This window comes from Hafnia paralvei ATCC 29927 (assembly GCF_001655005.1).
GTDB lineage: Bacteria > Pseudomonadota > Gammaproteobacteria > Enterobacterales > Enterobacteriaceae > Hafnia > Hafnia paralvei.
Map to the genome: position 1 here is coordinate 172,788 of NZ_LXET01000013.1, position 57,671 is coordinate 230,458.

The window sequence follows — 57,671 nt, forward strand, 5'->3', positions numbered from 1 at the left end:
AAACGGCTTGAGTCAGTCCATAAATACCGATTGCGATTCCAATTAACGTTTCTGACGCGCCAGCCAGTGACATGCCATAGGTCGTCAGCACCGGCAAAACCATAAACATACCAAGCATGCGCAGTGAGAATACCGTTCCTAGACCCCAGGTGGCTTTCCGTTCCTCTGGTGTCATCTGAAAATCATTCATTACAACCTCAGTTTCTTTTTATGCGACAACAACTCAGCATTTGTGCTGTGTTGAAATAATTATTGGCTATTCGTGGCTTTCTGATGAGCACTGCTCTAGAGGCAGTTGATGGAAAGCCTTCCCGAGGCATAAACCTTTCCTGCATATTTGAAGCAGATTCTGTGACCCTATAAAAGGTATGGAGCGCGGCTTCAGTTATTTAGGACATACGTATTTGTAGCCGAGCTAGATTACTTGACCTTGTCCATTTTGAACAGACTAGGAGGCGGATAGGGGAGAGGGAAAAATAAAGCCGGATATAAAATCCGGCTTTTCAACGCTTTTGCACAATGCTTTTGCACAATCTGAGTGCTGAGTGATTGATGCAGCGATATTAGCGCAGCATTGTTAGCAGGCTCTCTGTTGCGGGTGACTGGAAGTCAACCGACATCATCACGCTTAGGCAGGTGATGGTAACGATAGAGAACACAAACAGTTTGCGTGCCCATACGCGATCGTCCACCGCTTTTTTGTAGCCAGAGAGTGCCATGCCTAACCACCACACGCTCACCGCCGCAGCAACCACCAGATATTTATAACCAGCATAGCCACCCAATGACAGCATCAGAGTGGCAACCATAAACGCAACGATATAGAGCGTTATATGGTTTTTAGCGACTGAGATGCCTTTTACCACGGGTAGCACTGGAATATTGGCGGCCTGATAATCCTTGAAGCGGAAGATGGCAATCGCGTAGGAGTGCGGCATCTGCCAAAGGCTGAAGATGGCCAACAGGATTAGCGCGCCAGCATCGAACTCATTGCTGACAGCACAATAGCCGATAACCGGAGGTGCCGCGCCAGACAGACTACCAATCAGCGTGCCATAAACGGAATGGCGCTTCATATACAGGCTGTAAACGCCAACGTAGACGATGAAGCCAATCACTGCTAACAGAGCGGCTAACGGATTAGCCGCGACATATAACAGTGCAACACCGGCAAGGCCCAACAGCGTAGCGTAGGTCAATGTCACTTTAGGCGCGATTAATCCCTTCACCAAAACACGGTTTTTGGTTCGCTCCATGACTTTATCAATGTCTCGGTCAATGTAGTTGTTGAATACACATCCCGAGGCGACAACCAGCGACACGCCTACCATGGTCGCGATAAATAGAGGAACATCTAAGCTCCCCTTCGAGGCCAGGAGAAATCCACCGATAACCGAAATCAGGTTACCGAAGATAATGCCCGGTTTTGTTACTTGCAGGTATTGCTTCATCATCACAGGCAGCTCTTTAGTGGACCATCATATTGATGTTGAGGTTGTACATAATCCAAAGTGAGCCAACGACAACAATCGCGATAATCAAGGCAGTAAATGCCAGGGCTATCAGGTTCCAGCGTTCTTCAGATGACGTGTTCATGTGCAGGAAATACACCAGATGAACAAAAATCTGAATCACGGCCATCGCAACCACAGTAATCAAAATCGTTTGGTGCGAAGCGGTACCTTCCATCACCATCCAGAACGGAATGACCGTTAGGATGACAGATAGAATAAAGCCAATCATGTAAGACTTTGCGCTGCCGTGGCTAGCACCGTTGTTGTCTGTTGAATGGTGACCCGTTGTAGGTGAGTGACTCATTACATTGCCCCCATCAGATAAACTACGGTGAATACGCAGATCCACACCACGTCTAAGAAGTGCCAGAACAGGCTCAGACACATCAGGCGAGTGCGGTTACGCGCGGTCAGACCTTTTTTGCCGACTTGAATCATCATCACAATAATCCAGATCAGGCCGCTAGTGACGTGAATACCGTGCGTGCCAACCAAGGTAAAGAAGGCAGACAGGAATGCACTTTTATCAGGACCAAAACCTTCGGCAATCAGGTGATGGAATTCGTAGATCTCCATCGCGATAAAGCCTGCGCCGAACAGGAAGGTCAGACCTAGCCAAGTGTTTACGCTAGCAACTTTACCTTTGTTCATCGCCAGCATGGCGAAACCGTAAGTGATGCTGCTGAACAACAGCAGGAAGGTTTCAACCAGTACAAACGGCAGTTCGAAGATATCTTTGCCGGATGGACCGTCAGCGGTACCGTTTACCAAGACTGCATAGGTTGCGAACAAGCTCGCAAACAAAATACAGTCGCTCATCAGGTAGACCCAGAAACCGAAGACCTTAGTGTCGCCGGCGTCGTGGTGCCCATGCTCTGCATGGGCCTCCTGACCGTGAGTATGATGTAAAGTATCAGTTGTCATATTTCACGCCTGCTTTGCTAATTTGTTCAAAGTGTTGATTTTCAATACGTTCAATTTCAGGAACTTGAACGTAGTAATCAACATCATCGTTGAAGCTGTGCACGATCCAAGTTGCAATCATGCCCAGGAAGCAGACGATCGCCAGCCACCAGATGTCCCAAATCATGGCGAAACCAAATACCAAGCTGAAGCCTGCAATGATGACGCCCGCGCCAGTGTTACGTGGCATATGAATTGGTGCATATTTCTCTGGTTTCTTGTAAGCGATACCTTCTTCTTTCAGCTCCCAGAATGCATCACGCGAGTGAACCTGTGGTTCGATAGCGAAGTTGTAGAACGGTGGTGGAGAAGACGTTGACCACTCCAGCGTACGGCCGCCCCATGGATCGCCTGTCAGGTCGCGGTTCTGATCGCGGTCGCGAATCGACACGAAGATCTGAATCAGCTGGCACGTGATACCACATGCAATCAGCGCAGCGCCGCCCGCAGCAACCATCAGCAGTGGATGGAAGGCTGGGTCAATTTGCTGGCTCAGACGACGGGTCATCCCCATGAAGCCCAAACCGTACAGCGGCATAAAGGCTACGAAGAAACCGATGATCCAGAACCAGAATGCGCGTTTACCCCAAGTTTCGTTCAGCGTGAAACCAAATGCTTTCGGGAACCAATAAGTCATACCCGCGAAGCAACCGAATACCACACCACCGATGATGACGTTATGGAAATGTGCAATCAGGAACAGGCTGTTATGCAGTACGAAGTTAGCACCTGGAACTGCTAACAGAACGCCCGTCATACCACCTACGGTGAAGGTGATGATGAAGCCGATAGTCCACAGCATCGCAGAGTTAAATACGATACGGCCTTGGTACATGGTGAACAGCCAGTTAAAGATTTTTACCCCAGTTGGAATCGAGATAATCATCGTGGCTATACCGAAGAACGCATTCACGTTTGCGCCGCTGCCCATGGTGAAGAAGTGGTGCAGCCAAACGATGAACGACAGAATGGTAATACACACGGTCGCCCATACAAGCGAAGTGTAACCAAACAGCCGCTTCTTACAGAAGGTAGCCACGACCTCGGAGAATACCCCGAAGACAGGCAGAACCAAGATGTACACTTCCGGATGGCCCCAGGCCCAAATCAGGTTGATGTACATCATCATGTTGCCGCCCATATCGTTGGTAAAGAAATGGGTGCCGAGATAACGGTCTGCCGTCAGCAACGCGACGGTAACGGTTAAAATCGGGAAGGCAGCAATAATCAGAACGTTGGTACACAGAGCGGTCCAAGTGAAGACCGGCATCTTCATCAATGACATGCCAGGAGCACGCATTTTGATGATGGTGGCGAAGAAGTTAACCCCCGTCAGCAAGGTACCCAAACCGGATATCTGTAGACTCCATATCCAGTAATCTACCCCCACGCCGGGACTGTACTCCTTGCCCGACAGCGGTGGATATGCCAACCAACCGGTCTGAGCAAACTCACCGACCCCAAGAGACAGGTTGATCAGTACCACACCGACAACGGTGAACCAGAAGCTCAGGTTGTTCAGGAATGGGAAGGCAACGTCGCGAGCACCGATTTGTAGTGGTACCACTACGTTCATCAAGCCAACGACAAACGGCATCGCGACGAAGAAGATCATGATGACGCCGTGGGCGGTAAAGATCTGGTCGTAGTGGTGCGGTGGTAGGAATCCGGCTTCTCCCGCTGAGGCGAGCGCCTGCTGGCTACGCATCATGATTGCATCGGCAAAGCCGCGCAGCAACATGACGAAAGCCACGATGATGTACATGATACCTAGACGTTTATGGTCAACCGAGGTCAGCCATTCCGTCCATAAATACTTCCATTTTCCAAAATAGGTAATCAGGGCGAGAAGCGCCAGACCACCTAAGATAATGCCGGCAACCGTAACCATAACAATGGGTTCATGGTACGGGACGGCGTCGAGTGTTAATTTTCCAAACATCTGTTATTCCTCGGCTCCTGCGTGAGCGTGCTCACCCATGTCCATATCCATATGCTCGTCTTTCTTCATGTCCATCTTCTTGCTGCCCATGAATTTGTTGATCACATCGACAAACAATTCAGGATTAGCGCTAGAGAAGTATTCAACCGGATGGTATTCGCTTGGCTTCGCTAATGCTTCGAACTCAGCCATCGTGGTCAGTTGGTTTGGCGCTTTTTTAACTTCAGCAACCCACTGATCAAAGGCGGCGTTATCCGGCGTCGCAATGGCGGTGAACTTCATACCAGAGAAACCTGGACCGCTGTAACTGCTGGAGATCCCGTTGTATTTACCCGGCTCGTTGGCAATCAGATGCAGTTGGGTCTGCATGCCTGCCATCGCGTAAATCTGTCCGCCTAAACGAGGAATGAAGAAGGAATTCATTACCGAGTTTGAGGTGATACGGAAATTAACAGGAGTATTCGCTGGGAAAGCCAGTTCGTTAACGGTCGCGATACCCAGATCCGGATAAACGAACAACCATTTCCAGTCGAGGGAAATAACATCGACACGGATAGGTTTGACGTCTGAAACCAGTGGTTTATACGGGTCTAGTTCGTGAGTCGTTTTCCACGTTAGCGTTGCGAGGATAGCGATAATGATAATTGGCACTGTCCAAACGACAGCTTCAATTTTATTAGAGTGAGACCAGTTGGGAGTGTATTTGGCATCCGTATTCGACGCGCGGAATTTACGCGTAAATACAATTGTCATTACGATTACTGGAATCACCACGATTAACATCAGCCCAAGGGCAGTCAGTATCAGGGATCTCTGCTCTAGACCTATTTGTCCTTTAGGATCCAGAAGCGCCATATCACAACCGCTCAGCAAGGCTGAGGCTGCGATTAAAGATAATATCCCAAAGCTTTTATTTAATTTACTGAGTCTCATCTAACGACCTCAATCGAAGGCTCTCTGTCGTCCCAAATGTAGGGGCATTTTACGGTAAGGTTGCAGATCTGTAAACATTCTTAAGGGACTGTCATCCTATTGTTTAAAAAGTCCAGATTATTTGTTTTAAATGTCGCATTTCATGGTGCATTTTAAGGTGAATGTAGCTATTAAATCAGTAGGTTATTTTCACTTTGTTGTAACAAAGTAAATGTAACAAAAAATGATTTCACATCCTTGAAAATCACTTTTTGTCACTTTTAGCGTAGTCCTTAATGGGGCGTTAGCTCATGAATTGCCAGCTTAAAATAGGAAAATGTGACACAGATCGTAGGGATATGTAACGCGTTACATTTGGAGTGATAGAAAGCGATATAAAGCACAAAACGTGAAAGAATTTCCGTATTGTTAAAAATATGTTTTTATTTTTTCGCTGCAAAAAAATAAATTTGAACGAGAGTTGAGCGGTTATTTTTGAAGGGAAGATGAAAAAAACAGCAATAAAAAACTATTCAAATTGTTATTAAAATGGCAATGACGCGAAATAAAAAAAGCATCGACTAAAAAACAGCCGATGCTTTCTTAATTATTTCTCAATAAATTTTGCGCATAAATTAATTTAACGGCGCAATCAAATAATCTGTTGATGATGACGTTGGCTTCTATAATCCAACGTTGCACCCAGTAAAATGCCAAACAGGCTGAGCAGTAAACCGATATCCAATAACCACAGCATCACTGACCCCGCATCTAGGCTTAGTACGCTTTCTACTAATAGTCCGATTAGCCATAGCGCGATCAGCACACAGCCAATCAGAAGCGACTGAGATGCGACTTTATAGGCACGTGCAAACCGAGTTCGTCGGGAGAACTCACCGGTAGTTTGCGTGTATTCCAACGTTTTGCGGCAGGCTGCGAGCAATAAAAGCCCCGGAACAGCAGCAATGATGGAGAATAGATAGAACAACGGCCAGCCATGCAGTTCAACAAACCAGCCCGCAACAGGTCCTACATAGACACGACCGACGGCGGATAGGGCTGAAAGCAACGCAAATTGAGTGGCTGAGAAGGATTTATTACACAGCGTCATTAACAGTGCGACAAACGCTGCGGTTCCCATCCCCCCACAGAGGTTCTCGAGGAAAATGGCGCTTCCCATGGTGAGCAGATTTTTATCGGTCACGGCGAGCAGCCAGTAACCGAAGTTGGATACGCCCTGCAAAATACCAAACAGCATCAATGCGCGAAACAATGATAAACGCTGCATCAGCACGCCACCAAACAATGCGCCAACGATGGTGGCAAATAGGCCAAGCGTTTTATTGACGAGACCAACTTCACCCGGATCAAAACCGACGCCACGGATCAGGAAGGTGGTGCTTAGGCTGCCTGCAAAGGCATCACCCATTTTATACATCACGATAAGCAGCAGGATCAGCCAGGCATTATTGCGGCCAAAGAAATCTTTGAGCGGTTCAATAACGGCCTGCTCAAGCGTGCGTGGTGCGGGGGCAGAAACTTGTGGCTCGGGAGCGCATAGGGTGGCGACGATCCCGATCAGCATCAAACCTGCCATCAGCCAATAGGTGCCTTGCCAGCCTAAATAGCGATCGGCCAGCCAGAGTGCGAGTCCACCAGAAACCAGCATCGCAAGGCGATAACCTAGAACAGAAACGGCGGCGCCGGTTCCGCGCTCTTCAGCGCTGAGCAGATCGGTTTTATAGGCATCAAAGACAATATCTTGCGAGGCTGAGCAAAACGCGACAATAACGGCTAATCCGGCCAGCCACCATAGATGCTGGATCGGGTTGAGTAGCCCCATGGCAAAAATAGTGATGAGTAAAAATACCTGGGTGACCAACAGCCAGCCGCGGCGGCGGCCGAGAAACGATGGCGTATAACGATCCATCATAGGTGACCAAAGGAACTTAAAGACGTATGCCTGACCTACCAAAGAGAAGAACCCGATAGTTTTAAGATCGACGTTGGCAACGGTCATCCAAGCCTGAAGCGTACCTGAGGTAAGAGCTAAAGGAAGGCCAGAGGCAAAACCCAGTAAAAGTAATATGACGGTATTGCGATGAGCAAAAATAGCTAAATTTGAATTAGGCATTCAATTGATTCCCATGCTCTGCCCAGAAGGGCAGAGCGGGGTGAAAACGATGGGGGTAATTAACGGGCGTTCGCTTTAATGAAGTCGCTGATGCTGGTGTCTTGAGCCATGTTTGCCACAATATCCGTCATCGCGTTGTTAACCGCATTGGTGATTTTACTGTTAGATGCAGTAAATGCACCCTGTTCGTTGTAAACGGAGCGGTAGTTCTTCACCTGCTTATTGCCGTTTTTCGCTTGAGCGATAATAGAGATATCGGCATTCGTAGTGATGTTGTAACGCAGATTGCCTTCTTTAACGTCTGCATACAGCTGGTTTACAACAATCTGTAAATCAACAGCGCCGCTTGGCCCAACCATATAACCACGTTTAGTCATCTGGTTTTCCAACACTTCTTGTAACAGGAAACGTAGGTCGCGGGACGGGGTCAGCGTAACTAACTCACCGTCGCGATTGACTTTCGCCAGTGCTTTGTCCTGACGAACATCGGCGCCGTTAATGCTGATGGTAATACCTTGCAGGGTTGGGTCCTGCTGCGGCAGTGCCATCTTCGGATTAACGTCTAGTGTATTGGTGCTGGTTGCGCATCCGGCCAAGGCGAAAACGGCAAGGAGCGGGAAAAACAGTTTTGTGATCATTTTCATCGAGTTAATAACCATTTTTTCGTGAGAAGACGCCGTGTTCGACTTTGGTACTGGCGAAGCTACGGACTTGATGGACAGAATTTTCACCATCATAACATTGGCGTTGAGATGTTGAAGCCCTGAAAAACGATTTTATTGCATACAGGAAAGCTCGCAATCTCCGAAGTAAGGAGGATGTCAGAATCCTCGTTCATTCATTTAAGCGTCATTGGAGGATTGCTGATAAAGATCTTTGCGTTTCCAATTCACATCAGCAACGGAGTTTCCGATGTAAAACTGGCTTTGCAACAGTAGGTTAAATGCAGTCCGAACAGGACGAGTTAGCCGACTTTGCAAAACATACACAGACTCTCGACCCAATTCTCTACAGGGTAAATAAACGGAAGTAATATCGAGAGAGTTAGTTTTTTTTATTCCAATATTAAAATCTAGACTCATGACCGATACGTCATCTGGGACCTGAATACCGTGCTGTTCGAAAACATCAATCACAGCCTGAGCAATGGTGTTGCTTCCGCACAGGATGGCAGAGGGCAACGCCTCGCGAGCGCGATTTTGCAGGTATTTTTCAAACGAGAGTTTAGCTTCTTCAGCCTCGTACCCCTTATTCACCAGCAGATGCTCTGACTCTTCAAAAAACACATGATGATCTAAACAGGCTCTTTTAAAGCCGTCGAGGCGTAGCAGCATGGTATCGCGGCGTAGGTCTGTAAACAGTAAAACTGGACGATGGCCTTTTTGAAATAAATAAGTCGCAGCGCTGTAACTCGAAGAATAGTGGTCTGGCGAAATACTGTCTAAACGCATTTCTTTATCTTTAGCATTTATCGTAATAGCCAGTTTATTGGATTCCGAGGCGAGCTTGTATAACATTGCGTCATCAATTCCAATTATTATTATTGCATCAATATCATCATTGTTGATTAGTTTTATAAATGATGAAATATCAGCCCCATTGACCTCCAAGCTGCATTTACTGAGTCGGATGTCGTAATGTTCGATTTCAGAGAGGATGCTTTGAATGATCTCATAATAATAACGATCGCCATGAGGCGTGAATGCTTTGGCTGGGGCACACACTAATATGGAATTCATTAATAACCGTCCAGCGGGTATGTTGTGCAAAATACCCAGTAATTTCGCGTGAGTAAATACCTTCTCTTTTGCCTGAGGGCTGACGTTTGATTTACCCGATAATACGCGAGACACAGTGCTGGTCGACAGTTGGGTAAGCTCTGCTAACTGCTTGATTTTTAATTTGCCAGTCATTTTTGTGATCGACTCCATGTATGAGTGATGAGATTATTTGCGTGGCTAGCCAATTGTATATTTTGAAGTTTTATTTCTGCCGTACTGACTAAATCTACATGCTGCAATTTGTCCCATAAATAACAGTTGTGTGAAAAAGAAGCCATTACTATTCTCTCAAAAATAAAATTCAAATGAAGAACTTGATAACAAGATACAATTATTTTTTCCCGACTCCGTTATTCAGAGATAGCTAAGCGTTACGGTGTCAACTCTGACTTAATAATGGGGAATGTTTATGAGAAACACATTAATTGTATGAATGGAAACGGGGTTTGTTCTATCAATGATAACGAGGTAATAGAATGCAGAAAATCGCGATTATTGGTACCGGCGGTATTTCTCGTGCTCATATACAAGGGTACTTAAAATTTTCTGACCGTTGCCAAATTGTAGCGCTGGTTGACATTTACCCTGAAAAGGCAGAAGAGAAAAAACGCCAATATAGGCTGAACGACGCTAAAGTTTACAGCAGCCATAGCGATATTCTAAGCGATAAGAATATTGATGTTTTTGATATTTGTACGCCGCCATATGTCCATGCAGAGATTGCTATTGATGCTCTTAATGCAGGTAAACATGTGCTTTGTGAAAAACCGATGGCCGCTTCATTACAAGAGTGCGATGCCGTTATTGCTGCCGCCAAGTCCAGTGGTAAGACGCTTTCTATTATTGCGCAAAATCGCTTTACCGATGCTTTCTGGCGCTTAAAAGCGGTCATTGATTCAGGTGTGGCAGGAAAGATCTGTCATGCGCAGGTGGATTCATTTTGGTGGCGTGGGCGCTCTTATTATGATCTATGGTGGCGTGGAACCTGGGAAAAAGAGGCCGGCGGGTGCACCCTTAATCATGCCGTGCACCACGTTGATGCCATTCAGTGGATGCTAGGGTATCCCTCTGAGGTGGTATCGATGATCACCAATGCGGCGCATGAGAACGCTGAAGTTGAAGATCTTTCCGCCGCAATTTTTAGATATGACTCTGGCGCATTAACCCAGCTTACCGCATCGGTTGTCCATCATGGTGAAGATCAGAAAATAGTCATTCAAGGTGAGAAGGCTAGAATTTCAGCTCCGTGGGATAAGTACGCCAGTATTTCTGGCTCGAATGGGTTTCCAATTGAAGAACGCGATACGGAGTGTGAAGAGCAGTTGGATGAGCTTTATCGTTCCGTGCCAAAGCTGGCCCACACCTTACATGCTGGTCAGATAGATAATTTCCTGCATGCTCTAGAAACCGGCACGACCCCGTTAGTGGATGGTGTGCAGGGCAAACGCTCGTTGGAACTTATCACTGCTATCTATAAGTCTGCTATCACGCGTGCCTATGTCAGCCTACCTATTGGTGCCGATGATCCTTATTACCAAACCGGTGGTTTGATATCTCTCGCACCTCATTTTCATGAAAAATCTGCTTCGGTAGAAAACTTTAGTGATGAGGGGGAGATCCCTCTGGGCAAAGATATGGACAAAGACATGAGCAGCGAGGTTTCGGCATGAAAAACAAAGATGGTATGAACTATGCGCCGGTTGGAAAGCCTCAGCCGGTCGTGCAACCGGGTGAGTTTATTTTCGCCGCTGCGGCGCTCGATCACGGGCATATCTATGGCATGTGTAATGGCCTGATTGAAGCTGGAGCGACCTTGAAATGGGTTTACGATCCCGATCCAGAAAAGGTTAAAAAGTTTGTTAGCCAATACCCACAGGCTCAAGTCGCTGATTCCATTGCAAGTTTATTGGCCGACGAACAGGTTAAACTGGTTGCGGGGGCAGGGATTCCAGCCGAACGCTGTGCGCTTGGCTTGCAGGTTATGGATGCTGGGAAAGACTATTTTACTGACAAAGCGCCATTGATTAGCCTTGAGCAGCTGGCTGCGGCTCAACAGAAGGTAGAGCAAACTGGGCGTAAATATGCCGTGTATTACAGCGAGCGTTTGCACGTTGAAAGCGCTGTCTTTGCTGGACAGTTAGTGCAACAAGGCGCAATTGGTCGCGTAGTACAAACGCTAGGAATGGGACCACATCGTGAAGGTGAAGGGCGACCCGATTGGTTCTATGATAGAAAGCAGTTTGGCGGAATATTATGTGATATTGGCAGCCATCAAATAGAACAGTTTCTTTTTTATACCGCCAACGACAATGCCTGTGTTATCGCCGCTCAGGCAAAAAACTTCAACCATCCACAACATCCAAATTTTGAAGATTTTGGCGACGCCATGCTAGTGGGCAGCAATGGTGCAACGGGCTATTTCCGCTGTGATTGGTTTACGCCAGAGGGACTCTCCACTTGGGGGGATGGTCGCCTAACGTTGCTAGGAACTGAGGGCTACATCGAAATTCGCAAATACGTCGACATCACACATCAGGAACAGGATGTGGTGTATTTGGTCAATAACGCGGGAGAGTTCCGCTATCCCGTCGCCGGTCAGGTCGGCTTCCCTTATTTTGGCCAATTAATTCTTGATTGCCTCAACCGCACTGAAAACTCTATGACTCAGGCTCATGCGTTTAAAGCGGCTGAGCTATGCGTACGGGCGCAAATGTGGGCAAATCAGAATCAATTGACTTAAGTTGGAGGCGTTATGCAAAGGATCAACGCGGCAATTGTGGGATGTGGTTCTATTCATGCTCGACATGTAGAGGGGATAAAACATCACCCTGAGGGACATTTGCACACTATCGTTGAGCTCGATCAAGCTAAAGGTGAAGCGTTGGCATCCCGCTATGGCAGTCGCTATGTTCATGACTACTTGGACATGTTGTGTGATGAAGAGATTGACGTGGTGCATATTTGCACTCCACATCATTCGCATCGAGAAATTATTATTGCGGCCTTAGCCGCTGGCAAACATGTATTCACAGAAAAACCGTTAGCGCTAAACGTGAGTGAAATCCAACAAATCAAACAGTCTGCCTTAGCATCCAAGGTTTTGCTGGGCATCTGCTACCAGAATAGGCTGAACCCGACGAGTCAGAAGATCAAATCCATGCTTGAACAGCAGGCGCTTGGCAAAATGATAGGTATGCGAGCAATGCTAACGTGGGCGCGTTCTGAGGAGTATTACTCACAAAGTGAATGGCGTGGGCGATTTGCTCGCGAAGGAGGAAGCCTGTTAATTAATCAGGCCATTCATACGCTGGATCTGATGCAGTGGTTCGGTGACGGTGTTCAGGCGATTAAGGGCGTCGTCGATAGCACTTTTCTCGCACAGGCAACGGAAGCTGAAGATACCGCAACCGCGAATATGATGTTAGGTAATGGTGCCCGAGGACTATTTTATGCCACTAATTGTTACAGCACGGATTCACCGCTACTTTTGGAAATTCAGTGTGAAAAGGGAATATTACAACTGCACCAAAATAGTCTGTGGCTAATAGTTGAAGGAAGGAGTACTCAGCTCGTTAGTGATGAGATAACTATCGGGATGGAAAAAAGTTATTGGGGCAGCAGCCACAATAAAGCAATTTCATCTTTTTACCGTGCAATAAGTGAAAATATCCACTCTGGTTACGTTGATATTAATCAGGCCGAAATATCATTACGGATGGTTGATGCTATATACCAGTCGTCGTTGTTACGCCGTTGGATAACAGTCGCTGAATAAAATAGCTAAATTTTAAAACTTATTAACCTTTGAAATAATTGCGTGGGGATTACTCCGTGCAGAACCGCTATTTTTTATACCACAACATGCAGGGTCTATATAATGAAACCAACGGAACGTCGAGTCGGTTATGGTACTGCAATAGGATATGGTGTCACGGATTTATTCGGTGGTGGTGCATTTGCCGTTATAGGGACATGGCTACTATTCTTTTATACAACTTACTGCGGACTGACAGTATTAGAAGCTGGGTCAATCTTTGCTATAGCACGAGTCATTGATGCACTATTAAGCCCAATAATGGGATATGTTACCGATAATTTTGGTAATACATGGTTAGGTAAACGATTTGGTCGCCGACGTTTTTTCTTATTAATTAGTTCACCTCTGATGTTTCTGTATGCTCTAATTTGGATATCAGATATGAATTATTGGTACTACCTTGGTACTTATTTGTCGATTGAACTGCTTTCGGCAATGGTTCTGGTCCCATGGGAAACCCTCTCTTCAGAAATGACCAATCGTTTCAGCGAGCGGACTCGTTTGTCTGGTGTGCGTATGATGTGTTCACAGTTAGGAGGGCTGTTAGCTGTTTCTGTACCGGGTGTCATTATGCACTTTACCGGTAAAGATAATCCGATGACGTATACTTATACGGGGATGTTTTTCGCTGTCGTATTTTGCGTGGCTGTTTTTATTACTTGGATGTGTACATGGGAAGCTAAAGATGTATGCGATAGTGATGAGCCTGAATACGAATCGGCACATGGTCCGGGAAACCTTTGGCATCATATGAAAGGTTTAGTCTTGGATCTCCTCTCTTCTTTCAAAATTCGCATTTTCCGCCAGCATATTGCTATTTATATCTCCTCATTTACAGCGTTAGATGTCTTTGGTGCGGTGTTTACCTATTATGTGGTTTATAGCTTAAAACAGGATGTTGCTGTTGTTTCTGGATTTTTAACCGTAGCCGCCTTTGTTTCTGTTCCTGGAACCTTTGGCTTTATGATGTTGCTCGAAAAATTTAATATGACTCCGAGTGGCGCTTTACGTTTATCCTATGGCTGTATTTTTGGTGTTCTGTGTTTTCTTTTTTATATTTATATGACTGAAACACAGGTCTCGGTGTGGCTGTTCTCGGGTGTGTTTATTATTTTTGGCGTGGCTCGTGCAGGGTTGTATTATATTCCTTGGAATATTTATAGTTTTATTCCTGATGTCGACGAAATTATCACTAAAAAACGTCGTGAAGGTATTTTTGCGGGTGTGATGGTCTTAACCCGAAAAAGTACTGTCGCACTTGCCATTATGTTGATTGGTATTGTGTTGCAGGAAAGTGGATTTGTAAAAGGCAGCGGTGTGCAGCCGATTAGCGCAGTTCATGCCATTGTCGGTTTAATGATTTTTGGTACCGGAGCACTGCTGGCCATTAGTTTTTATATCACATACCGATTTAAGCTCACCCGTGATACTCACAAGATACTGATTAAAGAAGTCGCCCGTCTCAAGCTGGGCGGACGTTTGGACGATTGCGATCCCCGTTCGCGTCAAGTGATTAAAGATCTCACGGGCTATGAGTATGACAAAGTGTGGGGTGGGATGGATAAGGTGTGCGATAAAGATCCCCTATCATCCGTTTCGTACCGCAACGATCCCTCTTAAGCGTGTAAGTCATGAAATGTCCAGATTAGGTTAACTATTGACATATTGCAGAGAGGGTAAGTGCATGAGAGCACAGTGGAGTAAAGAAGAAGCCAACGCTTGGTATCAACGGCAGGGATGTCTATGTGGATTCAATTATCTCCCACGCACGGCGGTTAATTGGAACGAGTTATGGCAGGCTGAAACTTTTGATATAGCGACAATCGATGAGGAATTGGGCTGGGCCGAAAATGTTGGCTACAACACGCTGCGTGTGAATTTGCCTTTTATTGTTTGGTTGCACGATAGAGAAGGGCTCTTCGCTCGTATTGATGCTTTCCTCTCAGTGGCGCGAAAACATGGTATGTCGGTGATGCTCACATTAATGGATGACTGTGGGTTTTCAGGCAATGAACCCCATCTCGGTTTGCAAGAAGCGCCCATTCCTGGCGTGCATAACAGCCGCGCAGTGGCTAGCCCCGGACGCGATACCGTGTGCAACCTGTCCGCGAGGAACAGCATTGAGCGTTATATTCACGACGTCATCACGACGTTTCGTGCAGATGGACGCATTCTGCTCTGGGATCTTTATAACGAACCGGGTAATCGAGGAATATTCATCAGTGGAGCCGATGAGGCTTTGTATGCTGAAAAATTGGAGGTTTTCGCGCTGGATTTGCTGCGGCAAGCTTTTCAATGGGCGCGAGACGCGAACCCGATTCAGCCATTGACCGTGGGGGCATGGCATATTCCCGATCCTATTTCTCACCCCGCGAATACCTACCAACATCCGATAGATCAGGAGGCATTAGCACAGTCTGACGTGATCAGTTTCCATGCCTATGTCGCAACGCCTGATATGGTTGGTCTAATAAATCGACTTAACCAATTTGGCAGACCTCTGTTTTGCACCGAATGGCTGGCACGACACGTGGGTAGCACTTTCGAAGAGCAGCTTCCTTTAATGAGGACGCATAATATTGCGTGTTATCACTGGGGATTGGTGGCTGGGAAAACGCAGACCACGCTGCCTTGGCCCAGTATCGTTAAACGCCGTAAAGACTATGCTCATCTTTGGTTCCATGATGTATTTGATGTTCATGGCATACCGTTTCGACAGTCTGAAATGGCGCTGGTTTCACGCTTCATGCATAGCGACGAGATGAGAACATTAGAAACCGATATGAGAAAAAATGACTAGAAAGGATGCATTACGCCCGTTTGCGTAAAATCCCCTGTTTCAGAAAAGATAAATATGTAACTTATCGTCGTTGGTTGCTAGGAAAAAGCTACAATTAACATTAAGGTATGTTTCTCATTGGTGCGTCATAGCTCATCTTTTGAGAATATAGCCTGTTAAGCGCCAGGTTTTTTCTGCCGACGTAGGCTGATGCAGTATGAGGGGATTTCTTATGATGAGAGAACAGATAGAAGCAAAGTTACGCGCCGCGTTTGAACCTTTCTATCTTGAGGTGGTTGATGAAAGTTATCGTCATAACGTACCGGCAGGTTCTGAAAGTCATTTTAAAGTGGTGTTAGTCAGCGATCGTTTCCAAGGTGAGCGATTTCTGACTCGCCATCGTTCAATCTATGGCGTGCTCTCAGAGGAACTGGCCGATGGTGTTCATGCGCTGGCCCTGCATACCTATACGCACAAAGAGTGGGAAGCGTTACAAGATACGGTTCCTGCATCCCCCCCTTGTCGTGGGGCTGGCACCTTAGCCTAAGCTAACTTGCTTAAATAGGCGGCGAAAAGGCAAGTAAATTACCACGAAGGTGGAACTCTTGACCGTTTTTGCTGTATTAATAGCGTGTTCGATGAGAAACGGCCCTTGAGGCCGTTTCTTTTTGCGTAGCGAGTTTTATGATTAGATGCGCAGTCGATTGCATGGCATATCGTCTTTGTTATGGGGCTAAAGCGGTGTGAGCTATAGCCGAAATGGCAAAGGTATCGCTCGAAACTGTGAATCACGCCGCGGACACTTGGTGTGCGGTTCTCGACTCATTGCTCATGCATCGCTATAATGTCGCGTCTATTTTTTCCTGAATGTATTCGGGACGCTTCTATGCCCAAACGACTTGAAGTTGCAGGCAATACAGCAGCGGCTTCAGGTAAGAAGGGATAAACAGGGAACACGGTTCTGGTGAAAGCGGCCGTCCCGGTTCTGTGAAGTCAGGTTTTCTTCGTTGAAAATGGCTTCTGGAGTTGACCGAGCACTGTGATTTTTTGAGGTATAAGATGCAAGTTTCTGTTGAAACCACCGAAGGCCTTGGCCGCCGCGTAAACATTACTGTTGCAGCCGACAGCATTGAAAAAGCAGTAAACAGTGAGCTGGTCAACGTGGCTAAAAAAGCACGTATCGACGGCTTCCGTAAAGGTAAAGTGCCAATGCACATTATCTCTCAGCGTTATGGCGCATCTGTTCGTCAGGACGTTCTGGGTGATCTGATGCAGCGCAACTTCGTTGACGCGATCATCAAAGAAAAACTGAATCCAGCGGGCGCGCCTAAATATGTACCGGGCGAGTACAAACTGGGCGAAGATTTCTCTTTCGCTGTTGAATTCGAAGTTTACCCAGAAATCGAACTGAAAGATCTGGAAAGCATCGAAGTTGAAAAACCAGTTGTTGAAGTTACCGACGCTGACGTTGATGCAATGCTGGATACTCTGCGTAAGCAGCAGGCAACTTGGGCTGCTACCGAACGTGCAGTAGAAGCTGAAGACCGCGTAACCGTAGACTTCACCGGTTCTATCGACGGCGAAGTTTTCGAAGGCGGCAAAGCCTCTGATTTCGTTCTGGCAATGGGCCAGGGCCGTATGATCCCAGGCTTCGAAGAAGGTATTTTGGGCCATAAAGCCGGCGAAGAGTTCGTTATCGACGTTACCTTCCCAGAAGACTACCACGCTGAAAACCTGAAAGGGAAAGCAGCGAAGTTCGATATCGTTCTGAAGAAAGTTGAAGAGCGTGAACTGCCAGAATTCACCGAAGAATTCATCAAACGTTTCGGCGTTGCTGATGGCTCTCTGGACGGTCTGAAAGCTGAAGTGCGTAAAAACATGGAACGCGAACTGAAAGGCGCGGTACGTAACCGTATCAAGTCTCAGGTTATCGACGGCCTGGTTAAAGCTAACGACATCGACGTTCCAGCTGCACTGATTGACGGTGAAGTTGACGTTCTGCGTCGTCAGGCTGCACAGCGTTTCGGTGGCAACGAGAAACAAGCTCTGGAACTGCCACGTGAACTGTTCGAAGAGCAGGCTAAGCGTCGTGTTGTTGTTGGTCTGCTGCTGGGCGAAGTTATCGCTAAGAAAGAGCTGAAGGCTGACGAAGATCGCGTTAAAGCGCTGATCGAAGAGATGGCTTCTGCATACGAAGATCCAAAAGAAGTGATCGAGTTCTACAGCAAAAACAAAGAGCTGATGAACAACATGCGTAATGTTGCTCTGGAAGAACAAGCTGTTGAAGCACTGCTGGCTAGCGCTAAAGTGTCTGAAAAAGCGACCAACTTCAGCGATCTGATGAACCAAACTCAGGCAGCGTAATGTTGCTTTGAATGGTTAATCCGTTCTGAAGTTATAAAAACCTTCGCTCTAGAGCGAAGGTTTTTTTATGGGAAAAGGTTTATTTCTTTGTGTGCCGCCCCCAAATATTGGGCAAGTGTCTAACCTATAACAGCAGACACAGGCAGTTGAGCATGGTCAACATAGTTTATCTACAGTAGAATCAAAGCAAATAATGCCAAAGTGATTTCTATAGGAGACGGTTAATGTCATACAGTGGCGAGCGTGATTTAGCACCGCACATGGCTTTAGTGCCAATGGTTGTTGAACAGACTTCGCGTGGCGAACGTTCATACGATATTTTTTCCCGTCTGTTGAAAGAGCGAATCATCTTCCTGACTGGTCAGGTTGAAGATCACATGGCAAATCTGATCGTGGCTCAGATGCTGTTCCTTGAAGCGGAAAACCCAGAGAAAGATATTCATCTATATATCAACTCACCGGGCGGCGTCATCACTGCGGGAATGTCTATTTATGACACCATGCAGTTTATCAAACCTGACGTAAGCACCATCTGCATGGGGCAAGCCTGTTCCATGGGCGCGTTCCTGCTGACCGCAGGAGCCAAGGGCAAACGCTTCTGTCTGCCAAATTCGCGCGTGATGATTCACCAACCGCTGGGTGGTTTCCAGGGGCAGGCGACGGATATTGAAATCCACGCTAAAGAAATCCTGAAAGTTAAAGCTCGTATGAATGAGCTGATGGCTAAACATTCAGGTAAACCGCTCGAAGAAATTGAGCGTGATACCGAACGTGACCGCTTCTTGTCAGCAGACGAAGCTGTAGAATACGGTTTGGTCGATTCGGTAATGACTCACCGCGGCTGATTGTGTCAGACTACGGCCTTGAATGGTGTAGCCTATCCAACCCTCGGTTCACATAGCAATAACTCGGTTTGCCACTGATGGATAGCGCAACTATCCACATCGGGTCGGTTGCCGATATACTATAGTGAATATAAAGCGTCGGGTGATGCTTTGCATCGTACCAATGGGTTGTATGGCCTATGCTGAAAGGCTGTTTTGCGCAGATTGGTCGCACTGCCGTTGATAGGGTAAGCCATTGGCGACCGATTCGACGGGACAGATACTTAATGAAAGAGGTTTACTGATGACAGATAAGCGCAAAGACGGTTCAGGCAAGCTGCTGTACTGTTCTTTTTGCGGCAAAAGCCAGCATGAAGTTCGTAAGCTGATCGCCGGGCCGTCAGTGTATATCTGCGACGAGTGTGTCGATCTGTGTAATGACATCATTCGCGAAGAGATTAAAGAAGTCGCTCCACATCGTGAGCGTAATGCTTTGCCTACCCCGCACGAAATTCGTAACCATTTAGATGACTACGTTATTGGGCAGGAACAGGCGAAAAAAGTGTTGGCGGTAGCGGTATATAACCACTACAAACGTTTGCGCAATGGCGATACCAGCAACGGTGTTGAACTAGGTAAAAGTAATATTTTGCTGATCGGTCCAACCGGTAGCGGTAAAACGCTGTTGGCTGAAACGCTGGCTCGTTTCTTGGATGTGCCATTTACGATGGCCGATGCTACCACGTTGACCGAAGCGGGTTATGTGGGTGAAGACGTTGAAAATATCATCCAGAAACTGCTGCAGAAATGTGATTACGACGTACAGAAAGCTCAGCGAGGCATCGTTTACATCGACGAAATCGATAAGATTTCTCGTAAGTCGGATAATCCATCGATTACCCGTGACGTATCCGGCGAAGGCGTACAGCAGGCTTTGCTGAAGCTGATTGAAGGTACTATCGCTGCGGTTCCACCACAGGGCGGTCGTAAGCACCCACAGCAGGAGTTCTTGCAGGTTGATACCTCCAAGATTCTGTTTATCTGCGGTGGTGCTTTCGCAGGCTTAGATAAAGTGATTGGCCAGCGCGTAAATACCGGTACTGGTATCGGCTTTGGTGCAACGGTCAAGGCTTTGTCTGAGAAAGCCACCGAAGGTGAGCTGTTGGCTCAAGCTGAACCTGAAGATCTGATCAAATTTGGTCTGATCCCTGAGTTCATCGGTCGTCTACCTGTTGTTGCTACGCTGCGTGAGCTGAGCGAAGACGCACTGATTCAGATCCTGAAAGAGCCAAAAAATGCCCTGACTAAGCAGTATCAGGCATTGTTTAATCTGGAAGGTGTGGATCTGGAATTCCGCGACGAAGCCCTGACGGCGATTGCTAAGAAAGCAATGGCACGTAAAACAGGTGCGCGTGGTTTGCGTTCCATCGTTGAAGCCGCTCTGCTGGAAACGATGTACGACTTACCCTCAATGGAAAACGTCGAAAAAGTCGTCGTTGACGAAAATGTCATCGAGGGTCAGGCGGAGCCAATGCTGATTTATGGCAAACCGGAAGCACAAGCTTCTGGCGAATAATTAGCCAGTAAACTGATGGGTTATCAATAAAATGGGGGATTTTATCTCCCATTTTTTTTTCTGTTGTTGTTTGCGTTGAATCCCTGGTAAACATCCCCATATACTCAGATACAAACTGGGTGAAGCAACAACGTAAAACGGGTTGTAAGATTCCCATAACCTGGCGGAAGCTAAACTAAGAGAGAGCTCTATGAATCCTGAGCGTTCCGAACGCATAGAAATCCCCGTATTGCCTCTGCGCGATGTGGTGGTTTATCCGCACATGGTGATTCCATTGTTCGTGGGCCGAGAAAAGTCTATCCGGTGCCTAGAAGCCGCAATGGATCACGACAAGAAGATCCTGCTGGTCGCACAGAAGGAAGCGTCGACGGATGAACCTGGAGTAAATGACCTTTTCTCTGTAGGTACCGTTGCCTCTATTTTACAGATGCTGAAATTGCCTGACGGCACCGTAAAGGTTCTGGTCGAAGGTCTTCAGCGCGCGCGAATCACCACGTTATCAGACAGTGGTGAACATTTTGCTGCACAGGCCGAATATTTAGAAATTCCAGAAATGGATGAACGCGAGCAGGAAGTTCTGGTTCGCACAGCCATTAATCAGTTTGAAGGCTATATCAAACTGAATAAAAAGATCCCACCAGAAGTGCTGACATCGCTCAACAGTATTGACGATGCGGCTAAGCTGGCAGATACCATTGCTGCTCACATGCCGTTGAAGTTAAACGACAAGCAGGCTGTTTTGGAAATGTCAGACGTGACTGAACGTCTGGAATATCTGATGGCGATGATGGAGTCTGAAATCGATCTGCTGCAGGTTGAAAAACGCATTCGTAACCGCGTTAAAAAGCAGATGGAAAAGAGCCAGCGTGAGTACTATCTGAATGAGCAAATGAAAGCTATTCAGAAAGAGCTGGGCGAAATGGATGATACTCCAGACGAATTCGAAGCGCTGAAGCGCAAAATCGAAGCGGCGAAAATGCCGAAAGATGCGCGCGAAAAAACCGAAGCGGAACTGCAAAAGCTGAAGATGATGTCGCCGATGTCTGCTGAAGCAACGGTGGTTCGTGGCTATATCGACTGGATGATTCAGGTTCCTTGGAATGCGCGCAGTAAGGTCAAAAAAGACCTCAACAAAGCGCAGGAGATTCTGGACACCGACCATTATGGCTTGGAGCGTGTTAAAGACCGTATTCTGGAATATTTAGCAGTCCAGAGCCGCGTAAGCAAAATTAAAGGGCCGATCTTGTGTCTGGTTGGGCCTCCAGGGGTAGGTAAAACCTCTCTGGGTCAGTCAATCGCTCGTGCCACAGGTCGTCAATACGTCCGTATGGCGCTGGGCGGTGTGCGTGATGAAGCGGAGATCCGTGGACATCGCCGCACATATATCGGTTCTATGCCGGGTAAACTGATCCAGAAGATGGCAAAAGTCGGGGTGAAAAACCCGCTGTTCTTGCTCGATGAGATCGACAAGATGTCGTCTGACATGCGTGGCGATCCAGCTTCAGCGCTGCTGGAGGTTCTGGATCCTGAGCAGAATATCGCATTCAACGACCACTATCTGGAAGTGGACTACGATCTGTCCGACGTTATGTTTGTGGCGACCTCAAACTCCATGAACATTCCGGCGCCGTTGCTGGATCGTATGGAAGTGATTCGTCTGTCGGGTTACACCGAAGATGAAAAACTCAACATTGCCAAGCAGCATTTGTTGCCAAAACAGTTAGAGCGCAACGCGCTGAAGAAAGGTGAGTTGACGGTTGATGACAGCGCAATTAGCGGCATTATTCGCTATTACACCCGTGAAGCGGGCGTGCGTAGTCTGGAACGTGAAATCTCGAAACTGTGCCGTAAAGCAGTGAAAAATCTGCTGATGGATAAATCCGTCAAGCACATTGAGATCAACGGCGATAACCTGAAAGATTTCCTTGGCGTACAGCGTTACGACTATGGCCGTGCGGATAGTGAAAACCGCGTTGGTCAGGTAACCGGCTTGGCGTGGACTGAAGTGGGTGGTGATCTGCTGACCATTGAAACGGCCTGTGTGCCGGGCAAAGGTAAGCTGACTTACACCGGTTCTTTAGGTGAGGTTATGCAGGAGTCTATTCAGGCTGCGCTGACCGTAGTGCGTGCTCGCGCGGAGAAATTAGGCATTAACCCTGATTTCTATGAAAAACGCGATATTCACGTTCACGTACCTGAAGGTGCTACGCCGAAGGACGGTCCAAGTGCCGGTATTGCCATGTGCACCGCGCTGGTTTCATGCCTGACGGGTAATCCAGTTCGCGCTGATGTTGCCATGACGGGGGAAATTACGCTGCGTGGTTTAGTGCTCCCTATCGGTGGATTGAAAGAAAAACTGCTGGCTGCGCACCGTGGTGGAATTAAAACGGTACTGATCCCAGATGAGAACAAACGTGATTTGGAAGAGATTCCAGACAACGTCTTGGCCGACCTGGATATCCATCCGGTAAAACGAATTGATGAAGTTTTAGCCTTGGCGCTGCAAAATTCACCGTTTGGAATGGAAGTGGTCACCGCGAAATAGTGATATATCGCAAAAACCTCTGATAAAACCTATGCTGGCAGCCCATTTCGGACTTGCCAGCATTTTTTTGTGCAGCTAACTTAGAACCCTGTCAAATTAGGAAAAGCCGCATTTGATGTGTCTTGCCATGAACTGACAGGATTGATATAACTGCTGCGCAGCCGTACCCAAAGGACAATATTCCAGTACGGCATAAGATTTCTAAAGGGGATGAAAGAGTGAATAAGTCACAACTGGTCGATAAGATTGCCGAAGGTGCAGATATTTCTAAAGCGGCTGCTGGCCGCGCATTAGATGCGATTATTGCGTCTGTTACTGAGTCTTTGCAGAGCGGTGATTCTGTTGCTCTGGTCGGTTTTGGTACTTTTGACGTGCGTGAACGTTCTGCACGTACTGGTCGTAACCCTCAGACCGGTAAAGAAATCAGCATTCCTGCTGCAAAAGTTCCTGGTTTCCGTGCTGGCAAGGCGCTGAAAGACGCAGTTAATTAATTGTGCGTCAGGTTCAACCATCTGAATTTGTTTGTATGTTATGACTCCGTGTGAGTGCAAACAGTGAAACATTAGACTGACGTGGTTGAGCTGCTAGGGTAAAATACAAGGCGCATCATAAACGATGCGCTTTTTTTATGGCTAAAGTTTCATGGAAACAGAGTCTCTCCCAGTAAGCCGATTCGCTTAACAGGAGTGGTTTTTGATTTAATAGCCAATTTAGTCGTATTACGTGTGCAGTGTTGGCTACGAATCAGATAGACTGAGCCGACAAAAATTACTGTATTACCCACAATCACAGCGGAGTGTTGCCACACTATGATGGACAATTTACGCGCGGCCGCTAATCACGTCGTGCTCAAAATCATCCTGGGCCTAATCATCGTGTCATTTGTTTTGACCGGGGTAGGGGGTTATTTGACCGGCGGTTCCGGTGACTATGCGGCTAAGGTCGATGGTCAGGAAATTAGCCGTGGTCAGCTTGAGCAAGCGGTTCAAAGCGAACGCAGTCGTTTACAGCAGCAATTGGGCGACCAGTTTTCAGTGTTGGCAGGGAACGAAGGTTACATGAAGGAGCTGCGTAAGCAGGCTCTTAACCGCCTGATTGACGATATGCTGCTTGACCAGTATGCCAAGAAATTGGGACTGGGGATTAGCGATGAACAAGTGAAAGAAGCCATCTGGGCGATGCCTTATTTCCAGACGAATAATCAGTTTGATAATGCCAAGTATCTGAGCATCATTGCCAACATGGGGCTGACGCCAGATAACTATGCACAGCTAGTTCGTCAGCAATTAACCAGCCAACAGCTGATTCAGGCCTATACGGCGACAGGCTTCACTCTGCCAGTCGAAGTTGAAGCTATGGCTGCGCTCACCATGCAACAGCGTGATGTGCGTCTGGCGACGATTGATATCAAGGCGCTAGAAAAAGATCAGAAAGTCACTGATGAAGAGCTGAAAGCTTATTATGAGCAGAATAAGAATAGCTTCATCGCACCTGAAGAAGTGAAGGTCAGCTACATCGAAATGGATGCCGCGGCGATTCAGGATAAAGTCACCGTTTCTGATGATGAGATTGCAGCCTATTACGATCAGCACAAATCCAGCTATACCCAGCCAGAGCGTAAAGACTACAGCGTTATTCAGGTAAAAACTGAAGCTGATGCTAAAGCGGTACTGGATGAGCTAAACAGCGGCGCAGATTTTGCCAAAGTGGCAGCGGAGAAATCTACTGACATCATTTCGCGCAAAAAAGGCGGTGAGCTGGGCTGGTTAGAACCAGGTACAACACCCGATGAAATTCTGGGCGCGAAGTTAACCACCAAAGGCCAGCTTTCTGGCGCGGTGAAGTCGAGCGTTGGCTATCTGGTTGTTCGTTTGAATGACATCAAGCCAGAGCTGGTTAAGCCATTGGCTGAAGTTCGTGCGGACATTGAGGCTCAGGTTAAACAGCAAAAAGCGCTGGATGCCTTCTTTGCCTTGCAGCAAAAGGTCAGCGATTCAGCTACCAGTGATAATGAGTCTTTAGCCGGTGCGGAAGAGGCTGCTGGTGTGAAAGCGACCGAAACGGGTTGGTTTACACGCGATAACGTTCCTGCGGCTATCAACTTCAAACCCGTTACTCAGGCTATCTTTGAGGGTTCTCTGTTTGGTGAAAATGGTGCGCCGGGCAGTAACTCTGATGTGATCAGCGTTGAAGGCGACCGTGCTTTTGTTATCCGTATTTCTGCTCATAAACCAGAAGCGGTGAAGCCAATGGATCAGGTGAAAGAGCAAATCACCGAGATGGTGAAACGCCAGAAAGCTATCCAGCAGGCGCGTACTGAAGGCGATAAACTGCTGACTGCGCTGCAGGCAGGTAAAGGTGAGGAAGCACTGAAAGCCGCAGGTATTAGCTTTGGTGCAGAACAAACATTGACTCGTGCTTCTGAAGATCGTCAGTTAGCTGATACCGTGTTTGCGTTAGCTCAGCCAAAAGACAACAAGCCTGTTTATGGTTTGGCTCAGGATCGTCAGGATAACATTGTGCTGATTCAGCTTGATGCGGTGAAGTCTGGTCATTTGAGCAACGAGGAGCTTAAAGCCTTCTCTTCTCAGATGTTAACAGGCTCAACGGGTATTACTTTTGACTCTCTGATGGATAATTTGCGCGCTAATGCCAAAATTAAATTAGGCAGCGCAGCGAGCGAAATGCAGTAAGCATCGCAATAAATTTGCACTCTGGTGCAATAACAAAAGGCCGCTTATGCGGCCTTTTCCATATCTGCATAATGCTATTTGTGATGTTTTTTGCCCTGTTGCACCCTGTGCCCGCTGACACATAACAGGAGAATTTCAGCATGAAAAAACAAAGTATGATGGTGTCTTTATTCAGTGTGTGGATGTTGCTGACAGGGGCTTTACTGCTGCCGTCACAAGCTCAGTCTGCAACCACAAACAGGCCGGTTTCCCCAAGCGTAGAGCAAGCGCCAAAGGCGGCCGATCCACAGCCAGCGACTAAAGAGAGTTCGTCAGGTATAACGGGAACCAGCGTCAATATTAACACTGCTAGCGCAGAGCAAATGGCGACGGTGCTGAATGGCGTCGGGCTCAAGAAGGCACAGGCTATCGTTGAGTATCGTGAGAAAAATGGTGCTTTCACTCAGATCGAGCAGTTAGAGGAAGTTAAAGGCATTGGCGCTTCTCTCATTGAACGTAACCGTGATCGTTTAAAATTGTGATCGAGCACAAAAATCAGTGGTCTAACCAGTTTGGTTTTTTAACACTCTGCTACTTTCAATAGTGCGCTAAGCGTTAAGCCTCGCTGGGGAGGTGGCCGTGATTTATCACGGTTGCCTCAGATGAAATAGAGATTATTTTGAAAGGCCATTCGAACGATGAGCAATGCAACCATCATTAAGGTTAGGGGATACCATTTAGATGTCTATCAGCATGTTAATAATGCTCGCTATCTAGAATTCCTTGAGGAAGCGCGTTGGCAATGGCTTGAAGACCATGGTGCTTTTGAGTGGATGATGAAAGAAGCCATTGCTTTTATGGTAGTGAACCTAAATATTAACTATCGTCGCGGTGCAGTGTTGAATGATGAGTTAATTGTTGAGAGCAAACTTCATCAGCTCAATGGTCGAAGCGGTGTTTTAAATCAAAAGATTACCCGTACATCCGATAATGAAATCATTATTGATGCGGCATTAACGTTTGTGTGCACCGATCTGAAAACGCAAAAAGCGTTGCCCCTAGAGGGGGCCTTACGCGATCGCTTGCTGGAATTGAGCGGAAATAAGTGAAGGGACATTGGCTGAGCCGCCAGTGTAAAAAACATAGCGGCTTCGTAAATGTTATAAACCGGTCTTTTCTTTCAGGCTGGCGGAGACGACTGCTTGGTTTGCCAAATACTCATTTAACCCGTGAGAACGCAGATGGCAGGCTGCGCATTCGCCACAACCGTCGCCCTGAATACCGTTATAGCAGGTCAACGTTTCTCGGCGTACCAGATCCAGTTTTTGGTAATGATCGGCCAAGGCCCAAGTTTCGGCTTTGTTCAGCCACATTAGCGGAGTTTCAAAGCGAACGTCGCGTGCCATACCGAGCGTAATCGCTTTGTTGAGAGCCTTAACGAACTCATCACGGCAGTCTGGGTAGCCAGAAAAATCGGTTTCACATACGCCCGTAATCACTGCTTCTGCCTGAACTTGATAGGCGTAGATTGCGGCTAACGTGAGAAACAGAATATTTCGACCTGGTACGAACGTGTTTGGGATACCGTCTTCGCTTTCGGTGGGAACGGGGATGTTGTCACGAGTCAGGCTGCTGATAGCCAGTTCATTGAGTAAACCCACATCCAAGACTTTATGTGCCGAAGCACCCAGTTTAATAGCGAGATCGCGCGCCACGTCGATTTCGGCACGATGGCGTTGGCCATAATCAAATGTGATGCAATGCACTTCATCATATTGATCTAATGCCTGAATCAGACAAGTTGTGGAATCTTGACCGCCACTGAATACTACCACCGCGCGTTTCATCGCCTTACCTCTATAGTTCAAAAAAACAGAGGCAGACAAAAAATTGCCTGCCATTGCGCTATCTATAATTTAAATCGGTTCAGTATATGGTAACGGCTGCGTGAAGGGATGAACAGCCTGACCTTTAATCTGTTGGTGCTGGCACCCACGCTTGGCTGAAATCAAACCATCCGTAAGCGGTGAGGATCACGCCTTCAACTCTTGGGGGCGCGCTGATCTGATACTGATAGTTAAACAGCGGCATGATAATGCCCTGCTGCATCAGATGGGCATAGTAATCGCGAAGAGCATAGTGTCGCAGGGTTTCATCGCTGATGAGTTGCACGTCATCAAGCACTGCACGACATTGTAACTGCTCGGTGTGACTCAAAATGGCTTGCCAGAGAATATCGACTCTCAGCCAGTTTTCCAGTGCCATCTCCGGTGACTCTCCGATGAGTCGATCGCCTAAAACAATGTCAACATCTTCAAACTGTTCGCGTGATTCCCAGCGTTTGCCATCATGGAAGCGAACTTCCAGTTCACATCCCGCTTGAGCAAGGCGCTCCTGTAAGCGTTCAGAGAGCGCGGTGAGCTCAGCGGGAGGGTGATAGAGTAATGTGAGTTTTGGCGGCAAACTGACGGGCTCAGTGGTTGGTTCAGGTAATGGCCAACCAGACAACATTTCACTGCTACGTGCGATCAAACCATTCTCAATCGGCAATTGGTTCAGCGTATTCTCTTCGCGGATGAGCGTCGTTAAATAGCGTCTTTGTATCTCGGTGAGTTTTCCTCGTTTTTGATTGATAGCGATATAACAAAAGCCCACGCTGGTACTCCGTTGTACCGGACGTACGCTGTCTAACTCCTCGTATTGTCCAATAGTGATTTTTACTGGGTGTTGGCAACTGGGGGCAACGGACAATTGATCGGGGCTTGATGTGATCCAATATTCGATGGCATGTAGATAAGGGCGGTGCAGATGATAGCTACTGTGCTGCTCAAGCCGAATTAGCATATCTGACGAGCTGATTTGGCGGAAAGGTCCTGCCCCGATCTCAGCAAAATCAGGATGAGGGAGCAGGCACAGCATATCGGCTAAACGATGGGCTAGCCAATAGTCCGGACGCTTTAATGTAAAACGGAGACAGAGTGCATGGGGCAATGAGATCTGCTCAATGCTATCGAGGAAACTGCCGCAGCGTGGATGCGAACGCAGATGCTCTAAAGTTTGTACTAGCTGTTCTGCGGATATCGGTTGCCCGTTATGCCAACGTAGATCGCTGCGTAGCAAAAACTGCCAACGTAGACCGTCGCTACTGGTTTGCCAGTGATGGGCCAAATCCGGCTGAGGAATAGGATTACCGGTCACAAAACGGGTGAGTCCTGCATGAATAGTATGTGCAAGATGCTGCTCTGCTCGCCCAGTGAGCGTCAAAGGGACGATGGGTTCTAACGTACGGTAGTAGGGGATACGTAGCGTGGGCAGATCGGAATCCCACTGGCCGCCCAGATGAGGCATCAGCAGTTCATTCAAATGGCTAGGATCGCGCTCGGCCAGTTTCAATGCATTTTGGTGATCGCCAATTTTCAGCAATTGCTGCATGAGAGTCGCGCGCAGTTGCTGTTCTGGAATTAAGCAGTGGAGGCGGGCTCGTTTGCCACGGCCTGCCGTTGCATGCCATTCCAGCCATTTTAATGCTTGTAGCTGGGTAAGCAGGGTACGGACATGTCGTTCGCTACAACAAAAGACACTCGCCAGTTCAGCCACGGTGGTGGAAATGGGCTCATCACCGGCGAACTGATTTAAACGTTGATATTGACTGAGCCTTTGTAACAGTCGCATCGCTAAATCCTGAACAATTTTCTTTAATTGTTCACTATTAGTTCCGTAAATGCCACGCCATACTGAGTCACTCAATATCTCGGTCACAAAAAGAGGTTTCGGTATGGTTCGTTTAGCTGCCTTTGATATGGATGGCACTCTATTAATGCCCGATCATCAAGTTGGCGCTGAAACCTTAGATGCGCTGCATCGCTTGCTTGAACAAAACGTTGCATTGACTTTTGCGACCGGTCGCCATTTCCTTGAAGTTCGAACCATTGCGCGCCGTTTAGGACTGCATGGTTACATGATCACCGGCAATGGAACCCGGGTTCACGACTGCGAGGGGAATAATCTCTTTGCTCAGGATCTTTCGCCAGAAATTGCGCAAGAAGTGTTGCATTCGCATTGGGGCACTGACGCCTCGATGCATGTATTTAGGGATGATGGCTGGCTTACTACGAATGAACTTCCTGAATTGTTAACGCCCCACGCGGAAAATGGATTTGGTTATAAAATTATGCCGCTGCGTTCATTGCCCGCCTTTGGCATCAGTAAAATCTGCTTCTGTGGCGATCATGACGCTCTAATACAATTGCAGGCTCGCCTACTGCAGCATTTTGGCAACGCTGTCGATTTTTGTTTTTCTGCCTACGATTGCTTAGAGGTTCTGCCAAAAGGGACAAATAAAGGCTCGGCGCTAAGTCACTTGTGCAACCATTTAGATATCGATCTTGCTGACTGTATGGCATTTGGTGATGCAATGAACGACCGAGAAATGCTTGGCATGGTGGGAAAAGGCTACATCATGGGTAATGCATTGCCGCAGCTTAAGGCAAGTCTGCCGCATTTAGAGATTATCGGCCACTGCCAGCATCAGGCGGTGGCTAAACAGTTGAATACTTGGCTGAGTTCACCTAAAAAACCTCACCATTCCCCCGAATAACGAGGATTCTTTTTCAGCCACCGGGCAGCCGCATATTGCATGCAGCTGTCCGGTTTTTTTGCGTATAAACGTTGACCTTACAACGACTCTAGCTGCTGACTATATTGGCTCAAGTCGCCGATGTTGGCGTTCACCCATCCCGCATCGTAATAAGTCTCTAAATAGCGTTCTCCGCTGTCGCACAGCAGGGTGACGATTGAGCCTTTTTCACCACGCTCTCGCATCTGACGTGCTAAATCGAGCGCGCCCCACATATTGGTGCCCGTTGAGGCGCCGACTTTACGACCGAGTACTTTTTGCAACCAGTGAATTGTTGCAATGCTGGCAGCATCGGGAACGCGCATCATGCTGTCGATAGCTTCTGGTATAAATGATGGCTCGGCGCGTGGGCGGCCGATGCCTTCAATTTTGCTGCCGCAGGTGCCGGTAATCGTACGGTCTTTTTGCAAATAACTATCCATAAACACGGAGTTTTCCGGATCGACAACCATCAGATGGGTTGGATGCCCTTGGTAGCGGATATAGCGGCCCAAGGTTGCTGATGTGCCACCTGTGCCTGCACTCATCACAATATAGGTGGGAACAGGGTAAGGTTCGCGCTCCATCTGGCGGAAAATACTATCGGCAATATTATTATTACCCCGCCAGTCCGTTGCTCGTTCGGCATTGGTGAACTGATCCATGTAATGTCCGTTGAGCTCTTTGGCCAACTGTTCTGAAACGGCATAGATCTGGCTGGCGTGATCGACAAAATGACAGCGTCCACCGTAAAACTCGATCTGTTCGACTTTCTTACGTGCAGTGCACGAGGGCATAACGGCGATGAAAGGCAGATTCAACAGACGAGCAAAATAGGCTTCTGAGACCGCCGTACTGCCTGAGGACGCTTCGATGACCGTCGTGCCTTCTTTGATCCAGCCATTGCACAAGCCATATAAAAATAACGAACGAGCCAGACGATGTTTCAAGCTGCCGGTTGGATGAGTACTTTCGTCTTTGAGATACAGATAGATGCCTGGAAATGTCGGCAGATTCAAACGAATAAGATGTGTATCCGCGGAACGTTGGAAATCAGCTTCTATCTCGCTAATAGCGTGCTTTACCCAAGTGTTGTTCATGATATTGGCCTGTGTGAGTCGGTCAGAACTTATGCGTTAAGACTATCTGCTTTTGCAGAAAAATAAGTTGCTATATAGACTTCATATTGGCCTAATAAGAGAAAATATTTCTCCAGAAGCGATATATGTTAGATAAAACAGATCGAAAACTACTGGCGTTACTGCAACGCGATTGCACCCAGTCGTTGCAGGTACTGGCTGATGCGGTCAACCTCACTTCGACACCTTGCTGGAAGCGCCTCAAACGCTTAGAAGACGATGGTTACATCGTCGGGCGAGTCGCGTTGCTGGATAAAGATAAGCTTGGCTTGGGATTAACCGCCTTTGTGATGATTAAAACTCAGCATCATAGCAGCGAGTGGTATCACCATTTTGTGCAGCAGGTTGAGCACATGCCTGAAATTCTGGCCTTTTATCGTATGGCGGGTGAATACGATTACCTGATGCAGGTGCAAGTCGCTGATATGAAAAGCTATGATGCGTTTTATAAGCGATTAGTTAATGCGGTGAAAGGCTTGAGTGACGTGACCTCTAGCTTTGCGATGGAACAGATCAAAAGCACCACGATTTTGCCTGTCGGCGAATAAAAACGGACAAATTGCCCATCAGGCGGTTACCTACGTTTCCTATCGGTGTTATCCTAGTGCTGTTTAAATATACAGCATGTATGCCCTAAATAATTTGAGTTGCAGGAAGGCGGCAAGTTGTTGAGTCCCTAGCGGCATAGATAGTTCTATGACTAAGGTGAACAAACGCAGCCAACGCACATGCAACTTGGAGTGTTACGGGGATAAATCAGAGCCCGCAGCGGGTTATGGAATAAAACTACGTGAGATTATTTGCCCAATTAGGCTGGTATTTTCGCCGTGAATGGCGGCGATATCTGGGAGCCGTACTTTTATTAGTCGTGATTGCTATTCTCCAACTGGTGCCGCCGCGCATCGTGGGGATTGTGATTGACGGCGTATCGAAACAGCATATGTCTGGAACCACCATTATGTTCTGGATCGCTATCTTATTGGCGATTGCGGTGGTGGTGTATTTATTGCGCTACGTTTGGCGCGTGCTTTTATTCGGTGCTTCTTATCTGCTCGCCGTTGAGCTGCGTGAAAAATACTATCGTCAGTTGAGCAATCAGGCGCCGTCATTTTATCAGCGCCATCGTACCGGTGATTTGATTGCTCGAGCGACTAATGACGTTGACCGTGTCGTCTTTGCAGCTGGGGAAGGGGTATTGACGCTGGTGGACTCTCTGGTGATGGGGTTGGCGGTATTATTCGTCATGAGCACTCAGATTAGCTGGGAACTCACTCTCTTATCGCTTATTCCGATGCCAATCATGGCCATCGTGATTAAACATCAGGGCGAGCAGCTTCACTCACGTTTTAAGTCTGCTCAGGCCGCTTTCTCGATGCTGAACGATCAGGCGCAGGAAAGTTTAACCAGTATTCGCATGATCAAATCTTTCGGGCTTGAAAACCACCAATCTAAGCGCTTTGCCAAGGTTGCTGCGGAAGCGGGATCGCGCAATATGCATGTGGCGAAAGTCGATGCGCGCTTTAACCCGATTATCTTCATCGCGATTGGCTGCGCTAACCTGTTGGCCATTGGCGGCGGCGGAGTGATGGTCATACATGGGCATCTAACCTTAGGCCAATTGACCAGCTTTGTGATGTATCTCGGGCTGATGATTTGGCCAATGTTGGCGCTAGCTTGGATGTTTAACATCGTTGAGCGTGGAAGCGCTGCCTACAGCCGTATTCGCAGCATGCTATCGGAGCAGTCAACCGTGACTGATGGTGACAAAACGCTGCCAGAAGGCCGAGGTGAGCTGATCGTTAACGTTGAAAGCTTTGCTTACAGCGAAGACACTCATCCCGTGCTGCATAACGTGAACTTTAACCTCGCGCCTGGGCAGATGTTAGGCCTATGCGGGCCAACGGGCTCGGGGAAAAGTGCGCTGCTCTCGCTGATCCAGCGCCAGTTCGACCCCGATCGGGGAGAAATCAGTTTCCATGGTATTTCTTTACGTGAACTGCGTCTGGATGAATGGCGTACCCGATTGGCGGTCGTCAGCCAGACGCCATTCCTGTTCTCTGATTCTGTGGCGATGAATATCGCTTTGGGTAAGCCGGATGCCACGCAGGAAGACATTGAGCGCGTCGCTAAGCTGGCTAGCGTGCATGAGGACATTCTGCGTTTACCAGAAGGATACCAAACCGAAGTCGGGGAGCGCGGGGTGATGCTCTCGGGGGGACAAAAACAGCGCATCTCTATTGCGCGTGCTCTGTTGCTTAATGCCGAGATCTTGATTCTGGATGATGCACTTTCAGCGGTTGATGGTCGGACGGAATATCAGATCCTACATAATTTGCGCGAGTGGGGGCAGAACCGAACCGTCATTATTAGCGCTCACCGCCTATCTGCACTCACTGAAGCGAGTGAAATTCTGGTCTTACAGCAAGGCGTGGTTGCTCAACGTGGTCAGCATACTGAACTCAGTCAGCAAAGCGGTTGGTATCGCGATATGCATCGCTTCCAACAAATAGAAGCTCAGCTTGATGAGCCAGACACTCAGACTCAGGAGCCAGATAATGCGTAATATCAAACAGCTCTGGCCGACGCTGAAACGTCTACTGGCTTACGGTGGTCCCTACAAAAAACCGTTGGCAATAGCCGTGGTCATGCTTTGGGTTGCGGCAGCGGCAGAGGTCTGTGGGCCAATCATTATCAGTTATTTCATCGATAATGTGGTGGCCAAAGGCGATCTCAGACTGGGTTTAGTCGTTGGATTAGCGGTGTTATACCTGCTGCTTGAATTTACTGCAGCCGGTTTACAGTATGCGCAGGCATTGTTGTTCAATCGTGCCGCGGTGGGTGTAGTACAGCAACTGCGAACCGATGTGATGGATGCCGCGCTGCGTCAGCCTCTTTCTGCGTTTGACAACCAGCCAGTAGGTCAGCTTATCTCCCGAGTAACCAATGACACCGAGGTTATCAAAGATCTCTATGTCACCGTAGTCGCGACCGTGTTAAAAAGCGCTGCGCTGATTGGCGCCATGCTGGTGGCAATGTTTACGCTAGATTGGCGAATGGCGCTGATTTCTATCTGCATCTTCCCAGCGGTATTTGTGGTGATGGCGGTGTATCAGCATTACAGCACGCCGGTCGTGCGTCGTGTGCGTAGCTATCTTGCGGATATCAATGACGGCTTCAACGAAGTCATTAACGGCATGGGCGTGATCCAGCAATTTCGTCAGCAGGCTCGATTTGGTGAAAAAATGGGGGCGGTTAGCCGTTCTCACTATCAAGCGCGTATGCAAACGCTTCGTTTGGAAGGCTTTTTACTGCGTCCATTGCTCAGCCTGTTTTCGGCCATGATCCTCTGCGGTCTGCTGATGATGTTTGGTTTTAGTGCTGAAGGTTCGATTGGCGTTGGGGTTCTTTACGCTTTTATCAATTATCTAAGCCGCCTGAATGAGCCTCTTATTGAGCTCACGAGCCAGCAATCTATGATGCAACAGGCCGTTGTGGCGGGTGAGCGTATTTTTGAACTGATGGACGATGCACAGCAGAATTATGGTGGTGATATTCAGCCGCTGCAAAGCGGGCGTGTGGATATTAATAACGTAACATTTGCCTATCGCGAAGGCCGTCCTGTACTGCAAGATATCAATTTGCATATTGCTTCCCGCGGGTTCGTTGCGTTGGTAGGGCATACAGGCAGTGGTAAATCGACGCTCGCGAATTTGCTGATGGGATACTATCCGGTTAGTGGCGGAGAGATCTGTATCGACGGACGCCCAATCCCAACGCTGAGCCATCAGGTGTTACGCGAAGGCGTGGCTATGGTGCAGCAGGATCCGGTTGTTATGGCTGAATCGGTGATGAACAACGTGACTCTAGGACGAGATATCAGCGAAGCTCAGGTTTGGAAAGCGCTTGAGGATGTTCAGCTAGCACCTCTGGTCAGGACTTGGCCGAACGGTATCCAAACTCAGCTCGGTGAGCAAGGGAATAACCTATCGGTAGGGCAAAAGCAGCTGTTGGCGATGGCGCGGGTGCTGGTGCAAGCGCCGCAGATTTTGATTTTGGATGAAGCTACGGCCAACATTGATTCCGGCACTGAACAGGCAATTCAGAAGGCGTTGAATGTTATTCGCCAGCAAACAACGCTGATTGTGATTGCTCACCGGCTTTCTACCATTGTTGATGCAGATTCTATTTTGGTGTTGCATCGTGGCCATGCCGTGGAACAAGGCTCGCATCATGAACTGTTAGCAACGCAGGGGCGTTATTATCAGATGCATCAGTTGCAGTTGGTGGGCGAAGCTTTAGCCGCGGGGCTGAGTCAGGAACCACCGACCATCTAATCCCTCTTTTTGAAATGCAGCATAGAGCCGATGATTATTCATAACATCGGCTTTTCTTTTTGATTCCCCTGATTATTACAATCTATCTTTGGGTCTTTGTGGTGCAGATAGTCACCGCGTGATGTAAAAATAGTTTGTGTAAAAAAAACGCACCGTCATTTTCCTAACTGCACACTATTGGTGCAGTTTTGCGAAACTCCTCACGTTTTATCTGCTGCCTGCTCTCTTTCTTTGCACCAAAACTAGTGTTTTCTCCCGCAAAACTGATTTCTATAAAGTTGGCATAGGCTTTGCTCATATTAATTCGCTAACGAAATTATTCAGGATCATTTGAGGAGAGGCTGTATGAAGCTGGTAACTGTGGTGATAAAGCCGTTCAAACTGGAAGACGTACGCGAAGCACTTTCCTCTGTCGGGATCCAAGGGCTGACGGTTACCGAAGTTAAGGGATTCGGGCGCCAGAAAGGGCATGCCGAGCTATACCGTGGGGCAGAGTACAACGTCAACTTTCTACCCAAGGTCAAAATTGATGTGGCTATTGCTGACGATCAACTTGATGAAGTTATCGATGTGATCAGCAAATCTGCCTATACCGGAAAAATTGGCGACGGAAAAATTTTTGTTGCTGAACTACAGCGCGTCATTCGTATTCGTACCGGCGAAACTGATGAAGCGGCACTGTAATTAATAACTCACACAGATAGGGATGGATTAATAATGAAAATACGCTTATCCACTTTGGGTCTGGGGAGTGCCTCATTACTACCCGGTGTCGCAATGGCTGCGGCTCCAGCCGTGGCAGATAAGGCCGATAACGCCTTTATGATGATTTGTACCGCATTGGTACTGTTTATGACCATCCCCGGCATTGGCCTGTTTTATGGCGGGCTACTGCGTTCTAAAAACGTGTTGTCGCTGATGACGCAGGTCATGGTCACTTTCGCCGCAATTTGCGTGCTGTGGGTTGTTTATGGTTATTCATTGGCATTTGGTTCTGGTAACGCCATTTTTGGCAACTTTGATGAAGTGATGCTGAAAGGCATTGGCCTAACGGATTTAACCGGCTCGTTTTACAAGATGATCCACGTTGCGTTCCAAGGCTCTTTTGCGTGTATTACCGTGGGTTTGATCGTGGGCTCCTTTGCAGAACGTATTCGTTTCTCTGCGGTGCTGATCTTTGCCGTGTTGTGGTTCACCTTCTCCTACATTCCGATGGCGCATATGGTTTGGGGCGGCGGCTATCTGGCAACTGATGGCGCGCTGGACTTCGCAGGCGGCACCGTAGTGCACATTAACGCGGCAATTGCAGGGCTGGTTGGCGCTTATCTTCTGGGTAAACGCGCCGGATTTGGTAAAGAAGCTTTTAAACCACATAACCTGCCGATGGTCTTCATGGGCACCGCGGTGCTGTACATTGGCTGGTTTGGGTTCAACGCAGGCTCAGCAAGCGCTGCCAATGAAATTGCTGCTCTGGCTTTCGTGAATACGGTTGTGGCCACTGCCGGAGCAATTTTGTCTTGGGTTTTGGTCGAATGGATGACGCGTGGTAAGCCTTCTCTGTTAGGCGCGTGTTCTGGCTGTATCGCTGGGCTGGTGGCAGTAACGCCTGCGGCAGGTACAGTCGGTGTGGGGGGCGCGTTATTACTGGGGCTGATTGCTGGTGTCGCTGGTTTGTGGGGCGTAGTCATGCTGAAACGCTGGTTGAAGGTCGATGATACCTGCGACGTGTTTGGCGTGCATGGGGTATGCGGTATCGTCGGATGCTTAGCCACGGGGATTCTGACAGCAACCTCGCTCGGTGGAACGGGCTACGCGGAGGGCGTGACGATGGGGCACCAGTTCGGAGTACAGGCGCTCAGCGTGGCAATTTGTATCGTCTGGTCCGGTGCGGCGGCGCTGATTGCTTTCAAGATTGCAGATGTTTGCGTTGGGCTACGTGTGCCAGAAGATCAAGAGCGTGAAGGTTTGGATGTAAATAGCCACGGTGAGAATGCTTACAACCAATAATACGTTTGTTTTATTGGAAGAAGGGCGCAGAAAATGAACTGCGCCCTTTTACGTTCTTACTTATTATGAACGCTGACGAATAACCCCTTCCTGCACTGTAGACGCAATCAACTCACCGGCACGGTTATAGAATTGCCCACGGACAAAGCCACGAGCTCCGGATGCTGAAGTACTTTCAACGGCGTACAACAACCAGTCATCTAGACGGAATGGACGATGGAACCACATTGAGTGGTCAATCGTGGCAACCTGCATACCGGGTTCTAAAAAACCTTTACCGTGCGGCTGTAACGCCGTGGGCAAGAAATTGAAATCAGATGCGTACCCAAGCAAATACTGATGAATACGAGGATCGTCCGGCATTTCCCCATTAGCCTTGAACCAGACGTTGCGGATAGGTTCTTCAACCGTACCCATTAAGGGATTATGGAAAGTGACAGGGCGCATCTCCAGCGGCTTTTCGCAGGTGAATTTTTCGCGTACGGATTCGGGAATTAAATGCGCCATGCTGTTGGCTATTTCTGATTCGGATTTTAACGACTCAGGAGCTGGAACCTCTGGCATCACGTTCTGATGCTCAAAGCCTTCTTCGGCGGTTTGGAAAGAGGCTGTCATATAGAAAATAGGTTTGCCGTGTTGTACGGCTTTGACGCGGCGGGCGCTGAAGCTATTGCCGTCGCGAAGGTTTTCTACATCGTAAATAATGGGTTGGCTACTATCACCAGGACGTAGGAAATAGCTGTGGAAAGAGTGAATATTTCGTTCCAAAGGTACGGTTTGCTTTGCAGCATATAATGCTTGTCCGACGACCTGACCACCAAAAACCTGACGTAAGCCAAGATCTTCACTCTGCCCGCGATAGATCCCTTCTTCTATTTTTTCCAGATCTAACAGATCGAGTAAATTTTTTAATGCCTGACTCATGAATGAGATCCTAATTAATCCGTGTTGAAAACAGAGTGCGTAAGCAATGTGGGAGGGTAGCGCACATCGCTTGCGTAATTATGGCAGAAATTACCACAAAACCGTTTAACGTTTTCAGTCTTGTTTAGAGGGTTCAATTATCTGAAATTGTTAATGTAAAGTAGATAAAACTGGAAAAGTCAGCCGTTTATGCCATGCTTATAAAGTATCGTAGCGTAACAAACTACTTTAGGTGACCTATGTCGGCTGTGGTGAATCGCATTTTTATATTCCACATCCGGCAACAAAAATAAAAGGAAGGAGACCGAACTGATGAAACTCTGGAAAATTGTAGGTGGTGTTTTGATGACGGCAACAGTAGCGGGTTGTTCTTCGAATGCTGCTGACGTACCGACACCTGCTCCGGGTAATCAAATCACTGCAGATGCATCGCAGATTAGCGGTCCAGCAGTACGTGGTAGCGTTAATCTTCGTCAACGTATCGCACTGCCGCCAAATGCTGAAGTGACTGTCACCTTAGCAGACGTTTCTTTGGCCGATGCGCCAGCGCGCGTTCTGTCACAGAAAGTATTCCGCACCGATGGCAAACAGCCTCCATACAACTTTGTGCTGCCGTATAACCCACAGGATATCCAGCCAAATCAGCGTATCAATCTGAGTGCGGCAATTAAAATTGATGGCCGCTTGGTGTTTATCACCGATACTTTGAATGAAGTCGTGAACAATAATGCGGGTACTCAGAAAGATCTGGTGCTGGTTCCTATTTCTGCTGATGGTGCAGCAACGGTTCTGAGTGAAAAACCTAAGTCTGTAGGCGCATCACCTCTTTAATACTGATTTATTTGGCTTTGGCTGACGTTAAAAACCTGCCCAGTGAGGCAGGTTTTTTTTATGGCTTGGAGGGATCCCAGCCATAAAGAGCTAAATCGATAACTCCATTGGCATTAAAAGTAACCCCCTCATCCTGCAAGGCGGTGCGCTGGCGGATGTAGTCAGACCCGACAAGTGAGATATTTCCTGTGCGGTTGACAACGCGGTACCACGGGAGTGTGGAGCCTTTAGGGAGTTTCCGCAGAATACCGCCAACCTGCCGTGCGGCGCGCGATGACCCCGCAAGGCGGGCAATTTGCCCATAGGTGGCCACTTTTCCATAAGGAACGGCGTGGATAGTCATCAACACACGTTGGCGAAAATTATCTTCAGGGGGAGTATCGTTTGGCATAGGGGATAGATTTTCGATTCAGTCATCCATTATCTAAGGTCAGTTTGCCATAAGGAATGGTGGGATAAAACGGTTGTTTAATAAAACGACGTTCGGTCGCCAGAGCCTTGCTTTTCGCGCGGTCATCACTGATAATGCCCCCGCACTGAAGTTGTTTGGTTTTAACTCAGGTGCTCATCAATGGAGGCTCTGTTGGTTCTCCCGCAACGCTAACTTGTGAACTCGGTCAGATCCGGAAGGAAGCAGCCGCAGCAGGCGACGTGTGTGCCGGGATGTAGCTGGCAGGGCCTCCACCCATTTAGGGCGACCTAAAAGCCAATCAATACTCCAGTTTGTTTCTCTAAGCTTCTACATCGGTAGTACTTGCGTCCCGAAATCTCCACTCCAGATACCTCAAACTAGATAGTCTAGCTTTCCTGCGTGCCCATGCAGTGGTGACATTATCGTCTTACAGAAATCGCTAATGCTGTAACGCGCCTAGGTGACACCGTTGATAACGTATCAGATCAATATTAAATGAAAGTATTATCACACTCAGAAATTGAGATAGTTCAGAGGGTGGGGGCTCTCTTACTGAGATAGGGTTAAGTATAAGGGCGGCTGTTTTAGTGGTAAGTGCATCCTATCACCAAAAGCAAAAAACGACATGAGGCAGGTAGCCGCTGAAACCAAGCTTAATGATATTAAGGATAAAGCAGTCGATCTCGACAGGCTACGCCGAAGTACAAGCCGAAGTACAAATTTATCAGGTGAATAGTAATAAATAGCAAAGAGGCCAGTGTATATAAATGATATTGGCCTTTTTCTACGTTCATTTGTTGTGCCAGAAACAATAGCACTTATTCTTAGATACACATGTACAAATGGAGAATCATCGATGGATAATCCAATTGATGACAATAATGACTAAATAATAAATAAGGATAATTTCTTAAATGATGACTCTTTCGTCTTAATTATCGTACATACTTCCACACTTCCGCTGGGATCTTGTCATATAGCTTGTTCATCGTTAGCTCTGCCAGACGGTGATCTGCCGCAGAGTAGAAGGTCTCTAGCTCATCGTCGGAAAGTTCATACTTATTTTTTTCAATCACGCGTTCGAGAGTGTCTAAGGTAGTGCACTTGCGCAAACGCATCAGGTAATCAATTTTAGTCATAAGGAGTCCTCGTCTAAAGGTTAAAATTTAATGCAGATGTGGTTTTTTCACCCGCTAAATAACGCAAAATACGGCCTTTTGCTTTAAGCCATTTTTTAAGTTCTGGTTCGTTGATGCTGTAATTACTAAACAGACTGTATGTTTCGTCAAGATACTCATCTAATATTTCAGTTAATTCTGAAGCATTTGGATACTTAATCTTGAATGTTAAACCAAAATTTGCAATATGTTCGTTTAATTCATTTAGTTGTAGATTGTCCACTGCTGTTGGGTCGTTGACCCAGCCATGATGGCTATCGCTCAGAACATCCATTCCTTGATTGTACAACATATTACATAGATATTTCAGCTCCGTAATATCGTGCTGATAAGACGTATATTCATCCATATCATGCCCCCATCACGCTTAACGTGGTCTCAACGAATTAGTCGATGCTGCTAGATAATACAACAATAAATCTGATAAGCAGTTTACAACCATAGAGCAATACTGAAGGCCGCAGTATCATAGCAAAAGCACATCGGGGTTGGCGATATTTTGTGTTAAGAAGTATTTAATTAATACGTTTTGAGCGTTTTTTAAACACATCAACAAAGACACTAAACTTAATTATCGTCATGGAACCGAATAAGTGAATCAATAAGAAACAGAACTGTGATTAGATTAATCACATTAGCGATCTCTTATGATTATTGCACAAATAATTGTCTATCCAAGAAGATTTTACCTTTTATTACGATATCCGTTTGTGTCGTGACGTGCTAAGTCAGTCACTATCTATATAGTTTCGTGGTTTCAACGAGTTATTGATGCTATCACCCGTTGGTTGTGGCAAGGCTTTGGGAGGATTCTGAGTTCGTCAGCCCCATGACCGGGGCTGAGATAAGGCGATGTGCGTCGGCGTTAGCGTTTTTTCTTCCCTCCTTGTACTGCTTTGAAGCGTGGGTTTGATTTGCAAATAACAAATATGCGACCGTGACGCTTAACTATTTTGCAATCAGGGTGCCGTTGTTTGGCTGAACGTAATGAACTCAGAACTTGCATTAGTTTTCCTCTGCTGATTTTTTCTTCGTCATGAAATGACCAAAGCGTTGCTGGAATTTTGCGGCGCTCCCTTCTTTTGAGAACTCTTTCTGCTTGCCGGTGTAATAGGCGTGTGACGCAGAGGAGACATCGAGCGTGACGTAGGGATACTTCACTCCATCCATTTCAATTTCTCGCTCGGAGTGAATGGTTGAGCCAATCTTGTAGTAAGCATCAGCCGTCGTGTCATGAAAGACTACGGTGCGATAGTGCGGATGAATGTTGGGTTTCATTATTCAAGCCTTAATTGATGTTATAACATAACAATAATTATGCGGCAGATATTTTATCGATGCAAGCGGATTGTTGCTCTATGGATGAGTTCGCGGTTAGTCGGGGAGTGATAGGGGCGTAAAAAAGGCCGCATTTGCGGCCTTTTAGAGAGGAGAAAGATTATTTCACCTGATGGTCAACGGCATGGCTGTGTTCGATATCTTCGCCACTTCGATTAAAGCGGCGACGAACCACAACGAAGAACATCGGTACGAAGAAGATGGCCAAGATGGTTGCAGAAATCATCCCGCCCATAACACCAGTACCTACTGCGTTCTGCGCGCCAGAACCCGCGCCAGAGCTGATAACCAATGGGAGAACCCCGAGCATAAATGCTAGAGATGTCATCAGGATCGGACGTAAACGCATACGAACGGATTCTAACGTCGCCTCGATCAGCCCTTTGCCTTCCTTATCCATCAAGTCTTTGGCGAACTCGACGATAAGTATGGCGTTCTTCGCTGATAGACCAATGGTGGTTAACAGACCCACCTGGAAGTAAACGTCGTTATTCATACCGCGCATGGTTGCCGCCAATAATGCCCCAATAACGCCCAGTGGAACCACCAGCATAACGGAGAATGGAATTGACCAGCTCTCATACAGTGCCGCCAGACATAGGAACACGACAATCAACGAGATGGCATACAGTGACGGAGCCTGGTTTCCAGACAAACGTTCCTGATAAGACATCCCAGTCCAGTCATAACCGATACCGGTAGGCAGCTTAGTCACCAACTCTTCCATCAGGTTCATTGCTTCACCGGTACTCTTACCCGGTGCAGCTTCCCCTAGAATTTCCATGGATGGCAGGCCGTTGTAACGTTCCAAACGAGGCGAACCATATTCCCATTTTGAGGATGAGAAGGCTGAGAACGGTACCATCTGTCCTGCATCACCACGGACATAGTAGTTGTTGATATCGTTCGGCAACATACGGTATGGCGCATCAGCCTGTACGTAAACCTTCTTCACACGACCGCGGTCGATGAAGTCGTTCACATAAGTGCCCCCTAACGCAGTAGACAGCGTTTGGTTGATGTCTGAAATAGCGACACCTAAGGCCTGTGCTTTTTCCTGGTCGACGATAATTTTAAACTGCGGCGTATCTTCCAAACCGTTAGGACGTACACGAACCACGGTATCTGGATGCTCTGCTGCCATTCCTAACAGCTGATTACGCGCTTCGGTCAGTTTTTCATGGCCTAGGCCAGCCTGATCGATAAGTTCAAAGTCAAAGCCCGTTGCCGTACCCAGTTCGATAATTGCTGGTAGGTTGAATGGGAACACCAGACCATCTTTAATCTTACTGAATGCGCCAGTTGCGCGGGCGATAATCGCTGGAACCTTGTTGTCGGCACCAGAACGCTCATCCCACGGTTTCAAGCTCACGAACGCCAAGCCGTTGTTCTGACCCTGACCGCTGAAGCCGAAGCCGCTAACGGTAAACACGGACTGAACGTTGGCTTTCTCTTTGTCTAAGAAGTAGTCGGTGACTTCAGCAAGAACTTTGTTGGTACGTTCCTGCGTGGCACCGGCTGGCAACTGAACCATGGTCAGGGCAATCCCCTGATCTTCATCTGGTAAGAAGGAGGTTGGCATACGAACAAACAGTAAGCCCATACCTACCACGATAACCAGATAGATCAGCAGATAGCGACCTGTACCACGCAGAATACCGGCAACGGAATTCGTGTAGTGCTCAGTGCTCTTTTCAAACATGTTGTTAAACCAACCGAAGAAGCCGGTGGTTTTACCATGTCCGCCTTTTTCAACGGGCTTAAGCATAGTGGCACACAGTGCCGGAGTCAGGATCATCGCGACCAGTACTGACAACACCATTGCGGAAACAATCGTGATAGAGAACTGACGATAGATTGCACCTGTTGAGCCACCAAAGAACGCCATCGGGATAAATACTGCCGACAGTACCATCGCGATACCCACCAGCGCGCCCTGGATCTGTTCCATCGACTTACGGGTAGCTTCTTTTGGTGGTAGGCCCTCTTCGGCCATCACACGCTCAACGTTTTCCACCACAACGATGGCGTCATCCACCAATAGCCCTATCGCAAGCACCATACCGAACATCGTCAGGGTGTTTATCGAGTAACCAAAGGCTGACAGAATCGCAAAGGTACCCAACAGAACCACAGGTACTGCAATCGTTGGAATCAAGGTTGCGCGAATGTTCTGCAAGAACAAATACATAACCAAGAATACCAATACGATCGCTTCTAACAGCGTTTTTACCACTTCGTTAATAGAAATTTTAACGAATGGCGTTGTGTCGTATGGATACACCACTTTCAGGCTGGCAGGGAAGAACGGTTCCAGCTTCGCCAGTTCTTTCTTAACCCCTTCGGCCGCATCCAGCGCGTTTGCACCGGTTGCCAGTTTAATCCCCAGACCTGCAGCGGGTTTGCCGTTAAAGCGAGCGATAACGTTATAGTTCTCGCCGCCTAGTTCAATCTTCGCGACGTCACGCAACAGGACACGAGAGCCATCAGCTTGAACCTTCATCAGGATCTTGCCGAATTCTTCCGGAGTCTGTAAGCGAGTTTGTGCAATGATTGATGCGTTCAACTGCTGACCAGGAACCGGAGGAGCGCCACCCAATTGGCCAGCCGCAATCTGGTTGTTCTGGATTTTTATCTGGTTGATCACGTCCAGAGGAGTCATCTGATAGTTGTTCAGCTTGTTTGGATCTAACCAGATACGCATAGCGTACTGGGCACCAAACAGGGTGACATCACCAATGCCTTCGGAGCGGCTGATCGGATCCTTAATGTTGGAAGCCACGTAGTCGGCGATATCGTCCTGAGACATACTACCGTCTTCAGAAATAAAGCCTGCAACCATCAGGAAGCTACTACTGGATTTCTCAACGCTGATCCCTTGTTGCTGAACTTCCTGCGGCAGCAACGGCGTTGCTAGCTGCAATTTGTTCTGCACCTGAACCTGTGCGATATCCGGGTCAGTACCAGACTGGAACGTCAGCGTGATCGACACGCTACCAGATGAGTCACTGGTAGAGGACATGTACATCAGATTATCGATACCGTTCATGTTCTGTTCGATAATCTGGGTAACCGTATCCTGTACCGTCTGCGCATCAGCACCAGGGTAGACTGCGGAGATCGACACCGCCGGCGGGGCAATCGTTGGATACTGCGCCACCGGTAGTTTCATAATCGCTAGCGCACCGGCCAGCATGATAATGATGGCGATAACCCAGGCGAATATAGGTCGATCTATAAAAAACTTAGCCATGAATTACTGGCTCCTTTTTATCAATGTATCAGCAACGAGCATCACTTAAGACTTCTTAGGTTCGCTGGCTGCCGCATCTTTTGTTGAAGCGTTCCCTGCAGAGGCTTCTTCTACTTTCACTTGCACACCTGGACGGATTTTCTGCAAGCCGGTCACAATGACTTTGTCACCCGATTTCAAGCCTGCGGTTACCAGCCACTTATCGCCGATAGCCTGAGCTGCAGTCACGGTACGGTTTTCAACTTTGTTGTCCGCGCCGACGACCATGACGGTCGCTTCACCACGAGGGTTACGCGTAACCCCTTGCTGAGGAACTAACAGCGCGTTGTTCTTGATCCCTTCATCCAGACGAGCGCGCACAAACATGCCAGGCAACAAATCGCCTTTAGGGTTAGGGAATACGGCACGAATAGTGATTGAGCCAGTGCTTTCATCGACGGTGACGTCTGAGAATTCCAGAGCGCCAACCTGTGGGTACTTCTGGCCGTTCTCCAGAATCAACTCAACCTTCGCTTTCCCACCTTCTTGTTCCAAAGTGCCGTTAGCCAGCTCTTCTTTCAAACGCAGGAAATCGTTACTTGACTGAGTGACGTCAACGTAAATGGGGTCCAACTGCTGCACAGTTGCCAGCGCATTGGCCTGATTAGATGTGACTAATGCCCCTTCGGTAACGCTGGATTTCCCAATACGTCCGTTGATAGGCGAAGTGACTTTGGTATAAGCCAGATTAATACGAGCCGTTTCCACGGCCGCTTTTGCCGCGGTTACAGCGGCATCTGCCTGACGCGCATCGGCAACGGCAGTATCGTATTCTTGTTGACTGATGTACTTAGTACCCACCAACGTTTTATAGCGATTTACCGTTAGGCGAGCGATGTTTGCAGCTGCTTCGGCTTTAGCCAAATCGCCACGCGCACTGTCATAAGCAGCCTGATAGGTCGCTGGATCAATTTGATACAGGGAAGAACCGGCCTGAATGTCACTGCCTTCAACGAAGTTACGCTTAAGGATGATACCGCCAACTTGTGGACGAACTTCTGCGATGCGATATGCAGACGTACGGCCAGGAAGTTCAGTGGTGATGTTCAACGGCTCAGCTTTCAGCGTGACAACACCCACCTCAGGTGCGCTTTGCTGACCTTTTTGCTCGTTCCCGTCGTTACATCCTGTAAGAAGTAAACTACCAGAAAGCATTAGCACGGCCGCCAGAGGCGTTAACCCTCTGTTTTTATTCATATTTAACCTCAAGAGTCCGATTATTAAATGGGTATTGGATCATTTGTGAAAACCCATTGCTGCGCTAATTAAAACTGCATGTTATGGTACATACATTCATGAATGTATGTAAATCAAAGCACATTAAAAAAATAACGCCATGGCACGAAAAACCAAAGAGCAAGCTCAAGAAACCCGGCTGCAAATACTTGAAGCCGCTGTAGTTGAGTTTTCCGCACGCGGGGTTTCAGCAACCTCGCTTACGGATATTGCCAACGCGGCAGGTGTGACACGTGGCGCAATCTATTGGCACTTTAAAAACAAAGTAGACCTTTTTAATGAGGTCTGGGATCTGACCGAATCAAAAGTCAGTGACTTAGAGATAGAGTATCAAACAAAGTACCCAGATAATCCACTTAGGATTTTGCGCGAAATCCTAATTTATATCTTGGTCGCAACCGTTGACGATCCACGGCGTAAGGCGTTGATGGAAATTATATTTCATAAATGCGAATTTGTCGGCGAGATGCGTTCTTTACGCGATATTCGCAGGATACTGTACCTCGAAAACTTTGAGCGTATAGAAAATGTGCTACGTAACTGTATCGAGTGTCAACAGTTGCCTGCTGAACTGAATACCCGACGTACGGCGATAATGATGCGCTCCTATATAACGGGTATAATGGAAAGCTGGCTTTTTATGCCTGAAAGCTTTGATCTTAAAGCAGAAGCGTCTCTAATGGTCGACAGCTTTATCGACATGATCAAGTACAGCGAATATTTGTTAAAGGGCGCTGTTAGCATGCCGTTTGAAGCGCCGGCATGTGCGGTGGCAATGACGCCGCTGAATAAAAGGAAAACATGATGCAAAAAATTGTTTTGATCGCCAACGGGGCTGGATATGGCCAAGAGTCTTTGTTTAATGCGCTGCGTTTAGCTATCGCGATGAAAGAGCAGCAGGGCGATATCGAACTGAAAGTATTTTTAATGTCTGATGCGGTAACATCTGGCTTGGCAGGCCAAAAACCTCACGAAGGGTATAACCTTCAGCAGATGATTGAGATTCTAACGGCCCAGCAAGTGCCATTTAAACTCTGTAAGACTTGCGCCGATGGGCGTGGTATTAGCGCTTTGCCACTGATTGACGGGGTAGAAATTGGTACTCTGGTTGAATTGGCACAGTGGACTCTGGCTGCCGATAAGGTGCTCACTTTCTGATCTTAATTTTTGCTGACGTACTGGACGATATGCGTTTTATTTCCACAGAGATATCGTCCTTAATTTTCGGCTTACCAAGCACCACAAAAATAGATTTTGTTTTCTCCTTTTCCCTATTCATTGTCTGAATATCTTCGTGCTACGCTAATCACTCCTCTTGTTAGATGATTTATTCCCATGATGGCTGGCCGTATCAAATTTCGTCCTGCTCAGTTTGCTTGGCGTCCTCAGTTCTATCTGGTTGCGTTGCTCTTCAGCATACTGGCACTTTTAACCCCTAGTTATGCCTTGGCGCTCAACGGCGATATATTGACGCGCGCTGAAGTTCAGAGCCAGCTCGATGCGCTGAACAAACAAAAAACACTTTCCCCGGGAGAGAAACTTGCGCAGCAGGATTTGAACCGTACGCTCGAATTTCTTGACGGCATAGATCGTCTCAAACAGGAAAACCAACAGCTAAAACAGCAGGTTCAGCAGGCACCGGTTAAATTAAATCAGGCTCTCAATGGTCTAGATTCCATCCGGCAGGCTGATAGCGAAGCAATCACGCGCACCTCACTCTCTACTCTGACGCTACGCCAGTTAGAAAACAAAATGGGGACCACTCTGGATGCATTGCAGAGCGCACAGGAAGATTTAGCCAACTTTAACAGCCAGCTTATTTCTCTGCAGACTCAGCCAGAACGTGCGCAAAGCAGCATGATGGAGACGTCGCAGCAGATCCAGCAGATCCGTAATGCGCTCTCTGATCCGAGTAATATGCGCACTACGCAACAAAACATGCTGAATACGCAGATGACAATGCTGAACATGTCGCTTGATTACCAGCGTCAGAGCCTCTCGGCGAATACCGCATTACAAGATTCTCTACAGAAGCAACGTGACTATGCCAATGCGCGCATTAACCAACTAGAGCGTATGGTTCAGTTGGTGCGCGAAGTGGAAAACGGTAAGCGTCTAACCCTGTCGGAGAAAACGGCGCAAGAAGCGCAAAATCCTGACGATGCCACTCAGGACATCCAGCACGATCCCATTATTGGTCAAGAACTCGATATCAACCGTCAACTGAGTAAACGGCTGATTGAGGCGACCGAAGGCGTGAACGCGTTGGTGCAGGAAAATATTCGTATTAAGAATTGGCTCGATCGTTCTCTACAGGCCGAACGCAATCTGAAAGAGCAGATTACGGTGTTAAAAGGCAGTTTATTGTTGTCCCGCATTTTGTATCAGCAGCAGCAAAATCTGCCTACGGAAAAACTGACCAATAACGTTGCCGAGCAGATTGCCGATCTACGTTTAGAGCAGTTCGATATTAATGAAAAACGTGATGCCCTTTATCAGGGCAATGATTACGTTACACAGCTGATCAGCCAAAGCAAAGAAAAGCCTTCTGATGACGTTGTCAGTGCGCTTGAAGATATTGTTGATGCACGCCGTGAGCTACTGGATCAACTGAATAAACAGTTGGGCAGCCAGCTCACCTTGGCAATAAGTTTGCAAATCAACCAGCAGCAATTGCTGAGTGTGAATGAGTATCTTCAGCATACGCTGACTCAGCAAATTTTTTGGGTAAGCAGTAATAAGCCAATGAACCTCAACTGGTTCATTGACTTACCCAGTGCTCTGAAGGGGCAATCTCATTCGCTGCATTTTGATCTCAAGCCAGGGGCTTTAGCTGAAGGCGCACTTAATTCGATGTTTGTGCTCGTTCCTCTGCTCGTGCTTTTTGGTCTTTTCCGCTGGCGTTATCACAAAATAGATGAACTGCTGGAGAAATTGGGCAACGAAGTCGGGCAGCTTAAACGCGACACGCAATTACATACGCCCAAAGCGATTGGTCTCACCATGCTTAAGGGCTTACCGGGAACGTTATTAATTCTAGCATTCGGCTTTTGGTGCTATCGCTCAGATATCAGTATTAATAACTTTTTATGGTCGCTGTCGCTGCAGTTTGCGATGTTTTGGATGTTTATCACAACAACCTATCGCCTGCTTGAACCGGGAGGCGTATCGGAAAAACACTTTAATCTTTCTCCGCTGTTGTGTGCCCACTATCGCCGCGTGACTCGGCGGGTCGGTGTAGTTCTGATCCCACTCATTTTCTGGTGTGTACTGGGAGAAAAAGCCCCTCTGCGCTTGAGCGAAGATGTTATTGGTCAGGTGGTGGTACTGATCACATTAGGGCTAATCTCAGCCTTTGTGTTTCCTATCTGCCGTGATGCATGGCGAGAGAAGAATTCTCACACCGTGCGTTTAATCATGGTGACACTGCTCGCATTAACGCCGTTAGTGCTGATGGTTCTAACGGCTTTCGGTTATCTGTATACGGCGCTCAGTTTAGGGATCCGCTGGCTGGATAGCCTGTATCTGATGATTTTCTGGACCGTCATCTATTCTTCCGCGATCCGAGGTTTGAGCGTGGCGGCGCGACGCTTAGCCTATCGACGCGCTCTGGCTCGTCGTCAGCAAAACGTGGCGAGAGAAGGGGCTGAAGGCCTTGAACCTGTCGAAGAGCCACCGCTGGCTATCGACCAAATCAACAGTCAGTCTCTGCGTTTGACTACCATGGTTCTGTTCCTGATTTTCGGTACCGTACTGTATTGGATTTGGTCAGATTTGGTGACGGTTATCTCTTATCTCGATAGCATCACTTTATGGCATTACAGCAGTGGTTCTGGGGCGAGCCAGTCATTACAGGCGGTCACATTGGGCAGCGTATTGTTCGCGCTGCTATCGGTGGTTATTGCCTATGTACTGACGCGTAACTTGCCAGGCTTGTTAGAGGTGCTAGTGCTTTCTCGCCTCCAGATGCGACAGGGCTCCTCTTACGCAATTACCACGGTACTGACCTATCTCATCATCGTGATAGGAACGCTTATTTTCTTTAGCTCGCTTGGCGTATCGTGGGACAAACTGCAATTTCTCGCCGCTGGCCTATCCGTCGGGCTAGGCTTCGGTCTACAGGAGATTTTCGGTAACTTTATTTCGGGCCTGATTATTTTATTTGAACGTCCGATCCGTATCGGAGACACCATCACTATTGGGACATTTTCGGGCACGGTAAGCCGAATTCGAATTCGTGCTACGACGATCACCGACTTTGATCGCAAAGAGGTCATCATCCCCAACAAAGCCTTTGTTACCGAGAGGCTGATTAACTGGTCACTGTCCGATACCACCACGCGAGTGCTGATAAAAGTGGGGGTTGCCTATGGCTCTGATCTGGACAAAGTGAAAAAGGTACTATTACAAGCGGCCAAGGAAAATCCACGCGTCATGACCGATCCTGAGCCGCAGGTATTCTTTTTGGCGTTTGGTGCCAGCACGTTAGATCATGAGTTGCGCTTGTATGTGCGCGAGCTGCGTGACCGTAGTTATACCGTCGACGAACTTAACCGCCGTATTGATCAGCTATGCCGTGAGAATGATATCAATATTGCTTTCAATCAGTTGGAAGTGTATTTGCATAATCAGGAAGGTAAAGAGGTGCAGGTGGTCAAAAAAGACTTGGACGGTAGCGCTGGCGGTGAATCACTGGCGTAAGTCGTTGCGAATATAATAGGGAGCTGGCCACTCCCTATTAATAAGGCTCAAGACATTACGAGTTGCTGAGTGGAAAAACGGCCTGACTATGTTTTAACGCTAACTTTGATTCATAGTCGCTTTTCACTATTTCCAAGGCCGCTAAGACCACTTCGGGGCCGAGGTCGTTACTTTCCAGCAGATAGATTAAATCTACAGCGAGCTGTACTTCAGCGGCGGCGTTCTCGAGCGACATTTCGATTCCTTAGTTTTTCAGCTTGCGGTAGATAAACAGCAGCAGCATAGCACCTAAAATTGAAATGATCAGGCTACCTATGTTAAAGCCGGTGACTGTACCCAAGCCGAAGAACGCGCTGATGTAGCCACCGACTAACGCACCGGCAATCCCCAAAATTACCGTCATAAAGAAACCGCCACCGTCTTTACCCGGCATGAACCATTTGGCGAGAATACCCACGATGAGACCCAGAATAATCCAAGAAATGATGCCCATTTTTCTTCTCCCTTAAACGAATATTGCGTGCTGGCTCATTCTATTGGTTTATAAGATGAAGAGAATTATTTTCTATCTATATATAATATTTTCAGAATTTTAGGAAAACCCGAGCTCCAGTTGCTCTATTTGGTGTTCAATTTTTTTCAACGCCTGACGACAGCGGCTAAGACGAGCCTCCAGGGCAACCAGCTCTTGCTGGATCCCTTGTTGCTGCACTAGCGTTTGGCATTGACCTAACTGACTTTCACGCTCATATAGCATATCGTTTAGACGCTGCTCGTACCCGCGTGTTTCTACCAATTGTTGCTGTAGAATCGATAGGGGAGAGCGCCGTTTTTTTCTGTCCTGACGGCGTAATTGCTGCGTTGCGAGCTCGCGCTGGAGGGCTTCAATCTGTACCACCACTCGCTCAGCCAAGAAGCTGACCTGCTGCGGATGATTGCGTGCTACTTCATCAGAGAGCCGAGAGAAATTGCGCTGCAGTTCCTGCAAATAGTCTTTTAGTCCTGTTTCTGTACAGGCAAACAGCGCGCGATCAAAACGTGGCTGGTAGGTGGGCATATAGCTGCTGTTTTTCAGCGCCAGTTCCAGTTGAGTTATTCGTTGATCTAGAATTTGCAGAAGCTGCTGGCTTGACATCAGTGAGCCTTAACGGTGATTGCTTTGGTTGAGTTAATTGCTGGGGCGGGTATCGCCAATGACTTTAAGTACGCAGCTCGTGTAACATCGAATGGTACTGGAGCCGCAGGGGATAGGGCAAGATACACCATGCAACGTTTATTACTCATTATTTTAGGATGGACAGCTTTTGCTCTCGCCTGTTTAGGGGCTGTGCTGCCCTTGCTACCGACAACGCCGTTTTTGTTGGTTGCGGCTTGGTGTTTTTCCCGCTCATCACCACGCTTTCACCGTTGGCTGCTGTATAACTCTTGGTTTGGTGGCTATTTGCGTCACTGGCAAGAGCATCGAGGTTTGCCATCAGGAGCTAAGCCAAAGGCGATTGTTTTCATTATTCTGACGTTCGCGCTTTCATTGTGGTTGGTGAATCTGTGGTGGGTGCGTATTTTGTTGCTGGTTATTTTAACTGGCCTGCTATTCTTTATGTGGCGTCTGCCGGTTATTGATGCAGAGCAACAAAAAACGTCGTGAACTAAACTCTTCAGTTGCATTTTTTCGCCAGTTTCAATAGATTTGAGCGTTTTCGTGCGCGGGTTACCTCCCTGTCCCTTGTTTCTATATCCGAATTTCGTTGACCTGAAAAGACAGGTTACGCATCGGGGGAAGTTCAGGTGGCTTGCGTTAGCCCGGACCCGCTGTTTTATCAGGCAACAATTTTATGACCGCTACAGCACAACAAATCGAATTCCTTAGAGAAAGCATTAAAACCATCCCGGACTACCCAAAACCAGGGATTTTGTTCCGTGATGTCACTAGCATGCTGGAAGACCCAAAGGCTTATGCGCTGAGCATCGAGCTTCTGGTTGAACGCTACCGCCATGCGGGTGTCACTAAAGTCGTGGGTACTGAAGCTCGTGGTTTCCTGTTTGGTGCGCCTGTTGCACTGGCGCTTGGCGTAGGTTTTGTTCCTGTGCGTAAGCCGGGCAAACTCCCGCGTGCGACCCTGAGTGAAAGCTACGAATTGGAATACGGCACTGATACGCTGGAAATCCATCAGGATGCCATTCAGCCGGGCGATAACGTTCTGGTTGTTGACGATCTGCTGGCGACCGGCGGCACCATCGAAGCCACGGTCAAACTGATCCGTCGTTTAGGTGGCGTGGTTACTGATGCTGCATTTATTATTGATTTACCTGACTTGGGTGGCGAAGCGCGCCTGACGGCTCAAGGGATCAACTGTTATAGTCTGGTAGACTTCTCCGGCCATTAATTTCTGCGGATAAGCCCCCGACTAAGAACAGATACCAAGCCTCGCGAATGCGGGGCTTTTGCATTTTATCATCTTGGCGACGGAGGCTTTTTTTCTTCGCTGGCGCCGCGACTTCGCGTTTGTTTGTCTGAAAGTAATTAGGAATCAGCATAAAGCTACTGTTACAATAACCGAATATGTCGCCCTCAAATGCGGCTAAGCTAATCAATAGTTGAGATTGTTCTGTTTGCCTCCACATATGATTCAACTATATGTCTCTGTCTAGAAATCAGAGCGTAGGTAAACGGAATGAACCCCGGTCGGTATATGATAACCCCGATCAGCATCGCGGTTTTTGCAGTCATACTGAAATTACCCCTTACAAATCAATGATGAGTATCAATGAGCTATCAGGTACTTGCCCGTAAGTGGCGTCCACAAACGTTTTCTGACGTCGTGGGTCAGGAACATGTTCTGACCGCGCTAGCCAACGGCCTTTCCTTAGGGCGTATTCACCACGCCTATCTGTTTTCCGGTACTCGCGGCGTGGGTAAAACCAGCATTGCACGCCTGTTGGCGAAAGGACTGAACTGCGAGACGGGCATCACTTCTACGCCGTGTGGCGTATGTGATAACTGCCGTGAAATCGAGCAAGGACGTTTTGTCGACCTGCTAGAAATTGATGCGGCGTCGCGTACTAAAGTTGAAGATACGCGTGACCTGCTGGACAACGTACAGTACGCACCGGCGCGTGGTCGCTTCAAGGTCTATCTGATTGACGAAGTGCACATGCTCTCCCGTCACAGTTTCAATGCGCTGTTGAAAACGTTGGAAGAGCCACCTCCGCACGTCAAATTCCTGCTGGCTACCACCGATCCGCAAAAGCTGCCGGTGACAATTTTATCTCGATGCTTACAGTTCCATCTTAAAGCATTAGACGTTGAGCAAATTCGCACCCAGTTGGAAAAGATCTCTACGGCGGAAGGATTCACCGCCGAGCCACGCGCTCTGCAACTGTTAGCGCGTGCTGCCGAAGGCAGTATGCGTGATGCGCTTAGCCTGACCGATCAGGCGATCGCGATGGGATTAGGCCAAATCACTGCTGAAACCGTAGGGCAGATGCTTGGCACACTGGATGATGAGCAGCCTCTGGCGATCATTGAAGCGCTGGTGGATGCCGATGGCGAAAAGGTGATGGCGCTGGTTGAGCAAGCGGCTTCGCGCGGCGTGGATTGGGAAAATCTACTTATTGAAACCCTGACGTTGCTGCACCGTATTGCGATGTTACAACTGCTGCCAAATGCGTTGGATAGCCACTATATTTCCGTTGAGCAGCGTTTACGCGAGCTTGCACGTACGCTGCCACCTTCAGATCTGCAGTTGTTCTATCAGGTGTTGCTGACCGGTCGCAAAGAACTGACCTATGCGCCAGACCGACGCATGGGGGTGGAAATGACGTTGCTGCGCGCGTTGGCTTTTCACCCAAAAGAGGTGATTGCTGAGCCAGTGGCGGCACCTCAGACCGCACTGCCAAGTATGCCTGTGCACAGTACCGCATCGGCGGCGCCATCAAGCTATATGCCGAAACAGCATTCGGCACCCGATATGCAAGGCATGCCGCCTGCGGGGCAATTCCAGCCTCAAGAAGCAGCACCGGTGCGTTCAACGGCAAAACCTACTGGTTTATCTGACGCAACGGCTCAGCTGTTACAGGCTAGAAGTCAGCTACGTCAAAAAACGGGTGGGGGTACTGACCCAAAAAAGAATGAGCCGGCAGCGCCAGTCACCGCGCGGCCGGCAAGCTCAGCACTGGAGCGTTTGGCATCAGTGACGGAGCGTAGCCAGCAGCGTCAGGCTGCGGCAGCAGAAACCAAACCGCTAAAAAAAGAGGCCTATCGCTGGAAAGCACAGACGAAAGCGGTAGAGGCCAAGCGCGAGGAGATCGCCACGCCGAAAGCGTTGCGGACCGCGCTGGAATATGAAAAAACGCCTGAGCTGGCGGCAAAGCTGGCCGAGGAGTCGTTGACTCGTGATGAATGGGCGGCGGAGTTGAATCAGCTACGTTTACCTAAGCTGGTTCAACAGTTGGCGTTGAATGCGTTTCGTGAGCCAGCAGAAGAGGGCAAGGTGCTTCTGCATTTACGTTCTTCGCAACGTCATTTAAACTCCGCTTCTGCGCAACAGACTTTGTCTCAGGCGCTGAGTGAACATTATGGTCGTCCGGTTGAGCTGACGATTATCGAAGACGATAACCCAGAGCGACTGACGCCGCTGGAATGGCGGCAGACGATTTACGAAGAAAAACTGGCGCAGGCTCGCCAGTCGATTGCTGCGGATAGCAACATCCAGACTTTGCGACGTTTCTTTGACGCCGAACTGGATGAAGAGAGCATCCGCCCTGTTTAACTGCTGTGTCAGCATGATGCCGACGCAGCCCCACGCAAAGAGAGAACACTATGTTTGGTAAAGGCGGATTGGGCAACCTGATGAAGCAAGCCCAGCAAATGCAAGACAAAATGGCGAAAGTGCAGGAAGAAATCGCTCAACTGGAAGTTACCGGTGAATCTGGCGCGGGTTTGGTAAAAGTGACCATTAACGGTGCACATAACTGCCGTCGTATCGAAATCGATCCAAGCCTGATGGAAGACGATAAAGAGATGCTGGAAGACCTGATCGCAGCGGCTTTCAACGACGCGGCTCGCCGTATTGAAGAAACCCAGAAAGAGAAAATGGCTTCAGTTTCCAGCGGTATGCAGTTGCCGCCGGGCTTTAAGATGCCATTCTGATGCAAACCAGCCCGCTTCTTGAATCATTAATGGAAGCGCTGCGCTGCCTGCCGGGCGTTGGCCCGAAATCGGCGCAGCGCATGGCATTCCACATGCTGCAGCGCGATCGCAGCGGTGGGATGCGTTTGGCGCAGGCGTTGACTAGAGCAATGTCTGAAATTGGTCATTGTGAAGACTGTCGTACTTTCACTGAGCAGGATATCTGTACGATTTGTTCTAATTCTCGTCGCAAAGAGAACGGACAAATCTGTGTGGTGGAGAGTCCAGCGGATATTCATGCAATAGAGCAAACGGGTCAATTCTCCGGTCGCTATTTTGTTTTGATGGGGCATCTGTCTCCGTTAGACGGAATTGGCCCGCAGGATATCGGTCTGGATCGCTTGGAAGAACGTTTGGGGCAGGAGCCGCTCACCGAGGTGATTTTGGCGACTAACCCAACGGTTGAAGGCGAAGCAACGGCCAACTATATTGCAGAGATGTGTAGCGCACACGGTGTGCTAGCGACACGTATTGCTCACGGTGTACCGGTTGGCGGCGAGCTGGAGATGGTTGACGGCACCACGTTGTCACACTCTCTGGCTGGACGTAACCCGGTGAGGTTCTAACCGGCTGCGCAAAATCGGCGTGTGATCCATCACGGATTAAAGTGATCTGGATTACACGCCGCACTTCTTTTCTTTTCCATTTATTTT

Annotated in this window: 52 protein-coding genes and 1 other RNA gene (1 of these 53 only partly in view); 30 read left to right on the forward strand and 23 right to left on the reverse strand. The window is 48.0% G+C overall.

The window, feature by feature from the left end; genetic code table 11:
* The 9 genes from M988_RS05175 to M988_RS05215 all read right to left on the reverse strand — a co-directional run.
* Positions 1-190, reverse strand: partial view of an MFS transporter gene (locus M988_RS05175; RefSeq protein ID WP_008814279.1) — the 5' end (the start) only. Its footprint begins 1,178 nt before the window's first position; only the first 190 of its 1,368 coding nucleotides appear in the window; its start codon is at positions 188-190; the stop codon falls past the left edge of the window.
* A 373-nt stretch (positions 191-563) separates the two neighbouring features.
* Positions 564-1,454 (reverse strand): heme o synthase, encoded by an 891-nt coding sequence (cyoE, locus tag M988_RS05180; RefSeq protein WP_004091685.1) that lies wholly within the window; start codon positions 1,452-1,454, stop codon positions 564-566.
* A 13-nt stretch (positions 1,455-1,467) separates the two neighbouring features.
* Complete coding sequence (locus M988_RS05185; RefSeq protein WP_004091690.1) at positions 1,468-1,818, reverse strand: cytochrome o ubiquinol oxidase subunit IV; 351 nt, start codon at positions 1,816-1,818, stop codon at positions 1,468-1,470.
* Positions 1,818-2,438 carry a cytochrome o ubiquinol oxidase subunit III gene (locus M988_RS05190; protein ID WP_004091692.1) on the reverse strand — a complete coding sequence of 207 codons (621 nt, stop codon included), beginning with the start codon at positions 2,436-2,438 and terminating at the stop codon, positions 1,818-1,820. The genes M988_RS05185 and M988_RS05190 overlap by 1 nt, the downstream gene beginning before the upstream one ends.
* The gene (cyoB, locus tag M988_RS05195; protein ID WP_064573154.1) at positions 2,428-4,419 is read right to left on the reverse strand and encodes a cytochrome o ubiquinol oxidase subunit I; all 1,992 of its coding nucleotides are present in this window, start codon (positions 4,417-4,419) and stop codon (positions 2,428-2,430) included. The genes M988_RS05190 and cyoB overlap by 11 nt, the downstream gene beginning before the upstream one ends.
* Positions 4,420-4,422: 3 nt before the next feature.
* Positions 4,423-5,352 (reverse strand): cytochrome o ubiquinol oxidase subunit II, encoded by a 930-nt coding sequence (gene cyoA, locus M988_RS05200; RefSeq protein WP_064573155.1) that lies wholly within the window; start codon positions 5,350-5,352, stop codon positions 4,423-4,425.
* A 631-nt stretch (positions 5,353-5,983) separates the two neighbouring features.
* A complete protein-coding gene (ampG, locus tag M988_RS05205) occupies positions 5,984-7,465 on the reverse strand; it encodes a muropeptide MFS transporter AmpG (protein ID WP_008814276.1) in 1,482 nt (493 codons plus the stop codon).
* A 59-nt stretch (positions 7,466-7,524) separates the two neighbouring features.
* Positions 7,525-8,103 carry a lipoprotein gene (locus M988_RS05210; RefSeq protein WP_039188620.1) on the reverse strand — a complete coding sequence of 193 codons (579 nt, stop codon included), beginning with the start codon at positions 8,101-8,103 and terminating at the stop codon, positions 7,525-7,527.
* Positions 8,104-8,307: 204 nt separating this feature from the next.
* Positions 8,308-9,378 (reverse strand): LacI family DNA-binding transcriptional regulator, encoded by a 1,071-nt coding sequence (locus tag M988_RS05215; protein ID WP_064573156.1) that lies wholly within the window; start codon positions 9,376-9,378, stop codon positions 8,308-8,310.
* Between the two features lie 344 nt (positions 9,379-9,722).
* Between M988_RS05215 and M988_RS05220 the strand changes: the two genes are divergently transcribed.
* The 14 genes from M988_RS05220 (at position 9,723) to M988_RS05285 (ending at position 26,932) form a co-directional block, all read left to right on the forward strand.
* On the forward strand, positions 9,723-10,916 hold the full coding sequence (locus M988_RS05220; RefSeq protein WP_064573162.1) for a Gfo/Idh/MocA family protein: 1,194 nt from the start codon (positions 9,723-9,725) through the stop codon (positions 10,914-10,916).
* Positions 10,913-11,986 (forward strand): Gfo/Idh/MocA family protein, encoded by a 1,074-nt coding sequence (locus M988_RS05225; protein ID WP_064573164.1) that lies wholly within the window; start codon positions 10,913-10,915, stop codon positions 11,984-11,986. Before M988_RS05220 ends, M988_RS05225 begins: the two co-directional genes overlap by 4 nt.
* A 12-nt stretch (positions 11,987-11,998) precedes the next feature.
* Positions 11,999-13,021 carry a Gfo/Idh/MocA family protein gene (locus M988_RS05230; protein WP_064573166.1) on the forward strand — a complete coding sequence of 341 codons (1,023 nt, stop codon included), beginning with the start codon at positions 11,999-12,001 and terminating at the stop codon, positions 13,019-13,021.
* Between the two features lie 102 nt (positions 13,022-13,123).
* Complete coding sequence (locus M988_RS05235) at positions 13,124-14,683, forward strand: MFS transporter (RefSeq protein ID WP_008814270.1); 1,560 nt, start codon at positions 13,124-13,126, stop codon at positions 14,681-14,683.
* Between the two features lie 64 nt (positions 14,684-14,747).
* The gene (locus M988_RS05240; RefSeq protein ID WP_064573168.1) at positions 14,748-15,863 is read left to right on the forward strand and encodes a glycoside hydrolase 5 family protein; all 1,116 of its coding nucleotides are present in this window, start codon (positions 14,748-14,750) and stop codon (positions 15,861-15,863) included.
* 196 nt (positions 15,864-16,059) lie between these two features.
* Complete coding sequence (gene bolA, locus M988_RS05245) at positions 16,060-16,389, forward strand: transcriptional regulator BolA (protein ID WP_004091708.1); 330 nt, start codon at positions 16,060-16,062, stop codon at positions 16,387-16,389.
* A 512-nt stretch (positions 16,390-16,901) separates the two neighbouring features.
* The gene (tig, locus tag M988_RS05250; RefSeq protein WP_004091710.1) at positions 16,902-18,206 is read left to right on the forward strand and encodes a trigger factor; all 1,305 of its coding nucleotides are present in this window, start codon (positions 16,902-16,904) and stop codon (positions 18,204-18,206) included.
* Positions 18,207-18,430: 224 nt separating this feature from the next.
* Positions 18,431-19,051 carry an ATP-dependent Clp endopeptidase proteolytic subunit ClpP gene (clpP, locus tag M988_RS05255; RefSeq protein WP_004091711.1) on the forward strand — a complete coding sequence of 207 codons (621 nt, stop codon included), beginning with the start codon at positions 18,431-18,433 and terminating at the stop codon, positions 19,049-19,051.
* Positions 19,052-19,334: 283 nt separating this feature from the next.
* Complete coding sequence (clpX, locus tag M988_RS05260; RefSeq protein ID WP_008814267.1) at positions 19,335-20,606, forward strand: ATP-dependent protease ATP-binding subunit ClpX; 1,272 nt, start codon at positions 19,335-19,337, stop codon at positions 20,604-20,606.
* Positions 20,607-20,796: 190 nt separating this feature from the next.
* Positions 20,797-23,151 (forward strand): endopeptidase La, encoded by a 2,355-nt coding sequence (gene lon / locus M988_RS05265; protein WP_004091714.1) that lies wholly within the window; start codon positions 20,797-20,799, stop codon positions 23,149-23,151.
* Between the two features lie 218 nt (positions 23,152-23,369).
* Positions 23,370-23,642 carry a nucleoid-associated protein HU-beta gene (gene hupB, locus M988_RS05270; RefSeq protein WP_008814266.1) on the forward strand — a complete coding sequence of 91 codons (273 nt, stop codon included), beginning with the start codon at positions 23,370-23,372 and terminating at the stop codon, positions 23,640-23,642.
* A 318-nt stretch (positions 23,643-23,960) separates the two neighbouring features.
* Positions 23,961-25,844 (forward strand): peptidylprolyl isomerase, encoded by a 1,884-nt coding sequence (gene ppiD / locus M988_RS05275; protein WP_064573169.1) that lies wholly within the window; start codon positions 23,961-23,963, stop codon positions 25,842-25,844.
* A 140-nt stretch (positions 25,845-25,984) separates the two neighbouring features.
* On the forward strand, positions 25,985-26,365 hold the full coding sequence (locus M988_RS05280; protein WP_008814264.1) for a ComEA family DNA-binding protein: 381 nt from the start codon (positions 25,985-25,987) through the stop codon (positions 26,363-26,365).
* Between the two features lie 156 nt (positions 26,366-26,521).
* Positions 26,522-26,932 carry an acyl-CoA thioesterase gene (locus M988_RS05285; RefSeq protein WP_064573170.1) on the forward strand — a complete coding sequence of 137 codons (411 nt, stop codon included), beginning with the start codon at positions 26,522-26,524 and terminating at the stop codon, positions 26,930-26,932.
* 51 nt (positions 26,933-26,983) lie between these two features.
* On the opposite strand, the gene queC is transcribed toward M988_RS05285, so the two are convergent.
* Together queC and M988_RS05295 are read right to left on the reverse strand one after the other, a co-directional pair.
* On the reverse strand, positions 26,984-27,670 hold the full coding sequence (queC, locus tag M988_RS05290; protein WP_020303632.1) for a 7-cyano-7-deazaguanine synthase QueC: 687 nt from the start codon (positions 27,668-27,670) through the stop codon (positions 26,984-26,986).
* A gap of 124 nt (positions 27,671-27,794) precedes the next feature.
* The gene (locus M988_RS05295) at positions 27,795-29,495 is read right to left on the reverse strand and encodes an SgrR family transcriptional regulator (protein ID WP_008814261.1); all 1,701 of its coding nucleotides are present in this window, start codon (positions 29,493-29,495) and stop codon (positions 27,795-27,797) included.
* Positions 29,496-29,598: 103 nt separating this feature from the next.
* Here M988_RS05295 and cof point away from each other — a divergent pair, with 103 nt between their 5' ends.
* Positions 29,599-30,420 carry an HMP-PP phosphatase gene (cof, locus tag M988_RS05300; RefSeq protein WP_008814260.1) on the forward strand — a complete coding sequence of 274 codons (822 nt, stop codon included), beginning with the start codon at positions 29,599-29,601 and terminating at the stop codon, positions 30,418-30,420.
* Between the two features lie 77 nt (positions 30,421-30,497).
* Here the strand turns inward: cof and M988_RS05305 are convergent, their stop codons facing one another.
* Positions 30,498-31,538, reverse strand: coding sequence for a PLP-dependent cysteine synthase family protein (locus tag M988_RS05305; RefSeq protein WP_008814259.1), 1,041 nt, complete (start codon positions 31,536-31,538; stop codon positions 30,498-30,500).
* Between the two features lie 125 nt (positions 31,539-31,663).
* Between M988_RS05305 and M988_RS05310 the strand changes: the two genes are divergently transcribed.
* The 5 genes from M988_RS05310 to amtB all read left to right on the forward strand — a co-directional run bounded on the left by M988_RS05310 (position 31,664) and on the right by amtB (position 37,918).
* Positions 31,664-32,125 (forward strand): Lrp/AsnC family transcriptional regulator, encoded by a 462-nt coding sequence (locus M988_RS05310; RefSeq protein WP_004091728.1) that lies wholly within the window; start codon positions 31,664-31,666, stop codon positions 32,123-32,125.
* Between the two features lie 242 nt (positions 32,126-32,367).
* Positions 32,368-34,140: a SmdA family multidrug ABC transporter permease/ATP-binding protein gene (locus M988_RS05315; RefSeq protein WP_064573172.1), complete on the forward strand. Its 1,773-nt coding sequence runs from the start codon at positions 32,368-32,370 to the stop codon at positions 34,138-34,140.
* Positions 34,133-35,911, forward strand: a complete 1,779-nt coding sequence (locus M988_RS05320) for a SmdB family multidrug efflux ABC transporter permease/ATP-binding protein (RefSeq protein ID WP_064573174.1) — start codon at positions 34,133-34,135, stop codon at positions 35,909-35,911. Before M988_RS05315 ends, M988_RS05320 begins: the two co-directional genes overlap by 8 nt.
* Positions 35,912-36,256: 345 nt before the next feature.
* A complete protein-coding gene (gene glnK, locus M988_RS05325; RefSeq protein ID WP_004091732.1) occupies positions 36,257-36,595 on the forward strand; it encodes a P-II family nitrogen regulator in 339 nt (112 codons plus the stop codon).
* Positions 36,596-36,628: 33 nt separating this feature from the next.
* On the forward strand, positions 36,629-37,918 hold the full coding sequence (amtB, locus tag M988_RS05330; RefSeq protein ID WP_039188520.1) for an ammonium transporter AmtB: 1,290 nt from the start codon (positions 36,629-36,631) through the stop codon (positions 37,916-37,918).
* Between the two features lie 63 nt (positions 37,919-37,981).
* On the opposite strand, the gene tesB is transcribed toward amtB, so the two are convergent.
* A complete protein-coding gene (gene tesB / locus M988_RS05335) occupies positions 37,982-38,842 on the reverse strand; it encodes an acyl-CoA thioesterase II (RefSeq protein ID WP_008814255.1) in 861 nt (286 codons plus the stop codon).
* Positions 38,843-39,154: 312 nt separating this feature from the next.
* On the opposite strand from tesB, the gene M988_RS05340 reads away from it, so the two are divergent.
* On the forward strand, positions 39,155-39,673 hold the full coding sequence (locus M988_RS05340; RefSeq protein WP_008814254.1) for a YbaY family lipoprotein: 519 nt from the start codon (positions 39,155-39,157) through the stop codon (positions 39,671-39,673).
* A gap of 58 nt (positions 39,674-39,731) precedes the next feature.
* Here the strand turns inward: M988_RS05340 and M988_RS05345 are convergent, their stop codons facing one another.
* Positions 39,732-40,064 (reverse strand): MGMT family protein, encoded by a 333-nt coding sequence (locus tag M988_RS05345; RefSeq protein ID WP_008814253.1) that lies wholly within the window; start codon positions 40,062-40,064, stop codon positions 39,732-39,734.
* A 190-nt stretch (positions 40,065-40,254) separates the two neighbouring features.
* On the opposite strand from M988_RS05345, the gene ffs reads away from it, so the two are divergent.
* Positions 40,255-40,351: signal recognition particle sRNA small type (gene ffs, locus M988_RS05350), an RNA gene on the forward strand.
* Positions 40,352-41,020: 669 nt separating this feature from the next.
* On the opposite strand, the gene M988_RS05355 is transcribed toward ffs, so the two are convergent.
* The 6 genes from M988_RS05355 to M988_RS05375 form a co-directional block, all read right to left on the reverse strand.
* Positions 41,021-41,224 carry an HHA domain-containing protein gene (locus M988_RS05355; RefSeq protein ID WP_004091739.1) on the reverse strand — a complete coding sequence of 68 codons (204 nt, stop codon included), beginning with the start codon at positions 41,222-41,224 and terminating at the stop codon, positions 41,021-41,023.
* Between the two features lie 13 nt (positions 41,225-41,237).
* On the reverse strand, positions 41,238-41,612 hold the full coding sequence (gene tomB / locus M988_RS05360; RefSeq protein ID WP_008814252.1) for an Hha toxicity modulator TomB: 375 nt from the start codon (positions 41,610-41,612) through the stop codon (positions 41,238-41,240).
* Positions 41,613-42,128: 516 nt separating this feature from the next.
* Positions 42,129-42,269 (reverse strand): type B 50S ribosomal protein L36, encoded by a 141-nt coding sequence (ykgO, locus tag M988_RS22285; protein ID WP_020303633.1) that lies wholly within the window; start codon positions 42,267-42,269, stop codon positions 42,129-42,131.
* Entirely contained in the window at positions 42,269-42,541 is a 273-nt protein-coding gene (locus M988_RS05365) for a type B 50S ribosomal protein L31 (protein WP_004091742.1), read from the reverse strand. Before M988_RS05365 ends, ykgO begins: the two co-directional genes overlap by 1 nt.
* 160 nt (positions 42,542-42,701) lie before the next feature.
* Positions 42,702-45,854 carry a multidrug efflux RND transporter permease subunit AcrB gene (locus M988_RS05370; RefSeq protein ID WP_008814251.1) on the reverse strand — a complete coding sequence of 1,051 codons (3,153 nt, stop codon included), beginning with the start codon at positions 45,852-45,854 and terminating at the stop codon, positions 42,702-42,704.
* Between the two features lie 45 nt (positions 45,855-45,899).
* Positions 45,900-47,090: an efflux RND transporter periplasmic adaptor subunit gene (locus M988_RS05375; protein ID WP_008814250.1), complete on the reverse strand. Its 1,191-nt coding sequence runs from the start codon at positions 47,088-47,090 to the stop codon at positions 45,900-45,902.
* 139 nt (positions 47,091-47,229) lie between these two features.
* On the opposite strand from M988_RS05375, the gene acrR reads away from it, so the two are divergent.
* The 3 genes from acrR (at position 47,230) to mscK (ending at position 51,830) form a co-directional block, all read left to right on the forward strand.
* Positions 47,230-47,934 carry a multidrug efflux transporter transcriptional repressor AcrR gene (gene acrR, locus M988_RS05380; RefSeq protein WP_008814249.1) on the forward strand — a complete coding sequence of 235 codons (705 nt, stop codon included), beginning with the start codon at positions 47,230-47,232 and terminating at the stop codon, positions 47,932-47,934.
* Positions 47,934-48,287 carry a DsrE/DsrF/TusD sulfur relay family protein gene (locus M988_RS05385; RefSeq protein ID WP_008814248.1) on the forward strand — a complete coding sequence of 118 codons (354 nt, stop codon included), beginning with the start codon at positions 47,934-47,936 and terminating at the stop codon, positions 48,285-48,287. The genes acrR and M988_RS05385 overlap by 1 nt, the downstream gene beginning before the upstream one ends.
* Positions 48,288-48,464: 177 nt before the next feature.
* Complete coding sequence (gene mscK, locus M988_RS05390) at positions 48,465-51,830, forward strand: mechanosensitive channel MscK (protein WP_039188532.1); 3,366 nt, start codon at positions 48,465-48,467, stop codon at positions 51,828-51,830.
* A 55-nt stretch (positions 51,831-51,885) separates the two neighbouring features.
* Here mscK and rsmS read toward each other — a convergent pair whose 3' ends face one another.
* From rsmS to priC, 3 genes are all read right to left on the reverse strand, one after another.
* Positions 51,886-52,065 carry a pleiotropic regulatory protein RsmS gene (rsmS, locus tag M988_RS05395; RefSeq protein WP_004091753.1) on the reverse strand — a complete coding sequence of 60 codons (180 nt, stop codon included), beginning with the start codon at positions 52,063-52,065 and terminating at the stop codon, positions 51,886-51,888.
* A gap of 9 nt (positions 52,066-52,074) precedes the next feature.
* A complete protein-coding gene (locus M988_RS05400) occupies positions 52,075-52,323 on the reverse strand; it encodes a GlsB/YeaQ/YmgE family stress response membrane protein (protein WP_008814246.1) in 249 nt (82 codons plus the stop codon).
* Positions 52,324-52,422: 99 nt separating this feature from the next.
* Positions 52,423-52,965, reverse strand: coding sequence for a primosomal replication protein PriC (gene priC, locus M988_RS05405; protein WP_064573176.1), 543 nt, complete (start codon positions 52,963-52,965; stop codon positions 52,423-52,425).
* Positions 52,966-53,094: 129 nt separating this feature from the next.
* On the opposite strand from priC, the gene M988_RS05410 reads away from it, so the two are divergent.
* The 5 genes from M988_RS05410 (at position 53,095) to recR (ending at position 57,584) form a co-directional block, all read left to right on the forward strand.
* Positions 53,095-53,475 carry a DUF454 family protein gene (locus M988_RS05410; RefSeq protein WP_191278967.1) on the forward strand — a complete coding sequence of 127 codons (381 nt, stop codon included), beginning with the start codon at positions 53,095-53,097 and terminating at the stop codon, positions 53,473-53,475.
* Positions 53,476-53,662: 187 nt separating this feature from the next.
* A complete protein-coding gene (apt, locus tag M988_RS05415) occupies positions 53,663-54,214 on the forward strand; it encodes an adenine phosphoribosyltransferase (RefSeq protein WP_004091760.1) in 552 nt (183 codons plus the stop codon).
* A 381-nt stretch (positions 54,215-54,595) separates the two neighbouring features.
* A complete protein-coding gene (gene dnaX, locus M988_RS05420) occupies positions 54,596-56,599 on the forward strand; it encodes a DNA polymerase III subunit gamma/tau (RefSeq protein ID WP_064573178.1) in 2,004 nt (667 codons plus the stop codon).
* 50 nt (positions 56,600-56,649) lie between these two features.
* Positions 56,650-56,979, forward strand: a complete 330-nt coding sequence (locus tag M988_RS05425) for a YbaB/EbfC family nucleoid-associated protein (protein WP_004091772.1) — start codon at positions 56,650-56,652, stop codon at positions 56,977-56,979.
* Positions 56,979-57,584, forward strand: coding sequence for a recombination mediator RecR (gene recR / locus M988_RS05430; RefSeq protein WP_008814242.1), 606 nt, complete (start codon positions 56,979-56,981; stop codon positions 57,582-57,584). The genes M988_RS05425 and recR overlap by 1 nt, the downstream gene beginning before the upstream one ends.
* Positions 57,585-57,671: the final 87 nt, after the last annotated feature.

Bases quoted from the DNA above. Each gene is read 5' to 3' on its own strand.
- cyoE (WP_004091685.1), bottom strand. From the start codon at position 1,454: ATGATGAAGCAATACCTGCAAGTAACAAAACCGGGCATTATCTTCGGT.
- M988_RS05185 (WP_004091690.1), bottom strand. From the start codon at position 1,818: ATGAGTCACTCACCTACAACGGGTCACCATTCAACAGACAACAACGGT.
- M988_RS05190 (WP_004091692.1), bottom strand. From the start codon at position 2,438: ATGACAACTGATACTTTACATCATACTCACGGTCAGGAGGCCCATGCA.
- cyoB (WP_064573154.1), bottom strand. From the start codon at position 4,419: ATGTTTGGAAAATTAACACTCGACGCCGTCCCGTACCATGAACCCATT.
- cyoA (WP_064573155.1), bottom strand. From the start codon at position 5,352: ATGAGACTCAGTAAATTAAATAAAAGCTTTGGGATATTATCTTTAATC.
- ampG (WP_008814276.1), bottom strand. From the start codon at position 7,465: ATGCCTAATTCAAATTTAGCTATTTTTGCTCATCGCAATACCGTCATA.
- M988_RS05210 (WP_039188620.1), bottom strand. From the start codon at position 8,103: ATGATCACAAAACTGTTTTTCCCGCTCCTTGCCGTTTTCGCCTTGGCC.
- M988_RS05215 (WP_064573156.1), bottom strand. From the start codon at position 9,378: ATGACTGGCAAATTAAAAATCAAGCAGTTAGCAGAGCTTACCCAACTG.
- M988_RS05220 (WP_064573162.1), top strand. From the start codon at position 9,723: ATGCAGAAAATCGCGATTATTGGTACCGGCGGTATTTCTCGTGCTCAT.
- M988_RS05225 (WP_064573164.1), top strand. From the start codon at position 10,913: ATGAAAAACAAAGATGGTATGAACTATGCGCCGGTTGGAAAGCCTCAG.
- M988_RS05230 (WP_064573166.1), top strand. From the start codon at position 11,999: ATGCAAAGGATCAACGCGGCAATTGTGGGATGTGGTTCTATTCATGCT.
- M988_RS05235 (WP_008814270.1), top strand. From the start codon at position 13,124: ATGAAACCAACGGAACGTCGAGTCGGTTATGGTACTGCAATAGGATAT.
- M988_RS05240 (WP_064573168.1), top strand. From the start codon at position 14,748: ATGAGAGCACAGTGGAGTAAAGAAGAAGCCAACGCTTGGTATCAACGG.
- bolA (WP_004091708.1), top strand. From the start codon at position 16,060: ATGAGGGGATTTCTTATGATGAGAGAACAGATAGAAGCAAAGTTACGC.
- tig (WP_004091710.1), top strand. From the start codon at position 16,902: ATGCAAGTTTCTGTTGAAACCACCGAAGGCCTTGGCCGCCGCGTAAAC.
- clpP (WP_004091711.1), top strand. From the start codon at position 18,431: ATGTCATACAGTGGCGAGCGTGATTTAGCACCGCACATGGCTTTAGTG.
- clpX (WP_008814267.1), top strand. From the start codon at position 19,335: ATGACAGATAAGCGCAAAGACGGTTCAGGCAAGCTGCTGTACTGTTCT.
- lon (WP_004091714.1), top strand. From the start codon at position 20,797: ATGAATCCTGAGCGTTCCGAACGCATAGAAATCCCCGTATTGCCTCTG.
- ppiD (WP_064573169.1), top strand. From the start codon at position 23,961: ATGATGGACAATTTACGCGCGGCCGCTAATCACGTCGTGCTCAAAATC.
- M988_RS05280 (WP_008814264.1), top strand. From the start codon at position 25,985: ATGAAAAAACAAAGTATGATGGTGTCTTTATTCAGTGTGTGGATGTTG.
- M988_RS05285 (WP_064573170.1), top strand. From the start codon at position 26,522: ATGAGCAATGCAACCATCATTAAGGTTAGGGGATACCATTTAGATGTC.
- queC (WP_020303632.1), bottom strand. From the start codon at position 27,670: ATGAAACGCGCGGTGGTAGTATTCAGTGGCGGTCAAGATTCCACAACT.
- M988_RS05295 (WP_008814261.1), bottom strand. From the start codon at position 29,495: ATGCGACTGTTACAAAGGCTCAGTCAATATCAACGTTTAAATCAGTTC.
- cof (WP_008814260.1), top strand. From the start codon at position 29,599: ATGGTTCGTTTAGCTGCCTTTGATATGGATGGCACTCTATTAATGCCC.
- M988_RS05305 (WP_008814259.1), bottom strand. From the start codon at position 31,538: ATGAACAACACTTGGGTAAAGCACGCTATTAGCGAGATAGAAGCTGAT.
- M988_RS05310 (WP_004091728.1), top strand. From the start codon at position 31,664: ATGTTAGATAAAACAGATCGAAAACTACTGGCGTTACTGCAACGCGAT.
- M988_RS05320 (WP_064573174.1), top strand. From the start codon at position 34,133: ATGCGTAATATCAAACAGCTCTGGCCGACGCTGAAACGTCTACTGGCT.
- glnK (WP_004091732.1), top strand. From the start codon at position 36,257: ATGAAGCTGGTAACTGTGGTGATAAAGCCGTTCAAACTGGAAGACGTA.
- amtB (WP_039188520.1), top strand. From the start codon at position 36,629: ATGAAAATACGCTTATCCACTTTGGGTCTGGGGAGTGCCTCATTACTA.
- tesB (WP_008814255.1), bottom strand. From the start codon at position 38,842: ATGAGTCAGGCATTAAAAAATTTACTCGATCTGTTAGATCTGGAAAAA.
- M988_RS05340 (WP_008814254.1), top strand. From the start codon at position 39,155: ATGAAACTCTGGAAAATTGTAGGTGGTGTTTTGATGACGGCAACAGTA.
- M988_RS05345 (WP_008814253.1), bottom strand. From the start codon at position 40,064: ATGCCAAACGATACTCCCCCTGAAGATAATTTTCGCCAACGTGTGTTG.
- M988_RS05355 (WP_004091739.1), bottom strand. From the start codon at position 41,224: ATGACTAAAATTGATTACCTGATGCGTTTGCGCAAGTGCACTACCTTA.
- tomB (WP_008814252.1), bottom strand. From the start codon at position 41,612: ATGGATGAATATACGTCTTATCAGCACGATATTACGGAGCTGAAATAT.
- ykgO (WP_020303633.1), bottom strand. From the start codon at position 42,269: ATGCAAGTTCTGAGTTCATTACGTTCAGCCAAACAACGGCACCCTGAT.
- M988_RS05365 (WP_004091742.1), bottom strand. From the start codon at position 42,541: ATGAAACCCAACATTCATCCGCACTATCGCACCGTAGTCTTTCATGAC.
- M988_RS05370 (WP_008814251.1), bottom strand. From the start codon at position 45,854: ATGGCTAAGTTTTTTATAGATCGACCTATATTCGCCTGGGTTATCGCC.
- M988_RS05375 (WP_008814250.1), bottom strand. From the start codon at position 47,090: ATGAATAAAAACAGAGGGTTAACGCCTCTGGCGGCCGTGCTAATGCTT.
- acrR (WP_008814249.1), top strand. From the start codon at position 47,230: ATGGCACGAAAAACCAAAGAGCAAGCTCAAGAAACCCGGCTGCAAATA.
- M988_RS05385 (WP_008814248.1), top strand. From the start codon at position 47,934: ATGCAAAAAATTGTTTTGATCGCCAACGGGGCTGGATATGGCCAAGAG.
- mscK (WP_039188532.1), top strand. From the start codon at position 48,465: ATGATGGCTGGCCGTATCAAATTTCGTCCTGCTCAGTTTGCTTGGCGT.
- rsmS (WP_004091753.1), bottom strand. From the start codon at position 52,065: ATGTCGCTCGAGAACGCCGCCGCTGAAGTACAGCTCGCTGTAGATTTA.
- M988_RS05400 (WP_008814246.1), bottom strand. From the start codon at position 52,323: ATGGGCATCATTTCTTGGATTATTCTGGGTCTCATCGTGGGTATTCTC.
- priC (WP_064573176.1), bottom strand. From the start codon at position 52,965: ATGTCAAGCCAGCAGCTTCTGCAAATTCTAGATCAACGAATAACTCAA.
- M988_RS05410 (WP_191278967.1), top strand. From the start codon at position 53,095: ATGCAACGTTTATTACTCATTATTTTAGGATGGACAGCTTTTGCTCTC.
- apt (WP_004091760.1), top strand. From the start codon at position 53,663: ATGACCGCTACAGCACAACAAATCGAATTCCTTAGAGAAAGCATTAAA.
- dnaX (WP_064573178.1), top strand. From the start codon at position 54,596: ATGAGCTATCAGGTACTTGCCCGTAAGTGGCGTCCACAAACGTTTTCT.
- M988_RS05425 (WP_004091772.1), top strand. From the start codon at position 56,650: ATGTTTGGTAAAGGCGGATTGGGCAACCTGATGAAGCAAGCCCAGCAA.
- recR (WP_008814242.1), top strand. From the start codon at position 56,979: ATGCAAACCAGCCCGCTTCTTGAATCATTAATGGAAGCGCTGCGCTGC.